We start from the raw sequence: 50920 nt of genomic DNA, 5'->3' as shown, positions 1-50920 counted from the left end.
TGTAATGACCCCCTAGTTTCTGCACACCCTACGCCGCTAATGCCGGGTGTGCTCGGGGTGCCACATAGCCCAGAGACTGATGTGGCCGTTCTTCGTTGTAGTACCGGATCCAGTGGTTGATCACTGCCCTGGCTTGTCCCAGCGACTCGAACCGATGCAGCCAGATACACTCCTCCTTCAGGGAGCGGAAGAAGCGCTCTACGAGCCCGTTCTGTTCCGGCGTGTACGGTGTCGTGAACTCCTGCGTCAGTCCGTAGGCCTTCACCGTGCCCGTGTAGTGGCGACTGCTGAAGACCAGGCCGTTATCGGACCGCAGTGCCAAGGGCTGATGAATTCGGCCCAAGGCGCCGAATCGATGCACCAGGGCCTCTTCCAACGCGGCCTCGGCGGTCTTGCTACTGCCGTTGTCCGATAATCGCCAGCCGAGGATCTCCCGAGTGCAACAGTCGATTATCACCGCCAAGCTGGCTCGTCGATCCTTTCCACACCATACGTGAGTCAGATCAGTTGCCCATCGCTCATCAGGTCTTGAAGCGACTGACGGCAAGCTCCTGGCACGTGGCCGGAAGCCTTGGGGGCGTTTGCGCACCTGCCAGCCCTTCAACTGCAGGATGCGTTGGATAGGCTTGCGGTTCTCTCCCAACACGCACGCCAGACGACGATAACCATAGGTAGGGAACCGTTCCAGAGTCAGCTTCACCCTGCTAGCCAGCTCGGTATTGATCACACGGCGCCGCGGCTTGGGCCGGTAATACAGGCTTCGCCGGGGGAGTCCCAACCAGCGGCAGAGCTTGACGAGCGATACCACATGACCTTCCTCGGCCAGTTGCGCCTGCAGCGACCTTACGAGTTCTCGTCCTCGTCGAGCAGGCGCTTGAATTTTTTTAGTGCATAGATCTGCAGATGGGCTTCGCCCAGTGCCTCCTTGGTCTCCCGGAGCTCGGACTCGTACTGCTCACGGATGTCCTTGGGGCGGGCTTTGAACCCGTTCTCCATGTTGCGTTGGGCCTCATCGATCCAGCCTTCGACCTCGGAGACGGTGAGGTCATACTGGCGAGCCACTTCAGCGACGGTGGTCTTGCCCTTGAAGATGTCCATGACCACGGCGGCCTTGCGCTTCGCGGTCCATCGCTTGATCGGATTGTCGTCGTTCATCCTGTCCTCCTGGTCGCTGCACTATAGCCTGTGCAGCTCTGGAGGGGGTCACTTCAAGTCTTCAGATTGTGGACGCAAATACGTTCTGAGTAGAGGAAGAATCTCGGTTCAATCCTAGCTACCTGACGCGAAAATTAGCGTATAGGTACCCACCAAATCGTAGACACCGCTAAATTGAAGAGTAGAGAAAAAGAGCGCGGCTACCAGAAAGGCGACGGGTAAAACGCGGGATTGCCAAGGATACGTGCTTTTGAACTGACCGTTCATACAAAAAAAGTAAAGCGAGAATGTCGTCAGCACAACCGCCCATAGCCACATGTAGACGATGGCATAACGACTATCCATTTGAAGAGTCTGAATCATAAGGACTGGGAACAACGGTAGGCCCAGCACACCTGTAGCCACCGGTGTAACCCAACGAATGTGCGCTTCCTCTGAGGAAATTTCTGTCTGTGCGTCAGCAATTTCCTGCTCCAACATCCTAAATGTCTCGCTATTCCAGAAGCCCTCAAGCTCCCTAAGTCGGGGAACGACGTGGTCACGCAGATAATTCCAGCGCCTGAAAATCTCACAAAATCGCTTTCTGTGGAGATAGTCAATGGTAAACAGCACAATGGGCAATGCAAGAATAGCCAGCGTGCCCACCGGTGAGGTCAATGCTGTCGCGGCAGCGGCAAACACAGCGAGCTTCAGGTAGAAGAGCTGCGTTAGAGTCTGCTTGTCCACCATCACATCAAAACGTGTTCGAACAATGTAATCTCGGAGGAAAGCGAGTTTATCGGCAGATGTCAGCCCCGGATCATAGCCCGGAGCTGTCTTGCAGAGTGTGTTTGACCTCTCGAAACCGGCCATTCGTTTCCACGCCATCGAACTTACGAACCTTTTGGGGATCCGGGCAACCGACGAGACTACTTGCATTCTCGGGCTGCCACTACGCCAGCGTCAGAACAACATTTGTGTAACCGAAAGTGAATTTTAAAGCATTATGTTGCAAGAACGAAATTAACGCCAGAGGAGGAACAGTCGGGGACTTATTTTCAGATACATATACTACCACCTCACCCGAATTGATGATCCTAAATTAATTAAATAGTTGGTTCTCGGGTATAGGCCAGACGTCTTACGAAGGGAGTTTTTTAGCGTTAATGTAACACCCATCAACTTCCACCTGTCGGCACTTGGGATATGCCGAGCATCCCCAGAACCGGTTGCCGGCGTTTGCACCGCGTTTTACTGTGTGCAGCACCATGTCGCTTTCGCATTCCGGGCAGGTTCGCTTGGCACTGGGCTCGAAACGGGCCTTGAGCTGTTCCACATGCTGACAGTGCGTTTCCCGGTTGGGCGCAAGCCGGCCGGTTTCGATTCTTTCCATCGCTTCCTGGACCTGAAAGTCGTTCAGCACAGGCTCACGGAACGACTCGATGTAGCACACGTAACCGCCACCGGCGGTGACGTTACCGGGCATCCTGGTCTTGAAAACGGCGCTGCCGGAGAAGACCACCAGCGAGAGGATAGTCTCCGCCGGCACGTCGAGCAGCGCTTCCAGCGCTTTCACTTTACTATCCGCTCTGGGGAGCCCCTCGGAGTCACTGCAGCGCATGGGCGAGGAGAAACATGCCTCCCAACCCGATGACGAAGAAGCCAAAATGCACTGCTGCACTACTGAGGCGCTTGGCTGTCTTGATCTCCGGCACGAGATCGGAAGCGGCGATGTAAATGAAAGTGCCGGCGCCGAAGAGCACCAGTCCCGAGACATCGAACTGCTGGGCAATCCCCAGAGCGAGCAAGGCGCCGAGTGGAAACGTCAGTGCGGAAACCAGGTTCCACAACAGGGCATGTCGGCGGTTGAAACCGCCGTGCACGAGAATGCCGAAGTCGCCCAGTTCTTGGGGCACCTCGTGTGCCGCCGCGGCGACCCAGGCCACGATGCCTGCCGCCGGATTGAGCAGAAAGGTGCTGGCGATGCTCAGCCCGCCGAGGAAGTTGTGGATGCCATCACCGAGCAGAATCAGGTAGGTGAACGGTTGGCGAACCCGTGCAGCCACCCGATGCGACTGGTGCCACTGGAGAAACTGTTCGAGACCGAGAAACGTCGCGAAGCCCAGCGCCAGCCATAGCGAGGCAAACAGGGGAGGCAACGCAGCCGCCCCTTCGGGAATCATGTGAAAGAAGGCACCACCGAGTAGGGTTCCGGCTGCCAGAGCGACGAAGGGAAGCAGCAACCGATCCAGCGTGGCCGGCTTGAGCAGTACCGTCACGCCACCCACCAAGGCAATGGCGCTCATGAGCAGCCCACCCGAGAGAATCCAGACGAAGGTATCGATGGATGCCACCTCCCAAGCCCACGCCGTCTTGAAAGACTATAGCCGGAACCGGCCATGGTGCCTCAATCGCAAGGTTCCCGGTTTTCAGCAAGCGCTCACCAACCCTGCAGCCGACAGCCCATCGACAGAAGCACGTCATTGAAGATGCCCATCAGGCTCATACCCCGCGTGGTTTAGCGGCATGAGCTATGCTGAAGAGTGCCTCCAAGCAGTCAAGGAGATGGTTATGCGGAACAAGCTTGCTATAGCGCTGTACTTCCTCTTTTCCGGAGGGGCCATCGTCATGATTTTTGCTCTAGTGGCCGGCTTGGCCTTTCTGATCGTGACCCGAGAGGAGGCTTTCACTTGGGATCTGGCCTCGGGCAGCCTGTTCTTCATCATTCTGGCCGCGATTTTCTGGGTGTGTGGCCAAGTCGCAAAGCACTTCCTGACCGATGGCAATGGCGATGGTAGCGCCGCTCCCCCGGATGGCAATGCATCGCGCTGATACCAGCGAACGGAGACGATAGACAGATCACTCCACGTCGATGGAGGGCCGAGTGGCATGTCACTCGGCCCTTTTCCTGACCGCGCCCCAGCGAGCGCTTACAAACCCACCAGCCGCCATGCCAGCGGCAGGAACGCTGCGCTGAACACGCCGGTCAGGCTCATGCCCAGCGAAGCGAAGGCGCCCGCCGTGGGGCCGAGCTCGAAGGCGCGAATGATGCCGATGGCGTGGCCGTTCACGCCCAGTGCGAAACCGAGAATGCGCGGATCGGTGACCTTGAGCACGCGGGCCAGCAGCGAGACGCAGATGGTGGTCAACACACCGGTCATGAGCAACCCGCCCAGCATCAGCGAAAGGGAACCGCCGATCTGCTCCTGAATGCCCATGGCCAGGGGCGCGGTGACCGATTTCGGCGCCAGCGAGGCATATACCACCGGTGGCGCCCCCAGCAACCAGGCGATCAAGACGGCGTAGAACGCGGCCAGCATGGCAGCCAGCGGCAGACAGCACAGGATCGGCTTCCACAGGGCGAAGATGTGCTGACGCTGCTGGTAGAGCGGTACTGCCAGCGCCACGGTCGCGGGGCCCAGCAGGAAGGTCAGCCAGGCTACGTTGCGCTGATAGTCGGCATAATCGAAGCGCAGCAGCCACAGGCTTGCCGCCGTCAGCACGGCGCCGATCAGCACTGCCGGGCACCAGCTTGGCCGGCCGAGCCGTTCGAACAGGTGCATGCCGCCAAGGTAGGCCGCCAGGGTCAGCGCAACGGCAAGTACCGGGGTATCCAACAAGGAAGCGTGGAGTTCATTCATGCCTGACGATTCCCTTCCTCGGCCTCGCTGGGCATGAAGCGCCGCATCAACCATAACGTGGTCAGCACGCTGAGGAAGGTGCCCAGCACCAGGGCCAGCACGATCGCCGTCCAGTGTCCGGCGAACTCGTCGGCCACGAAGAACACGCCCACCACCCCGGGCATGATCAGCATGGCGAGCAGCGGTATCAGCGCCTGGCTCGCCGTCGCCACGCTCTCGTCCAAGTGCCGTTTTACCAGCAGCCAGGCCAGCAGCAACAGCAGCCCCGCCATGGAGTGGGAAACCGGCAGTGCGAGCAGTTCGACCGCGACATGGCCGAGCAGTTGGAAGACTAGCAGCCACAGAAAACCACGTAACAACTTCATGCCCGCTCCATTCGGCTCAGGAAGGTGTGTCCGCTCGTGCCGTCCGGAGGATCAGGCAGCCAGGACAGGTGCATTGGTGAAAAGGTTATCACGCTAGTGATTGCGCGTGGATGCGCTGGGCCTTCCCCAGCCCGTTACCGCGATGTTCGCCGCCCCAGTCAGCGTTCACCTACCCGACAGCACCCGATTCATGGACGGCGGGACGTTGCCCCTACCCTTCGCTGCGCGAATGGCTGCCCGTCACCGCCCGCGAGGCGAACATCCACGCCGGCATCTGCGCACGACGCAGCCAAGGCAGCCTGGCCAGCAAGGCGATGACGGCCAGCGCGAAGCCCAGCCGGGCCCACAGCAGGCCGGAGAGATCCGCCCCCATCAGCAGGATCAGCAGGGTATCCTCGATCAGGCTGTGGCACAGGCCGAGAAAGCAGAGCGTGAGCACGATGTCGCGCGGGGTCAGTCGACCCGAGTGCGCCTCGCGGAGCAGCAAACCGGCGCCGAAGGTGAGCCCCAGAGTCATGCCGATCACGGTGATGTTGGCGCCTGCCGGACCGATGCCCAGCAAGCGCAACAAGGGATAGAGCAGCTTGTGAATCAGCCGCTCGACGCCCAGCCAGTGCAGCAGCTTGAGCAGTGTCATCAGCGCCAGTATCACCACGAAGATGGTCGCAAGCGTCACCGCCTGCCCCTGCAGCCAGGCCACCAGCGTCGCTTCCTGGGCCGAAGGCTCCCAAACCACATGATTGGCGTGCTGAAACCAGCCACCCAGCGAGTAGCTCAGATGCAGCAGCCAGCCAAGCAGCCAGGCCCCGCCGACGCGCAGCAGCACGGTCAGCCACCAGGGCACGCCGGCAAGGCGCGCCACCGCACCCTCCACCGGCAGCGAATGCCCCACGGCCATCAGCGCCCCCAGCACCGTGACCTGGGCCACGGTCAGCGGCGTTTCCCGCGTGACGTCGAAGAAGATCACCAGGCCGGTATAGATGTTGGTCATCAGCGTGGCGGCCCACACCACGCTCAGCGGTTCGGGCAATCCCAGAGGGGTCATCAATGGCGACAGCCACTGGCCCAGCAGCTCGGTCATGCCCAGCATCTCGAGCGCCTTGACGACCAGCAGCGCCGGCACCATCACCTTGAGCAGGGTCAGGTAGACGGCCCAGGCTTCGCGGCCCAGCCGCATTGCCGGCCACATGATGCGCTCGCGAAGATAATCTGCCATGACGGGTCCTCGTGCGAAGATGGGGAAAGAAAGCCTTACTTTACGCATGTACCGAACAAGGCGATGGCGTTCTCGAGGCTGAACGTGAAGAATGAGCTCTTTTGCACGACCCGGGGGAAATTTCCTGCACCATGGACAGACTCGACCTGAGGATCCTCGACCAGCTACAGAACGATGCCAGCCTGACCAACCAGGATCTGGCAGCACGGGTCGGGCTCTCCCCGTCGGCATGCCTCAAGCGCGTGCGCCGCTTGAAGGAATGCGGCGTCATTCAACGCGAGGTGGCGCTCGTGGCACCCGATGCGTTGGGGGCGAGCCTGCACATGGTGGTGGAAGTCACCATGGTGCGAGACGACAAGCCCCTCTATCGCGATTTCATCCGGCGGGTGGAAGCGGCACCCGAGGTCTCCCAGTGCTACCAGGTCACGGGGGAAGTCGATTTCGTGCTGATCGTGAACGTAGCCGACATGCAGAGCTATGACCGCCTCTGCGACAGCGTGCTCTATGCCGGAGACGCCGTGCACAAGTTCCGCACGCTGATCTCCCGCAAGCGCAACAAGTTCGAGACGCGCTTGCCGTTAGGCGTCTAGCGCATCCTCTTGGCCAGAACGCGTTGAGCTGCGCTATGCTCGGGCCTACTGCATCGCACAACAGCACCGGGAGAACGCCTCGACGATGACCGACACCAAGCGCATCGACCTGGCCCTGCAGGGCGGCGGCGCCCACGGGGCCTTCACCTGGGGCGTGCTGGACCGGCTGCTGGAAGAGCCGCGCATCGAGATCGAGGGCATCAGCGGCACCAGCGCCGGGGCGATGAACGCCGTGGTGATCGCCGATGCGCTGGTGCGCGGCGACGAGACCACGGCACGCTCGGCACTGCACGATTTCTGGGCCGCGGTGAGCCGTGCCGGCATGGCCAGCCCCATTCGCCGCAGCCCGCTGGACGTTTGGCTCGGCAACTGGAGCCTCGACCATTCGCCGGGCTATATCGCCCTGGACCTGATGAGCCGGCTGGTGTCGCCCTACCAGTTCAACCCGCTCAACGTGAATCCGCTGCGCCAGGTGGTGGCCGACCATGTCGATTTCGAACGGGTACGCGCCTGCCGGTCGTTGAAGCTGTTCGTCACCGCCACCAACGTGCACAGCGGCAAGCAGCGCGTCTTCTCCCGCGAGGAGATGAGCGTGGATGCCGTGATGGCCTCGGCCTGCCTGCCCTTCGTGTTCCAGGCCGTGGAGATCGAAGGCGAGCCCTACTGGGACGGCGGCTACATGGGCAACCCCGCACTGCTCCCGCTCATGGAAGCGTGCAGCGCCCGCGACATCGTGCTGGTGCAGATCACCCCGCTCATGCGTCGCGAGCTGCCCACCACCGCCTCGGACATCCTCAACCGCTTGAACGAGATCACCTTCAATGCCTCGCTGATCAAGGAAGTGCGGCTGGTGGCCATGCTGCAGAAGCTGGCGGAGGAACACGACATCCCTCTGCCCGGCTATCGCGATGCGCTCTTTCATCGCATCAGCGCCGACGAAGCGCTGGCCGATCTCTCGGTATCGAGCAAGCTCAACGCCGAATGGCCCTTCCTGTGCCACCTGCGCGACCGCGGCCGCGAGTCGGCCGAGGCGTGGCTCGAAGCGCACTTCGATGACCTGCAAAACCGCTCGACGTTGGACGTGGAGAGCGTCTACCTGCACTGAGCGCCCTTCAGCGTTGAAGCCTTGGACGGAAATAACGCAGCGCAAGCGACATGATGCTGTCATAACGAATGTGACCACGACGCCGATGGGAGGGAATCGCCGTAAGCAAGTGACACTGGCCGGCAAGCCGGGCTGTCATATGACGGTAAGGTGTCAGTGCCAGTGTCGAAGGTGCCGTCAACCTGGGAGCACGATTCGATGGTACGACTCGACAAAAAAGCCAAGCGGCTCTACGTGCTGGACACCAACGTCCTGATCCACGACCCCGCTGCCCTCTACCAGTTCGAGGAACACGAGGTGGTCATTCCGATGACCGTTCTCGAGGAACTCGACAAGCACAAGAACGGCCTGCGCGAGATCGCCCGCACCGCGCGCCAGGTCAGCCGTACCCTCTCCGACCTGACCAACGAGGTCTCCTTCGACGAGATCCAGCAAGGCATTCCCATTCCCCGTGCCGGCGGCACCACCCAGGGCCGCCTGCGCTTTCTCTGCTATCCCGAACTCAAGCCCCTGGAACACCTAGAGGAGAGCCCCGACAACCGCCTGCTCGCCGAGACCTGCCGGCTGCGCGAGGAACGCCCCGATGCCTCGGTGATCCTGGTCTCCAAGGACATCAACCTGCGCGTCAAGGCCGCCGCGCTGCGCGTGCCGGTGGAGGACTACCTCACTGACCGCGCCTTCAGCGACAGCGACGCCATGCCCGACGGCGTGCACATCGCCACTCCATCGTCGGCCGGTGGCGACGGTCCCTGGGCCGAGCTCGACGTCGACGTCGCCGTGGAGCGCGTCGAGCATCACACCTTCTATCAGCTGGAGGGCCCCATTCCCGCCGAATGGCATCTGGGCATGCTGGTGTCGGACAGCGAGAACGGCGCAAGCTTCGAGGCCATCGTGCGCGAGGTGGAGCCGCAGCGAGCGCGCCTCGAGCTGCTCACCAACTATCGCCACAAGGCCGGGGTGTGGGGCGTGCACGCTCACGACAGCCGCCAGAACTTCGCCCTCAACCTGCTGATGGACGACGACATCGACCTGGTGACCATCGCCGGCAGCGCCGGCACCGGCAAGACCTTCATGACGCTGGCCGCGGCCTTCCAGCAGACCCTCGACAGCAAGCGCTTCGAGCGCATCGTCTTCACTCGGGCACCGATCTCCATGGGCGAAGACATCGGCTATCTGCCGGGCACGGAGGAGGAGAAGATGTCGCCGTGGATGGGCGCCTTCCACGACAACATGGACAACCTGCTGCGCGACGAGAGCGGCGAAACCAGCTGGGACAACGGTGCCACGCGTCAGCTGCTCGGCTCGCGGGTGCAGATCCGCGCCCCCGGCTTCATGCGCGGACGCACCCTCAACGACACCTTCCTGATCATCGACGAGGTGCAGAACTTCACGCCCAAGCAGATCAAGTCGCTGGTGACCCGCGCCGGCCGCAACACCAAGATCGTCTGCCTAGGCAACGTGGGGCAGATCGACACGCCCTATCTCACCGCCAACACCTGCGGCATGGCCGCGGTGGTCCAGCGCTTCCGCGACTGGCCCCACGCCGGCCACGTCACGCTGAGAAGCGTCGAGCGCTCGCGGCTGGCACTGGCCGGCGAGGAACTGCTGTAAAAGCCGCTCCCGGGCGGCTCCGTCGCCCGGGAAGGCGCCTCGTCACTTCGCCGGGCGGTTGACGACGTGCTCGATCAGCGCTTCGCGCTCGTCACCCGGCCCCAGCCGCAGCAGTTCCTTGGCTTCGGAGTAGAGGCACAGATAGCGCTTGCAGGAGGCGCAGAACACCTTGTCGTCGGGGTTGTGCACCTGCGAGGCGCGAAACAGATGGCTGCCGCAGCTCGGGCATGCCACCGGCAGACGCAACTCCTCGGACAGATCGTTCATGGTCACTCTCTCCTCGTGCGGCGAATGAATCGACAAGGTTAGACCTTGGGGTGCCCGACAACGGACTCAAGGCCACGACGTCGCGCCCCCATCCTCGGCTCAAAGTCCCAGCTTGTCGGCGACGTAATCGGCGTCCTTGTCGCCACGCCCCGAGAGGTTGACCAGGATGTGCCGGTCGGCCGGCAGGCTGGGCGCCTCGCGCATCGCCCAGGCCACGGCGTGGGCGCTCTCCAGGGCAGGGATGATGCCCTCCACGCGGGAGAGCGTCAGGAAGGCGTCCAGGCACTCGGCGTCGGTGGCCGTCTCGTAGTCGACCCGCCCGCTCTCCTTGAGGTAGCTGTGCTGCGGCCCCACGCCGGGGTAGTCGAGCCCCGAGGCGATGGAGTGCACCGCCATCGGGTTGCCGGCCTCGTCCTCCAGCACGTAGCACGCCATGCCGTGGATCTCGCCGGGCCTGCCCAGCGTCAGGGTCGCCGAATGGCGCGGCGTGTCGAGCCCCTCGCCGGCCGGCTCCACGCCCACCAGGTGCACGTCCGCATCGTCGAGAAAGGCGGTGAACATGCCGATGGCGTTGGAGCCGCCGCCCACGCAGGCGGTCACGTGGTCGGGCAGCCGGCCGTGGCGCTCGAGGAACTGGCTGCGCGCTTCGCGGCCGATGATCGACTGGAAGTCGCGCACCATCTTGGGAAAGGGGTGCGGACCCACCACCGAGCCGATGGCGTAGATGAAGTGCTGCGGATCCTTCAGGTACTCCTCGAAGGCGCTGTCCACGGCGTCCTTGAGGGTGGCGGTGCCGCGGGTCACCGGAATGAGCGTCGCCCCCAGGATCTTCATCTTGGTGACGTTGGGATGCTCTTTCTCGATGTCCACCTGCCCCATGTGGATCTCGCAGGGAATGCCCACCAGGGCGCAGGCGGTGGCCAGAGCGACGCCGTGCTGGCCGGCACCGGTCTCGGCGATCACCTTGGTCTTGCCCATGAACTTGGCGAGCAGCGCCTCGCCCAGGCAGTGGTTTATCTTGTGCGCCCCGGTGTGGTTGAGGTCTTCGCGCTTGAGGTGGATCTGCGCGCCGCCGAGCTTTTCGGAGAGCCGGCGAGCGTGGAAGATCGGGCTGGGCCGGCCCACGTAGTCGGCGAACAGATCGGCCAGCTCGGTCTGGAAATCCTCGCGGACGCGGATCTCCTCGTAGGCGGCATCGATCTCGTCCATGATCCGCTTGAGCTCGGGCGGAATGTGCTGACCCCCGAAACGACCGAAGAACCCCTGGGCATCGGGCAGGTTGGCAAAGGGCGACTCACTCATGTTGGCGATCCTGACAGGCGATGGATGACGAAGGATGCTTCATCCTGCCCCGCCATCGCCCCGCTGTCGAGGCGACCTTGGACGCGTTCAGGCTGCGAGGCCGAGTCCCAGATTGAGCAGCGCCAGACTCGTCAGCAACACGGCCACCTTGAGTCCCAGCAGCGGAGCGAGCAGCGAGACGTCACCTGCTTCAGCGCGCGGCGGCAACCGCCACAACCGCCATGCCAGCCACAGCGCGGCGGGCAGCACGAGCCACATCAGCCAGGCTTCGACCGGCAGCCACCCGGCGGCAACGCACGGCGCTATCGACGCGAATGCGGCCAGCACCAGGACCGCCACCCAGCGTGCCGCATGCGTCGCTCCCAGGGAGATGGCCAGATGATAGCGACCGACGCTGCGGTCGGCCTCGATGTCCGGCAACTGGTTGGCCAGCAGCAAGGCACTCGCCAGCAGAGTGGGTGGTACGGAAGCGGCCAGCGCGGTGGTCGAAACGCTGCCGGTCAGCGCCTGGTAAGCGCCCACCACCATCAGGGTACCGAAACCGACGCCGGGCGCCAGCAGGCAGAGCCAGGGGCGGCGAGTCAGCCAGCCGGTATAGGCCAACACCAACCCCACTCCGAAGAGGCCATACGACAGCATGACCGGACCAATGCGCCACGCGAACCAGGCACCGATGGTCACTACCGCTGCCAGGCAGAGACGTGCTGCCAGAAGAACGGCATTGGCGGCTTCGGGCCGCTCGATCAGCGTACCGCTACCGCCGGAGAAGGGCGTGCGCCGGGTCTGCCGGTCCAGGCCGCTCGCGAAGTCATGGTGTTCGTTGAAGAGGTTCACCGCCGCATGGGCCAGCAGCGCCGCCAGCAGCACCCAGCCGATGTCCCCTGCGCCCGGAGCGTGGCCGTCGACCCAGGCGGCGGTCACCGCCAGGCCGACGCACAGCGGCGCGAGCACCAGGAAAGGCGGCCGCGCGCAGCGCCAGCAGGCGACCAGGTGACGCCTCAACCGGCTGGCCAAGGCCTTAGCGTTCCAAGCGTTCGGAGAGCCACCGCCCGATGTCGGCTACTTGCTGCGGGCAAACGGCATGGGCCATGGGATACTGGCGATAGGTGGCCGGATGCCCCAGGGCCTTCACCTTCTCGTAGCCGGCTTTGCCCAGTGCCTCGGGCACCACCGGGTCGAAGCTGCCGTGGTGCACCTCGATGGGCAGTTCGCGGTTGGCTTCGGCGAGCTGGATGGAGTCGGCGGTGGCGAAGTAGGTGGACATCGCCAGCAGGCCGCCCAGCGGTTCCTCGAAGGAGAGCGCCGCCTCGTAGGCCACCGCGCCACCTTGGGAGAAGCCGGCCAGGATGATGCGCCGGCTGTCGATGCCGTGGGTCATCTGCTCGCGCACGAGTTCCTGGATGCGCGCGGCGGATTCGCGCAGCTGCGGCTCGTCGACGCGGCGGTCGAGGCTCATTTCGAGAATGTCGTACCACGCCGGCATCACCATGCCACCGTTGATGGTCACTGGCAGGCGCGGTGCATGAGGCAGAATGAAGCGTACGCTGGCGTCGCGGGGCAGCTCGAGAGCCGGTACCAGCGGTTCGAAATCGTGGCCGTCGGCGCCCAGGCCGTGAAGAATGAATACGCAGGCGTCGGCAGGACTGCCGTTTCGGGGTTCGATGATCAGCTCATCGTGTTGGCTCATGATGACGTCTCGCAGTCGCGGGAAAGCCGTCACCCTACCGCAATCGTCCGAACGCGGCGACCATGCCATGCATGGCTCCGCCCTCCGAACGCAAAAAGGCCCGCTTTCGCGGGCCTTTTTCCGACTGCCAAGGCAATCGCATCAGATCAAAGGGCGTTCAGCCGATGACCTTGATGTTGGACGCCTGCAGGCCTTTCTTGCCCTGGGTGACGTCGAAGGAGACCTTCTGGCCGTCCTGCAGGGACTTGAAGCCTTCGGCCTGAATCTCGGAGAAGTGCGCGAACAGGTCGTCGCCGCTCTCGTCCGGAGAGATGAAGCCGAAGCCCTTGGTGTCGTTGAACCACTTGACGGTACCGGTAGCCATGATCGAATTCCTCGAATAGCGTTTGATTTGCCGGGAAATACCCGAGTTGCAGTGGGTAAAACAAGAAACTTTCACCGGGAAATCGACGCCATGAGCGTTTCGATGACCACTTGCGATGTTCCACTTGCCAACCAACTGCGTTCAGCATGCGCCCTTGTCGGGCTCAGGTCAAACACTATTTGCGCCCGATGACGAAATAATGACTCTGCCGGTCGCGACACCCCTCATTCGCCGGCCAGGATCCAGCCCGCCGCCTTCTCGGCGATCATCAGCGTCGGCGAATTGGTGTTGCCGCTGGTGATGGTGGGCATGATCCCGGCGTCGACCACGCGCAGCCCGGCCACCCCACGCACCCGGAGGTGCGGGTCGACCACCGCCAGAGGGTCGTCGTCGCGCCCCATCTTCGTCGTACCCACCGGATGGAAGATGGTGGTGCCGATGTCGCCGGCCAGACGCGCCAGCTCGTCGTCCGTCTGGTACTCGAGGCCCGGCTTGAACTCCTCCGGCTGGTACCTGGCGAAGGCGGGCTGCTCGGCGATACGCCGGGTGACGCGCAGCGAATCCGCCGCCACCTGGCGATCCTCGGGGGTACTCAGATAGTTGGGCACGATGGCCGGCGCCTGGCGCGGGTCGCGACTCTTGATGCGCACCGTGCCGCGGCTGGTGGGGTTGAGGTTGCACACGCTGGCGGTGATCGCCGGGAAGTCGTGCAGCGGCTGGCCGAAGGCCGGCAGGCTCAGCGGCTGGACGTGGTACTCGATGTTGGGGTGCTCGAACGCTTCGCTACTGCGGGTGAAGGCGCACAGCTGGGAAGGCGCCATGCTCATCGGCCCTGAACGCTTCAGGACGTATTCCAGGCCGATCTTGGCCTTGCCGACCAGCGAGTTGGCCAGGGTGTTGAGCGTCTTGGCCCCCTTGACCTTGTATACCGAGCGGATCTGCAGATGGTCCTGCAGATTCTCGCCGACGCCGGCAAGCTCGGCCACCGGCGGGATGTCGTGCTCGGCCAGCAGCTCGGCCGGCCCGATGCCGGAGAGCTGCAACAGCTGCGGCGAGCCGATGGCTCCGGCGGAGAGGATCACCTCGCGGGCGGCTCGGGCACTTACCCCACCCTGGCCCGCGCGCGTGACCTTCACGCCCGTACAGCGCGGCTCGCCTCCCGACCCTGTCTCGAAGGTGAGCGTCTCGACCTGGGAGGAATGCCACAGGGTGAGGTTGCCGCGTGCTTCGACCCCACGCAGAAAGGCCTTCGAGGTGTTCCAGCGAAAGCCGCTGCGCTGGTTGACCTCGAAGTAGTCGACCCCTTCGTTGTCGCCGCGGTTGAAGTCGCGGGTGCGCGGAATGCCCGCTTCCACGGCGGCGGTGGCGAAGTCGTCGAGCACCTGCCACTTGAGGCGCTGCTTCTCCACTCGCCACTCGCCGCCGTGACCGTGATAGTCGCGGTGGGCGGCGTCGGCATCGCCGCCGTCGTCCAGACGCTGGTGGTCTTCGTGCTTCATGAAGTCGGGCAGACAGTTCTCCCAGCGCCAGGCGGGCTCGCCGGTGAGTTCGGCCCAGTGGTCGTAGTCGCGGGCCTGGCCGCGAATGTAGAGCATGCCGTTGATGCTCGAGCAGCCGCCCAGGGTCTTGCCGCGGGGGTAGATCAGTGAGCGGCCATTGAGGCCGACATCCGGCTCGGTGCGAAAACGCCAGTCGGTGCGCGGGTTGTCGATGCAGTAGAGATAGCCCACCGGAATGTGGATCCAGTGGTAGTTGTCGCGACCGCCGGCCTCGATCAACAGCACCCGGTTGGCGGGGTCGGCGCTCAGGCGGTTGGCCAGTAGGCAGCCGGCGGTGCCGGCACCCACGATGATGTAGTCGAATTCTTGAGTCTTGTCGGCCATGGCGTGGTCTCGGTGACAGCGACACTCGAGGCTATTCCGGCGACAGCTTTCCGAGGGGGCGCTGTGAACCCTTCCCTGGGCGCTACCGATGCCATCCCTGGCATCGGCCCCCCTCTACAAGCTGTCCCCGGCGCCTCTCGCTGGGGCGAAGTGGCTTTTCCTACTTATGGGTCGGCATGGCGAACTCGGCACCCGCATTGATGGAGTCGGACCAGCGCTGCATGATCGACTTCTGCTTGGTGTAAAAGCGCACGCCCTCCTCACCGTAGGCGTGGGTGTCGCCGAACAGCGAGCGCTTCCAGCCGCCGAAGCCGTGCCAGGCCATGGGCACCGGAATCGGCACGTTGATGCCCACCATGCCCACTTGGATACGCCGGCCGAACTCGCGAGCCACGCTGCCGCTCTCGGTGAAGCAGCTCACCCCGTTGCCGAACTCGTGATCGTTGATCAGCTGGATGGCGGTGGCCACGTCCGGCACCCGCACGCAGACCAGCACCGGGCCGAAGATCTCCTCTTTATAGACGGTCATCTCCGGAGTGACGTGGTCGAACAAGGTGCCGCCCATCCAGAAGCCCTCGGCGCAGCCCTCGCCGGTGGTGGTGGCGTCGAAATCGCGGCCGTCGACCACCAGCTCGGCGCCTTCTTCCACGCCCTTGTCGATGTAGCCGGTGATACGCTGGTGCGCCTGGGCGGTGACGATGGGCCCCATCTCGGCGTCGGGCTCCATCCCGTTCTTGACCTTCAGCGTACGGGCACGCTCGGCCAGCCGCGGCACGAGCTCGTCGGCCACGTCGCCCACCAGCACCGCCACGCTGATCGCCATGCAGCGCTCGCCGGCACTGCCGTAGGCGGCGCCGATCAGGGCATCCACGGCCTTGTCGAGGTTGGCATCGGGCATCACCACCATGTGGTTCTTGGCACCGCCGAGGGCCTGAACGCGCTTGCCGTGATGCGCCCCACGCTCGTAGATCAGGTTGGCGATGGGCGTGGAGCCGACGAACGAGAGCGCCTGGACGTCGGGATGCTCGATCAGCGCCTCGACGCTCTCCTTGTCGCCCTGCACCACGTTGAACACGCCTTCCGGCAGCCCGGCTCGCTCGAGCAACTCGGCGATCAGCAGCGAGGCGCTGGGGTCGATGGGGCTCGGCTTGAGGATGAAAGTGTTGCCGGTAGCGATGGCCACGGGGAACATCCACATCGGCACCATGGCCGGGAAGTTGAAGGGCGTGATGCCGGCCACCACGCCGAGCGGCTGGCGCATCGTCCAGTTGTCGATGCCGCTGCTCACCTGCTCGGTGTAGTCGCCCTTGAGCAGTTGGGGCACGCCGCAGGCGAACTCGACGATGTCGATGCCGCGTGCCACCTCGCCCTGGGCGTCGGTGAACACCTTGCCGTGCTCGCGGGTAATCGCCTCGGCCAGCTCGTCCTTGTGGGAATTGAGGAGCTCCAGGAACTTGAACAGCACCCGGGCGCGGCGAATCGGCGGAGTGTCGGCCCAGGCCGGAAAGGCAGCCTGTGCTGCCGCCACGGCGGTATCGACATCGCCGCGCGAGGCGAGCGCCACCCGGCCGGAAACGCTCCCGGTGGCGGGGTTGAAGACCTCTTGGGTGCGGCCGGATTCACCGACCGCGGGTTGACCATTGATATAATGAGAAATCGTGTTCACTGTTGGTTTCCTGTATCGCTCGTCATGGGAAGACTTGACGTTATCGCCCTAGCCTAGCGTGCTCGGACGTCGAAGCAATTGAGAAATCCAAAATCACGATATAAAATTTACTGATATCATATGGCATCACGCGCTCTCCCATCCTTACCGACCAGCCACCCCCATGCACGATCTGCAAACCCTGCGCGCTTTCGTCACCGTCGCCCACGAAGGTAGCGTCTCCCGCGCCGCCGAACGCCTGCACCTGACCCAGCCGGCGGTCAGCCTCAAGCTCAAGCAGCTGCAGGGAAACCTGGGGTTGGCACTGTTTCGCCGCCGTCCTCAGGGGCTCGCACTCACCTCCGACGGTCTGGCCCTGCTGCCCGCCGCCGAGAAGGCGCTGGCTGCCGTGGCGGCATTCGAGTCCAATGCCCGGGCCTTGCACCGTACCCTGCGCGGGCGCCTGCGCATCGGCACCATCGTCGATCCTGAATTCATCCGTCTGGGCGCCTTTCTGCGCGGCCTGGTGGCTCGCGCACCGCAGCTCGAGACCGAGCTCTCCCACGGCATGAGTGGCAGCGTTCTCGAACGTCTGCGTCGCAATGAGCTCGATGTAGGCTTCTATCTGGCACCGCCCGGCGAGGGGCCGGGCGAAGCGGGCACGGAAATCGCTCATCGCGAGCTGACCCACTTCGACTACCACGTCATCGCCCCACCGGGTTGGACCCATCGCCTGGGTAGCGCCGATTGGCCCCGCCTCGCCGCCCTGCCGTGGATCGTCACGCCTGCCGATTCCGCCCACCACCGGCTGCTGCACGGCGCCCTCGACCCGCTGGGTCTCACGCCCCACGGCGTCGCCCAGGTGGACCAGGAAGCCTGCATGCTCGACCTGGTGCGTGCCGGCGTGGGCCTCAGTCTGGCGCGCGACGCCCTCGCCATGGCCGAACGCCAGGAGCGCGGCCTGACCGTCGCCGAAGGCGTGCGCCTACCCTGTGCGCTGTGCTTCGTGTGGCAACGCAGCCGCAGCGAAGAACCCGTCATCGCCGAAGCCCTGGAGGTGCTGGCCGGCGTGTGGGGCCGCAGCAGCGATTGACGATCGCTGCGGCACGCCCGGCGTCGACGGTGACTCTGCCACGCTTGCAAGAAAAGTCTTGACTCGGTCTCGATGGCTGGCTAGCTTGAAACGCATTACGTGGTCTGACCATCAGATCATACAACCATGGAACGAATGGCCAAGAGCACAAACCATGAAGATTGAGCCGCTTGAAAAGAAGAGCTTGAGTGACGACGTGGTGGCGAAGATAAAGTCCATGATCGTCAGCGGTGAGCTCAAGGAAGGCGATCGCATTCCCAGCGAACGCGAATTGTGCGAGCAGTTTGGCGTCAGCCGCGCTTCGGTTCGTGAAGGCCTCAAGATCTTGTCGCTGCAAGGGCTACTCAGCAGAACCAACGCAGGAACCGTCATCACCACGAACTTTTCCTCCATCCTGGAAGAAACCCTCGCGTTGAAAATCCTTCTCAACGATTGCAGCTACGACGATGTCACCGAGGCACGCCTATTACTGGAAATCACCATGGTGCGGCTGGCAGCAGAGCGGATCGAACCGCACGATATCAGCATCATGGCCAAACAGTTGGATCTGATGATCAAGGCTGAAAAGGAAGACGATAACGACGATTACGTGCTGGCGGACATTGCCTTCCACCAGCAAATTGCAAAAGCATCCCAAAGCCGCGTACTGACAAGCCTGTACAACGCCATAATAACGCTCGTCTTCAGAGTCCAAAAAACCGTCGGTTACGACAAACCGGTCATGAAAGAGTCAATAAAATTTCATGGCAAGATCCTGGAGGCTTTGAAGAACAATGATGCGAAGTTGGCCGAGGAAGAAATGCGGCTCCACCTGCTAGACGTCCAGAAGCGACTCAACCATCTGGTCAAGAAAGACACAATAAAAGGAGGTGTCTAACGATGTACGTCCGTTACAAGCATAATGAAAAAACCCATTACGGATTCATGAGTGATGAAACGATAACCAGGCTGGAAGGCGACATCTTCGGCCAATTCGAGCTGAGCGGCGACAGCGTACCTTCCGCATCGGTTACTTTGCTGGCGCCTTGCGAACCCACGAAAATCGTCTGCGTGGGCCTCAACTATCTCGATCATGCCAGGGAAATGAACGAAGAGCTGCCCAAGGCACCTCTACTGTTCCTGAAACCCCCGACGACCGTCATTGCCGACCGTGATGAGATCGTCGCCCCCAGCGATGCCGGGCGTCTCGACCATGAGGGCGAACTCGCCATCGTGATCGGGAAAATGGCCAAGAACGTTTCGCCGGATGAAGCCGAAGACGTGATATTCGGGTTCACCTGCGCCAACGACTTCACGGCCAGAGCGATTCAACTGGGCGACAAACAGTGGACGCGAGGAAAGTCTTTCGACACCTTCTGCCCACTCGGGCCCGGAATCGTCAAAGAGATCGACCAAAACGATGCCAACATCCAACTGACGGTCAACGGCGAAGTCCGGCAAATTTCCAACATCAACATGTTCATTTTCGGCGTCAACGAAGTCGTCAGCTATATATCGAATTGCATGACGCTTCTCCCCGGCGACGTAATCCTCACAGGTACGCCCCATGGCGTTGGCCCAGTCAATGACGGCGATGAAATGGAGGTCAGCATTGACGGAATCGGCACGCTCACCAACAGATTGAATATCGCATAACGAAGATATCCATTCGGTACTGCATCGAAAGACGCTACAGCCAATGATGTAGCGCCAGCTCTGACTACGTTCCAAAGAGACAACAATGACAAGAGAGAAAGACATGAAACCTTCGGTATTGATGACGGACACTATCTTCCCCGACACATCACTAGAGCAGGAAGTGTTCGCGGAGGAAGGCATCGAGTTCACGCTAAGCCCATCACAGGACGTAAAAACCCTCGCCGAGAGCGGTAAATCCGCCGATGCGCTACTGGTCGTATACGCAAGCGTTGGCGCAGACATCATCGAACAACTCGAACGCTGCAAGGTCATCGTCAGAGCCGGTATCGGGTACAACAACGTCGATCTCGAGGCCGCCTCTCGCAAGGGCATCCGGGTCGCCAATGTGCCTGACTACTGTCAAGGAGAAGTGGCCGATCATACCCTGGGTATCTTCCTGGCGCTGGCCCGGAGGATATGTCATCTCAATCGACGAGTGAAAGAAGGAAACTGGAACGCCAACGAAGGGAAATCGGCACCTAGGCTGCAGGGAAAGACCTTTGGCTTGCTCGGATGTGGCGCGATCGGCCAGGAGGTAGCACAACGTGCGATGGCCTTTGGTCTCGAAGTCGTGGCATACGATCCTTATGCTTCTCCCGAAGCCCTTTCACAGCACGGCATTCGCAAGATCGAAGATATCGATCAGCTTTATCGTGAAGCCGACTTTCTATCACTCCACTTGCCGCTGACTGAGAGCACCAAGCACATCATCGACAGGACGGCCCTCTCCAAGATGAAGAGGAGCGCCATGATCATCAACACGTCTAGAGGAGGACTCATCGAAGAAAACGACTTATACACCGCTTTGGTAGAGAACCGCATAGCCGGAGCAGCAATCGACGTGCTGGAGACCGAACCTCCGCAGAGCACACCGGCACTGTTCGGACTGGACAACGTCATCATCACTCCCCATACGGCCTTCTTGTCCCAAGACTCCGTGGCAGAGCTTCGCAAGAAAGCATCGCTTGAAGTTGCGAGAACGCTGCGTCTCGGCACACCCGCTCACCCCGTTAACTGAAAACCAACAACAAGACTCCAGACGAGGACAACGACATGACGACGACAAAAATGAGAAACACCTTCGCCATTGCCGCCTGTACTTTGCTGACAGCACTTCCTATCAGCGCCATCGCCCAGCAGACGGTCAACATAAAACTGGCACATAACGGTAACACCAACCCAGATGATCCCCAGAATGTTGGGGTCGACGCCTTCAAGGAGATGGTGGAAGAGCGGTCCAATGGATCGATCAGCGTCCAGATCTATCCCGCAGGGCAGCTCGGCGACGCACGCACGATCGTAGAAGGCATTCAACTGGGTACGATCGAGATGGGCGACGTCGAGAACGGTCCAATGGGCGGGTTCGTGCCCGAGGCCATGTTGTGGGACCTTCCCTTCATTTTCCGTGATATAGAGCACGCCCATAAAGTGCTCGATGGGGAAATCGGTCAGGCCGTACAAGAAGAGTATCTGGAGGCTGGAATACGCCACCTGGCATACAATGACGGCGGGTTCAGGTATTTCACCAATGATCAGCGCCCCATTCGCACTATGGATGACCTGGAAGGTCTCAAGATCCGGGTGATGGAAAGCGAAGTCATGGTCGACACGCTGAATGCCTTTGGCGCCTCTGCGGTTCCAATGTCATTTGGCGAACTGTACACCGCTCTTCAGCAAGGCGTCGTTGACGGTCAGGAAAATCCCATGAACCTGATCTACAGCCAACGCTTCTACGAGGTTCAGGACTACCTCTCCTTGAGTGGACATTTCTACTATCCCCGCCAATACATTGCATCCAACGAATGGTGGCAGTCGTTGGATGATGAGCACCAAGAAATCATTGCTGAAGCGGCAAAAGAGGCCTCCAACATCCAGCGTGACTCTCTCGCCGACTATGAAATCGAGATGCGCAAGGTTCTAGAAGAACATGGCATGGAGATCAATGAGGTCGAGAAGGAAGCGTTCATCGAAACGGCATTCGAGGAGATCTACCCCAGCTACTATGAAACGCTAGGTAGCGGTGATCCGGAAAAGGGTGAAGACATCGTCAAGGCCGTCATGGCAACCGAGTGACCTCTTCGCCGGGAGCGTACAAGCGACGCTCCCGGCACTCCTTTCTTCCATGACACTTGCGAAAGGAACCGATGATGACCGACAAGAAGAGCAGTCGTGCAGTGCGCTGTCTCGACAAGACCATCAAGACTGGGATCGTCTTCATGATGATTGCCATTGCCTCCCTGACCTTCTATCAGGTGGTCATCAGGTATGGCTTCAACAGATCGAGCTCATGGAGCGAAGAGGCCATTCGCTTCATTTTCATTTGGTGCAGCTTCCTCACGATCGCCATGGGCGTTCGAGAAAAGCTACACATTGGCATCAACATCATCGTCAGCCTTTTCAGTGAGAGACTACAGAAAATCATCGAGATCGTCGGTTACATTGCCATCATGCTTTTCTCTGGGAACCTCGTTTACTACGGCTGGGGGGTCGTCATGTCAACTCGGTCGCAGACATCCCCTGCTCTCGGCATTCCCATGAGCTGGATCTATCTATCCGTACCCGTCATGGGGGCCATCATCTTGTTCTACTGCATCATTGAAATAATGAACACCAAAAATGAATTGAGACTGCTGGGCAAAGGGAGGTGACATGCTGCTCGTTCTACTTTCGGTACTCGTCGCCTGCTTTATCATCAATATTCCCATTGGCTTCGCCATGGGGATCGCCACACTGGCCAGCCTTACCGCTAGTGGCATGATGCCCATCGAAATGCTGCCGCAACGAATGGTCGCCGGCATCAACTCGTTTCCACTGCTGGCCATCCCCCTGTTCATGATGGCGGGCGCCATCATGGAGCGAGGTGGCATTTCCAGGCGAATCGTCGAGCTGGCGAGTTCCCTGGTGGGGCATTTCCAGGGCGGTCTCGCCGCTGTCTCTGTGATGGCATGTGCGTTCTTCGCCTCGATTTCCGGTTCGGCCCCCGGTACTGCAGCTGCCGTCGGTGAGCTCACTATCCCGGAAATGGTCAAGCGTGGCTACTCGAAGAGCTATGCATCTTCCGTTGTTGCTTCAGCATCGTGCCTGGGTGTGGTAATCCCCCCCAGCATCACTTTCATTCTGTTCGGCATCGTCGCCAACGTTTCCATCGGCCAGCTCTTTATAGCGGGAATCATTCCCGGTGCTTTACTCGCTTCCGCGTTGATCGTCGCCAGCATCTGGCGCTCGCACCGTCTCGGGTATCCAGCTGAGAAAAAACAAGATTGGAGACAGCGTTGGCAAAGTTTCACCAACTCATCGCTTGGCATCTTGATGCCGGTCATCATACTCGGCGGCATCATGACCGGGGCATTCACGCCAACGGAATCGGCGGGTATCGCGGTCGTCTATGGATTGATCGTAAGTTCCCTGATTTACAAGGAACTGAGCTGGAAAGATCTGCCCCCTATCTTCTACAAAGCGGCCTTGAACTCGGCCATGATCGTGCTTCTCATTGCGGTTGCCAGCCCGTTCGGCTGGATCATGACCGTCGAGCAAGTGCCGCAGATGGTTTCCAGTACCATGCTTGGCATTTCCAGCAATGTTTATCTCATCCTAATGCTGATGATCGTGCTGTACCTCATACTCGGCACTTTCATGGAAACCGGTGCCATCATTCTGCTGGTCGTACCGATCTTCTCTCCTATCGCGCAGCAGCTGGGAGTCGACATGGTTCACTTTGGCGTCATCACCGTCGTGGCATTGGCCATCGGCATGGCAACGCCGCCCGTCGGCATCACGCTATTCGCCACTTGCAGCATATCAGGCGTTTCGATCGGACAGCTTTCACGCATGATCGTCCCGTTCTTGTTAACGCTGATCGGGTGCCTGATCCTACTGGCCTTCATACCCATGCTTTCGACCTTCCTTCCGAAACTGGTGTTTGCATTGTAATGAGCCGAAACCGAGCTTTCTCGAGTACCGCTCGGCAGTACGAGCGGGCATCACCGGCACCGAATCGGCTCGGGCAATCGCCCCGAGCCGACTGGTTCAGCCGTCTCATGCATTGACAGTCGAACCTGCGCACCCTGCAATGGCAACTCGTTTCATCGCAAGGAGCGCGCCATGCCTCGTCATCCCCTGCCACTGCGTTACAGCGCCTACGCGGCCAGCCTGCTGGGTCTGGCCGTTAGCCTGGCCGGGCTCGCCGCCAGTTCCCTCTGGGGTTGGGGCGTGCTGGGCTTCGGCACGCTTGCCGCCCTGGGCAGCTACGATCTGCTCCAGCGGCGGCACACGGTGAGCCGCAACTACCCGATACTGGCCCATCTGCGCTACAACCTGGAGTCGGTGGGTCCCGAGATCCGCCAGTACTTCATCCAGCCGGATACCGAGGAGGTACCCTTCTCCCGCGAACAGCGCCGCCTGGTCTACCAGCGTGCCAAGGGCGTGAGCGACAAGCGGCCCTTCGGCTCGCTGCACGACATGGCCGCGCCGGGCTACGAGTGGATGAGCCCATCGCTGGCGCCAGTGCACAACGATTCCGCGGATTTTCGCATCACCGTCGGTGCGGAACGCGAACGCCCTTACTCGGCGAGCGTCTTCAACATTTCGGCGATGAGTTTCGGCGCGCTCTCCCCCAACGCCATCGCGGCGCTCAACCAGGGTGCCAGGGACGGCGGCTTCTACCACGATACCGGCGAGGGAGCGATCTCCCCCTATCACCGCCACGGCGGCGACCTCGTGTGGGAGATCGGCTCGGCCTATTTCGGCTGCCGCGACGAAACCGGCCGCTTCGACCCCAAGCGGTTTCGCGAGCAGGCCACGCAGGACGCGGTGAAGATGGTGGAGATCAAGCTCTCCCAAGGGGCCAAGCCGGGGCACGGCGGCATCCTGCCCGCCGCCAAGGTCACCGCCGAGATCGCCAGCACCCGCGGCGTACCGCTGGGCGAAGACGTGATTTCCCCCGCGGCCCACTCGGCCTTCACCACGCCACGCGAGCTGATCGATTTCATCGTGCGCCTGCGCGAACTTTCCGACGGCAAGCCGGTGGGCATCAAGCTGGCCATCGGCCATCCCTGGGAGTGGTTCGCCATCGTCAAGGCGATGCGTGAAACGGGCGAGCACCCGGATTTCGTGGTGGTGGACGGCGGCGAAGGCGGCACCGGCGCCGCGCCGTTGGAGTTCATCAATCGCCTGGGCATGCCGCTCACCGAGGCGCTGCTGCTGGTGCACAACACCCTGGTGGGCGCTGGGCTGCGCGACCGCGTGAAGGTCGCGGCTGCCGGCAAGCTGATCAGCGCCTTCGACATCGCCCGCGCCATGGCGCTGGGTGCCGACTGGTGCAACGCCGCTCGCGGCTTCATGTTCGCTCTCGGCTGCATCCAGGCCCGCACCTGCCACACCGACCGCTGCCCCAGTGGCGTGGCCACCCAGGACCGTCTGCGCGGCAGCCGACTCGACGTGGAGGACAAATCGCAACGCGTGGCGCGTTTCCATGCCAATACCATCGCGGCACTCGGCGAAATGCTGGGCGCCGCCGGCCTTGGGCACCCCGCCCAGCTGGGCCCGGAGCACGTGCTGCACCGGGTGTCGCGCCACGAGATCAAGAGCTTCGCCGAGCTTTATGACTTCCTCGCCCCGGGGGAATTGCTCGAGGTGGGCGCCGGCCAGCACCCCGTGTTCCGCGATTTCTGGGAAGCCGCCAATGCCGACAGCTTCGCCCCGCCCGAGCCGGTGGCCCGGCTGAGGGAGAGCAAGCTGGTGTAGTCAACATGAACCCAGCATGAACGACACGTTAAGACCCCGGCAAGGCGCCGTGTCCTGAAGCGCATGGCATGAGCGAAACCCAATGCTCGCCGACGCGGCCAGTCGGACCGTGCCAAGCGTCAGGCAATGAACAAAGGCCAGGGTAATGTCGCCAGAGCCGTGCACGACATAAGGATGCCTTAAGCCAACTCGGCGACAGTGCAGCCTCCTTTCACACAGGGGGCTCGCATGTATCCATTCACTTACCTGCGCCGGCATGCTGCCATGCGCCGCTTGGGGCGGCGCCTCGAAAGAGCTTTAAAGGCCCGGATCTACCGAGCGTTGCCGAAGCGCTCCCGGTCACCCCGGCCGGCAAGCCCCGATACTCTGGCGGGCGTGCGGCACGTTCTGCTGGTACGCCCCAATTTCCGTATCGGCAATGCCGTCATCGGGGCCCGTTTGATCCAAGCGTTCGCCGAGGGTCGGCCGGAGATCGAGATAGACTATCTTGGAACCGATACCACCCATGAGCTATTCGACGGCATGCCACTGGCCCGCTATCACGCTTTGAGTCGAAGCATGCTGGTTCGTCCATGGAAACTGGTGCGGTTGCTGATTCGGCTCAGGCGGCGGAAATACGACCTGGCTGTCCAGATCGGCGAGGGGTCACTGACGAGTTGGCTGCTCATCCAGCTGTGCGGCGCACGGCAGAGCCTGGGGCAGCGCGGCCGACTGGCAGCGAGCCATGACTGGGTCAGCAATGCGTCACCACCGCATGCCCACGAACTGGCCAGCTCGCTGGCAGCCAGCCTGGGGCTGGCGTGTGCCTCTCGACCCTGGTTGGTGGTGTCCGAGCAGGAGAGTCGTTGCGCTGCCGCAAAGCTGGCCAGCTTTGCGGGGCAACGGGCTCCCATCGGCATCTTCGTCGGTGGCCATCTCGACAAGCGCCTGCCGCTCGAGTTCTGGCAGGACCTGTTGCGAGGTCTCGAGCGGCACCGACTGCCCTATCTCGTGCTGCTGGGTCCGGAGGAGACGGCCCTGCACACGCCACTGAAGAGTGCCTGCGGCGAATTCGGTCAGGTGCTGCCTCGGATGCCGCTGCGAGGTTTTCTTGCCGTGTTGGCCCAACTGAGACGCCTGATCACTCCGGATACTGGCCCCATGCACATGGCTGCCGCCTTGGAGATCCCTGTCTTGGCCTTGCTCCAGGTGGAAGGGTCACGCAAGTTTGCCCCGAAAGGGCCCAACGATCTGGTACTTTTTCGGCCTACCCCAGCCGAGGTCATCGAGCAGGCCAGCACCGTACCGAGCCCAGGCCTACCGCTTGCGGTGCGTGACCACGGCAGCCGCCTCACGCCAAGCCTGACCAGAGTCGAGTCGGCCCATCCGACAGGAGGTAACGACACCCCCCATGCGTATTCTGCTGGTTGAAGATGATCCGAGCCTGGCCTCGGGCATCCGCCTGGCCCTCAAGCCCGAGCACTACACCGTGGACCACTTGGCTGACGGCGACACAGCATTGGCCGCCTTGCAGGGCGACGAGCCTTTCGACGCGGTCGTCCTCGACCTGGGTTTGCCGGGGCTGGACGGCATGCAGGTGCTGGAAGCGATCCGCCAGCGTGGAAATCGTGTGCCCGTGCTGGTGCTCACTGCCCGCGACGCCGTCGACGACCGCATCGCCGGTCTGGATGTCGGCGCCGACGACTACATGGTCAAACCCTTTGAAGTCGCCGAGCTCAAGGCCCGTCTGCGCGCTCTGCTGCGGCGTAGCCAGGGACAAGTCAGCAGCGTGCTGGCATGCCGTGGCATTCGCCTGGATCCCGCTACCCACGACGTGCATTATCTCGACAAGCCCGTCGAGCTGTCGCGGCGAGAGTTCACCCTGCTGCAAGAGTTCATGAGCCATCCGGGGCGGGTCTTGACCCGCGACACCCTGGTCCGACTGGTCTACGGCTGGGACGAAGACGTGGCGAGCAACGCCATCGAGGTCCACGTCCATCACCTGCGGCGCAAGCTATTCCCCGAGCTCATCCGCACCCTGCGGGGCATCGGCTACGTGATGGACAAGGAACCGCGAGGCGTGTCGTCATGAGCTCCATCCGCCGCCGTACGTTGGGATGGGTGATCCTGGCCTTCACCGTCAGCATGCTGGCCATCGGCCTGGTCAGCTATCGCTATGCTGCCCATGAGATAGAGGAGCTCTACGACGCCAACCTGGCCCAGAGCGCACGCCTGCTGGAGGGCCTGATACAGGCGCCGCTACCGGACGATCAGCGCAAAGCTTTACTGGCCAGCTTGGAGAGCGCCTTGCTGCGCGCCGAGCAGTCGGACAAGCGCTTCGCCGGCCACCGCTACGAGAGCAAGCTGGCCTTCCAGCTGTGGGAGGAAGGGCGCCTGGTGCTGCGCTCGGCTAGCGCCCCGTCGGAGCCCTTCACTGACCGTCCCCCGGGTTACGTCGACAGCAGAGTGGCGGATCGCGACTGGCGGGTCTACGTGCTCGATGTCGCCGACTCGTCGCGCCGGGTCATGGTGGCCGAGCGCAGCGACGTGCGCGGTGAGCTGACCCGCGCCATGGCCCTGCGCACCCTGCTGCCTGACCTGATCGGTCTGCCGCTGCTGGTGATGGTGCTGTGGTGGGCAACCGGCTGGGGCCTTCGCCCTCTGTCGCGTCTTGCAGAGGCAATCCGCCACCGCACCCCGCACAACCTGCAGCCGCTGGAAGTCCACCCTCTGCCCCTCGAACTGGCCATCATCGTCGACGCGCTGAACCGCCTTCTGGAGCGCATCCGTGGGCTGCGAGTGCGCGAGAAGCGCTTCATTGCCGACGCTGCCCATGAGCTGCGTACGCCTTTGACGTTACTCGATCTGCACGCCCAGAACGCCCTGACTGCCGAAACCCCCAATGACCGCCGCGAGGCGCTGGAGGAACTGCGCTCGGGCGTGGCCCGTACCATCCGGCTGGTCTCCCAGTTGCTGACCCTGGCTCGCCTGGACCCCGAAGAGGAAGAAGGCCCGACCGAGCTCCCCGACACCAACCTGTTGATCGAAGTCCGCGAAGCGCTGGTCGAGCTTTCACCACTGGCCATCGAACGCCATCAGACACTGGAACTGAAGGCCGATGAAGCAAGCGACTGGCACCTCGAGGCCGAGCCGGGCGCCATCGACACCCTGATACAGAATCTGGTCGGCAATGCCCTTCGCTACACCCCGGACGGCGGCGCCGTGATGGTTACCCTGAAGGCCGACGACATCCGCCTGACCCTGCGCGTGGACGACCAGGGCCCCGGCATTCCCGCAGCGGAACGCGAACGCGTCCTGGAACGCTTCCATCGCCTCGGCCCAGGGGCCGGTGCCGGCCTCGGACTCTCCATCGTCGAGCGCCTGATCGACCGCCATGGTGGCCGGCTCACCCTGGACGAAGCACCCGGCGGCGGCTTACGTGTCGAGGCGACATTGCCCCGCAGCCGGGCGAATCCCGTTTCGTTCTCCACGCGATGATCCCACGAACAGTGGCAGATCTTCTGGCGGCCCGCAGAGACGGAGTCAGAGCCCGGGCCGCTTCTCGTGCGGCTCGATCAGCCGGGGGTGGATGCGATTCTCGGCGAGCGAGGCGTCTTGGCACTGATGCCAAGCGGCAATGTCACCAAGCGGTCATCCGCACTTAAGCAAGCCTTAAGAGAACACCGCCAGCATCACAGGTAGTGGCAATACTGCCGCCGACCGGTACAAGGAGCCCCACTGTGAACATGGCAACGATCGACACCTTCGACTCGGCTTCATTTTCCAGGAAGACCCAGGGCTGGGTCGCCCTGCTGATCTCGGCCGGCGTGCTGTTGCTGGCCGCGGGCGTGCTGGGGGCTGGCTGGGAGCCGATAGAACTACCGCTTGGACTGGTCAGCCTCGGAGCCGCGGCGGTCGTGCTGTTGCACCATGGATGCTGGAGGGATGAGGAGAGGCTGGAGGAGGCCAACAGTCTGATACTGGCCAGCCTGATCACCCTGGCAGGCTTTCATTTCATGGCCTGAGACGGCCTTAGCAGCCGTATCGAGACCGATGGGAATTCTTCGTCATGAAACGGGCCCGACACGAGTCTCTCGCACCGGGCCGTGGCGTGGATGAGCGCCGGCAGGCCCTGGCACGCGGTGCCCGTCTCGACCAACGGCACCCCGGGAGCGGCCTTGGCCTGGCCATCATCAACGAATTGGCGAATCTCTACGGCGGACGCCTGTGCCTCGACGTCTCGCCGCTCGGCGGTCTGGCCGCCCATGTCTGGCTGCCAACACGACCGGAGGCCACGTTGAGCTGAGGCCCCCTACATCACCGGCACGCCGGTCACCCAGACATGAAGGTGGATGGCGAAGAGGTAATAGGCGAGCACGCCGACGATCACCGTAGCGATGGTCGCAGCCATCCGCGGAGCGGGCCGCTCCGGGCGGCCACGACGCCGCGCAGCGCGGAAATCGAAGACCGCCCACAGCAGGAAGGCACCGAAGAAGACGATGTCGCCCAGCCGGCCATTGGCCAGCAGGTGGGCGAAGGCCCAGACCTTCACGGCCAGGATCATGGGATGGCCCAGCTTGGTCTGGATGGCATTGCCCGGTACGTAGGCGGCCACCAGCATGATGAATGCCGGGATCATCAGCAAGGCCACGAGATGGCGCAATGCCACCGGCGGCTGCCATACCCAGACGGGGTCGAGGCGCATCTGGCCGTAGCCCCAGATGGCGATGGCCAGCCCCACGATCGATACCAGCGAATAGAGCCCTTTCCAGGGCAGCTCGCCCAGGCGTGCAATTTGAGCGCTACGCCAATCGTCGGCCACGATGCGCACCGAATGCACCCCCAGAAAGATCACCAACCCCAGAATCATCACCAGCATGGACAGCGCCTCCATCGGCCAATCGTGAACGAAACGCTGCCAGCCTAGTCGGTCACGGGGCTCGCTGCCAGTGCGGTGTAGCGGGCAAGGGTCGACGCCTTGGCGCGACCGCAAATGCCTCAACCCGTTGTCAGCGGCGCCACCAGCACGCCTCCCGCCAGCCAGGCAACGGCGAGAACCACGAGGCCCTGCAGGATGCGCGTTCCCAGCGAGGCGCCACCCCCGTGGTGATGGTGATGATGACCGCCACCGGCTCGACGCGCTCGCCACCACAGACCGACCAGGGCCGCCGAACCCGCCAGGAAGACCAGGTTGAGGAAGAAACCGTAGTTGATCGCGAAGAAGTCGCGCTGGGTGACGGACGCCGAGCCACTGCCGCTCGGCAGCCAGCCGAGCCAGGCCATGCCGTAGTGCAGCAGCAAGGCGGTCACCACCAGGGTGGTGAGCAATAGCGCCAGGATGTAGAGCGCCATGCGCCAGCCGTAGTAGGTCGCGTTGATGCGCAGCACCGGCAGAACCACCAGGTCGGAAAAGATGAAGGCCATCACCCCGGCGAAACTGACGCCATTGTCGAAGAGCACCGCCGCCAGCGGGATATTGCCCATGGAGCCGATGAAGGTGAAGAAGGCCGCCACGGGGCCCACCAGCGCCTGGGCGAGCAGCTCCAGAAAATCCGGCTCGCCATCCCCGGCTCCCAGGAACAGCGACTGGAAGAAGGCCTCAGGCACGAAAGCCGCGATGACGCCGGCCACGGTGAATCCGATCAGCACGTCCTTCCAGACCATCTGCCACTCCATGACATAGGTCTGGCCGATCTCCTGCCAACCCTGGCGGCTGGCGAGCTTGCGCCGCCAGTCCGGGGCCTGGCTTGCCGTTTCTTCCGAGTCCGCCCCCAGGCGCTCGCGAACGCGGGCGATCAGACGCTCGGGCCGCGTGAGCCAAACGAGTGCCCACGTCAACAGGATCAGCAACACACCACCGACGTACTCGCCCACCACGAAAGGCCAGCCGAGGAAGAGAGCGATCACGAAGCCAAGCTCCACCACGAGATTGGTGGACGCCAGCAGGAAGGCCAGCGAAGGCGCCAACCCTGCGCCTTTCTGAAAGAGCGTGCGCGTGGTCGCCAGGGCGGCGAAGCTGCAGGAACTGGAGATGAACCCGAACAGCGTGCCCAGCAGCATGCTGCGCGGTCCCCCCGTGCCCATGGTGCGCTGCATGCGCTCCTGGGTCACCAGCACCTGAATCAGGCTGCTGATCAAATAACCCAGGGCAAAGGCCCACAGCGCCATCCAGAAGAACCCCAGACTGGTGAGCGCCGCCTCGTTCCATAGCGGCAGGAAAGCATCCATAGACGAAACCTCCAGCAGAGAAGGAGCGCCCACGGCAACGGATGCCGTGGGGCGACGATTCAGTCCATCAGCCTAGAACCTTTGGGTAACACAAGGGTCAAGCAGTCCCTTGCGGCGACTCCCCCAGCTACTCCGCTTCCGTTACCATGGAATTCGAACCGCCACACCTGGAGGCCGCAGCGTGACAGTGACGTCTTCCGATACCGCCCACGACGCGCTTCCCGACGTTCTCTGCGGCCCCCTCCTGCGGCGTCTGGCTCCAGATCGCCTGACGCTGTGGCTGGTGGGCTCGAGATCGCTGGAGCTCACTCTCATGGTACGTCCGGAAGGGGCACCCCCGCGCCGCCTGAGCCTGGGCGAAGAGCGCCTGAAGTGTCTACCGTTGGGCCGCCACGCCTGGCTGCACCTGATCGATGTCAGCCTTGCCACGCCCCTGCCCACCGGCGTGCCCATCGCCTACGACCTCAAGATCGACGATGCCCCGAGCGAGCCAGGCATCGCCGACTGGGCCCCGCACTTGCTGCACGAAGGCGCGGCACACCCCGACTTCGTACTCGCTACACGCCATCACCGCCTGCTCCACGGCTCCTGCCGCAAACCTCACCACGACGGGCCGGACGGCCTGGTGCGCGCCGACGCCTGGCTCGCCGAACGGCGCGAGACACCCGAGGAACGGCCGGCATGGCTGCTGATGACCGGAGACCAGGTCTACGCCGACGACGTGGCCGGGCCGATGCTGGCCGCCATCCATGCGCTGATCCGCCGGCTGGAGCTGTTCGACGAAAGCCTGGAAGGCGCCACGGTCGCCGACAGTCAGGCGCTCTACGTCGCCGACACCACCTACTATCGTCGCGAGGCACTCCTGCCCGATATCGAAAGCAGCGCCGCCCTGCGCGAGCGTTTCTTCGGCGGCGTGCGCAAGCCGGTATTCACCTCGGCCAACGCACACAACCACCTGATGACCTTCGCCGAGGTCATCGCCATGTACCTGCTGGTTTGGTCGCCCACGCCCTGGCAGATCATCGCGCCTGTCACGCCCAGGCTGGACGACGTTCAGACAGCCCTCTTTGGCAAGGAAGAAGCGATCATCGAGCGCTTCGTCGCGGGGCTTCCCGCCGTGGCCCGGCTACTCGCCCACCTGCCGACGCTGATGATCTTCGACGACCACGACATCACCGACGACTGGAACCTCACCGCCGACTGGGAGCAGTGCGCCTACGAACACCCCTTCTCGCGGCGCATCCTCGGCAATGCCCTGATTGGCTACCTGCTATGCCAGGGCTGGGGCAACGACCCCGAGCGTCTTGCACCGCTGGTGGCAGAGAGTGGAGAACTGCTCGGACAAGCCCGCGAACGTGACGGCTGGCTCGACCGTACCGCTCAGGACGCGCTGATCCAGCGCCTGCTGCGCTTCCCCGGCTGGGAGTACCGCATTCCCGGCGACCCGCCGCTGCTGGTGCTGGATACCCGCACCCGCCGCTGGCGCAGCGAACGCAACCCCAAGCGCCCCTCGGGGCTGATGGACTGGGAGGCGCTCACCGAGATGCAGCAGGCGCTGCTCGGCGCCCCGGCAGTGATCATCGTCTCACCGGCCCCCATGTTCGGCGTGAAGCTGATCGAGGGAATCCAGAAGCTCTTCACCCTGGCCGGCAGGCCGCTACTGGTGGACGCCGAGAACTGGATGGCGCATCGCGGAGCCGCCAGCGTGATGCTCAACATCTTTCGCCACTCGCGCACGCCGGGCAACTACGTCATCCTCTCCGGCGACGTGCACTACTCCTTCGCCTACGACATCCGCATCCGGCACCGCCAGGCAGGGCCGCGCCTATGGCAGATCACCTCCAGCGGCATCAAGAACGCCTTTCCCGACACCCTGCTCGACTGGTTCGACCGTGCCAACCGCTGGCTCTATGCACCGCGCTCGCCGCTCAACTGGTTCACCAAGCGCCGGCGCATGGCCGTCACCCCACGCGACCCTGACCGGGCAAAGGCCGGGGAACGCCTATGGAACGGCAGCGGCATCGGGCTGGTCGACATCGACGCCGAAGGGCGACCCCAGGCGATTCGCCAGCTCGACGCACGCGGTTTCGACGTCGATTTTCCACCGCCACTCAGCTCGCCTGGCGCCGCCGCCACAGAGGCCGAGTCGCCGCCATCACCAGCCAGGTCATAGCGGCGGCAACGCCGTCGTCCAGCACGATGCCCAGACCGCCGGGCACCCCCTCGACCTGCGCCACCGGCGGCGGCTTGGCACCGTCGAACACCCGATAAACGACGAAAGCACCGCCCAGAACCAGGGGCTGACGCGCCGCCGCCTGGCCCAGAGTGGCCAGCGGAAAGGCGACGATCTCGTCGAGCACGATGCGGCCATCGTCCTTGCCACCCAACTGAATCGATGCCTGATGGCAGAGCGGCACGGCGGCCGCCAGCAGCAGCGCGATCATGGCCTGTTGGCGGCGACGCGAGCGCCCCAGCAGCCACCAGGCGAGCGGCAGGCCCAGCAGGGAACCGATGGTGCCGGAGGCCCAGGGGGAGAGTCCCGTGCCGAAACCGGTGGCCAGCCACAGCAACGGCTCGTCCATCAGCCGGCCTCGATGGCCTGACGCTCCAGCTCGGCGGTCACGCGTTCGGGCAGCGCCAGGGCCTGGCCCAGTTGGTCGAGCCAGGCGCGCTCCATGGGATTCTGATCGTCGATCACCGCCACGCTGACCAGGTAGATTTCGCGGGCAGCCTGCGAGGAATCGGCCTGACGGGCCAGTGCCTCGGCATCGAGGGGCGCCTGCATCTGCTGCGCCACCCAGTCGTGGAGCTCGCGGTCGGCCCCCAAGGCATCGATCTGCTGCGTGATCAGCTCGCGCTCCTGCTCGTCGATGTGGCCGTCGGCACGGGCCGCCATGATCATCGCCTGCAACAGCTCGAGGCTACGCCGCTCGCGGGCCTCGCCTCCCAGCTGCTCCACCGGCTCGCCATCCTGGGCCTGGCTGCCGCCGCCGGCGTTGCCCTGGTAGTTCTGCCAGGCCTTCCAGGCCAGCACGCCCACCCCGGCGATGGCGCCGTACTTGAGCGCCTTGCCGCCCAGCTTGCGACCGCGCTTGGAGCCCACCAGCAGCCCCAGGGCACCACCGCCCAGCAGGCTCTTCACGTCCACGCCCGACCCGCTCCGGCCGGCCGAATCCCCGCTGCCGGAACCGCCACCCAGCTGGCGCGAAAGCCCCTCGAGCATGCCCTGCACGTCCACGCCGCCGGCGCCCCCTTTGCCTTTGCCACCTGCCTGCTGCATCAACTGATCGAGAATCCTGCTGGCGTTCATGACACCTCCCTATCGAGACAAGACACTATCGACGTCAAGATACCCCCACCCTGTCGCAGCGTCGACGGAAACGAAACGGGCGGCTTACGAGCCGCCCGTCGGGGTGTCGTCGCCACGGTGTCGGTCAGGCTGCTTCGCGCTGTTCGAACCAGTCCTGGGTTCCGCCTTCGTAGTCGTAGACCTGCGTGAAACCGGCGTCTTCCAGCTTCCTGGCCGCCTTGGGGGAAGCGTCGCAATCGAAGTTGGCGCAGTAGACGACGACCTTGCGATCCTTGCTGCCGACGACCTCTTCGACTTTCTCGACGAAGTTCTCGTCCTTCGCAGGGATGTTGATCGACGTGCGGATGTGCCGCTCGTTGAACGCAGCGCGCGGCAGCACGTTGATGAGCACGAAATCGTCATGCTCGGTTTCGTTCATCACCTTGAGTTCATCGCGTGTGATCGCTTTCATGCACACCTCCTTGCCATGAGCGGCTCGGTCGGCGATCTGGCTCTCAACCCTCAGCGTAGAAGGCAAGCCATTATTTACAAAAGCATTTTCCTGCCTCTCATGAATTGAGACAGGCGTCTGTCGGCCGTGTTCCTGCCGCGTCGGCGATCATCCAGGTGCACTTATCGTCCCGGGACTGGCAAGATCACGGGTTCGACACGACCAACCCTAAGCCTTGACGATGACGCTCGATACCACCCACGACAATCGACGCCGGACCCATTTCAGCGGCCACGACGCCCTCTGGCTGTTCGGCTATGGCTCGCTGATCTGGAAGGCCGACTTCCCCTACCGGGAGCGGCGCCCTGCCCACATCCACGGCTGGGTGCGCCGCTTCTGGCAGGGCTCGCACGACCACCGCGGTACGCCGGAAGCACCGGGCCGCGTGGCGACCCTGGTGCGCCAACCCGGCGCGATCTGCCACGGCATGGCCTACCGCATCGCCCCCGAGGTACTCGCCCCGCTCGACGTGCGCGAGAAGAACGGCTACTTGCGCGAGATCGTTCGGCTGCACTTCGACGACGCCGAAAACGCCAGCGCGGAAGGAGTGGTGTATCTGGCCGGTCCCGACAACGCCGCCTTCCTCGGCGAGGCCCCGCTCGACGCCATCGCCGCGCAGATCGCGGCTTCCCACGGGCCCAGCGGCGCCAATCGCGACTACCTGCTCAACCTCGCTGCGGCCCTGAACGACCTCGGCGTGGAAGACGACCACGTCTTCGCCCTGGCCAACCGCCTCGACGGGGAAGCGTGCTGATGGGCGAACTCGAAACATGGCAATACCTGCTGATCGGGCTGATCTTCGTGTGGAGCGGCTTCGTGCGCACCAGCCTGGGGTTCGGCGGTGCCGTGCTGTCGCTGCCCTTCCTGCTGCTGGTGCATGACCGGCCGCTGGTCTTCCTGCCGCTCATCGCCGTGCATCTATTGATCTTCTCCAGCTGGATCGCCTGGCGCGGCCACCGCCAGCTGGTGGAAGACAGCGGTGGCAAAGCGCCTGCGGAAAGCAACATCGACTGGCGCTATCTGCTCAAGGCGATGAAGGTGATGATCGTGCCCAAGCTGATCGGCGTGGTCGGGCTGCTGACGCTGCCCAGCCACGTGATGACCAGCATCATCTTCGCCATCGTGATCGTCTATGCCATCGGCTACGTGCTGGACAAGCCCTTTCGCAGCAACAACCGCTACGTGGACGCCGTTCTGCTGGCACTGGGCGGCTACGTGAGCGGCACTTCGCTGATCGGTGCGCCGCTGATCGTCGCCGTCTTCGCCACCCACGTAGCGGCCCATCAGCTACGCGACACCCTGTTCGTGCTGTGGTTCATCCTGGTGCTGATCAAGATGGTGTCGTTCGTGGTCGCCGGCGTCGACCTGCAGCTCGTTCACCATCTGTGGCTGCTGCCGTGCGCCCTGATGGGACACCTGCTCGGCGAACGGGCCCATCGCTACATGGTGGCCAGTCGCACCAACCTCTACTTCCGGGTGCTCGGCGGCGTGCTGATCCTGGTGAGCGTGGTGGGGCTGCTCAGCCCGGCCGGCTGAACAGAACGCGGGCTCACACCTCGACCACCCGGTCGGCGACGAACAGCGGCGGTTCGAACTCGTCCGGGTAACCGCCGGGATTGGCCAGCACCCGGGTGCCGGCGATGTCGCGGTCTACCGGCTCGTGCACGTGACCATGGATCCACAGGTCCATCCGCCCCATGAGCTCGGGCAGGTGCGAGGCAAAGGCCGGCGACAACGAATCTCCCCGGTAGCGTGGCGGAATGCACAGCGCCAGGGGCGCATGATGGCTGATGACCACTCGGGGCCCCGCGAACGGCTCGGCCAGCTCGGCTTCGAGCCAGGCCCTGGCCTCGGCATGCAGGCGCCGGCTCTCCGCCGGGCTGAACACCTCGCCTTCGGGCTGCTCGACGATCTGGAAATCGGGCATCAGCCAGCGCGCCTGCGCCTCGGTGGCCAGCGGGTCATGATCGGGCTCGTCGGCGTAAAGGGCGAAGTCGGTCCACAGCGTGGTGCCATGAAAGCGCACGCCATTCAGCGTCAGCGAGCGGTTGTCGAGCAGGTGAATGCCCAAGCGCTGCGCCATCTCGGCCATTTCGCGACGCATCGCCGGCATCGAGGCGCCGTAGAACTCGTGATTGCCCGGCACGTACAGGATCGGCATCCCTCCGAAGCGCTCGACCGCCCAGGCAAATCCCTCGGCATGGCGATGGATGTCGCCCGCCAGAATCACGGCATCCGCGGCCACCTTGGGTAGCTCGCGCCCTTCCTCGAAGTATTCGAGATGCAGATCCGACAAGACCCAGAGTCTCACGACGAAGCTCCTTTTCCACTCACGGTATCAGGCTCAGCATGCCGGCTTCCGGTTCCGTCCGGAAGGGCGCGGCGACGATGTTTCATCCATGACTGCCCGTCGCGGCGATGTCGGCCGTACCCGCCGGTTCCGATTGTCGCGAGAACGAGGCCGGGAGCGTCACCTAATCAAAGTTGCATGCAATTTTAGACCAAAGTCGACTAATAACCGGCATATGCTCGCGTCTATAGTCCAAGTTGCATGCAATTCTAGAGGAAACGATGAATCAACCCACCTTCGCCGAGACGCCTCGCGTCGCAAGAACCGCCACCGCCGAGGTCCACAACGTGATCAAGCAGCGGATTCTCGACGGCCACTACCGAGCGCACGAATACGTTCGCGAGGCCAGCGTGGCCCGCGAGCTCGACGTGAGTCGCACTCCTGTGCGCGAGGCGCTGCGCGAGCTGGTCTCCGAGGGTTGGCTGGAGGCGATCCCGCACCACGGTGCACGGGTGGTGGCCTGGACGGAGAAGGACGCCCGCGAGGTCTTCGAGCTGCGCCTGGTGCTCGAGCCCATGGCCGTGAAACTGGCCAGCGAGCGCATGGACAACGTACGCCTGGCGCATCTCGAAGCCTTGGCCGGCCGCATGGAAGCGCTCGTCGAACGCATCGAGCGCGAGCCCGGCGTGCGCAACGAAATCGCCTTCCTCAATCACGACTTCCACCGCGAACTGATCACGGCCAGCGACAACCAGCGCCTGGTCGCCGTGCTCGATAGCGTGGTGCGCACCTCGGTGATCCGCCGCAACTTCGGCAACTACGACCTCACCAACCTGCGCCGCAGCATGCGCCATCACCGCGAGATGCTCGAGGCGATCGCCGCGGGCAGCCCCGAATGGGCCGCGAACGTGATGCGCGCCCACCTGCTGGCCGCCCAGGCCCTGCACGTCCGTTTTCCCGATTCCCCCGACGGCCCGGGGGCGTCTTCCGAATAATTCCAGACCGAATCAAAAAGAGGCAGCACAACAACAATGACTCCGTACGACAGCACATCCCCGACACCCCTCGACGACATTCGGGTCCTCGAGCTCGGCCAGTTGATCGCCGGCCCCTACTGCGGCCAGGTGCTGGCCGACTTCGGCGCCCAGGTGATCAAGGTCGAACCGCCCGGCAAGGGCGACGCCATGCGCCAATGGGGCGAGGCGGATCCCGACAGCGGCGAGCCGCTGTGGTGGAACGTCATCGGCCGCAACAAGCAGTCCATCACGCTCGACCTGCGCCAGCCGCGCGGCCAGGAGCTGCTTTGCGAGCTGGCCAGCCAGGCCGACGTGGTGATCGAGAACTTCCGCCCCGGCACCCTGGAGCGCTGGGGGCTGGACTACGACAGGCTGTCGCGTCACAACCCCGGTCTGGTGATGGTACGCGTCACCGGCTTCGGCCAGGACGGCCCCTACGCCTCGCGCGCCGGCTTCGCCTCGGTGTGCGAGGCCATGGGCGGGCTACGCTACCTGAGCGGCTATCCGGACCGCCCGCCGGTGCGGGTGGGCATCTCCATCGGCGATACCCTGGCCGGCCTGCATGCCGCCCTCGGCACCATGATGGCGCTGCATCAGCGCGACCGCAGCGGTCGCGGCCAGGTGGTCGACAGCACGATCTTCGAGTCGGTGCTGGCGATGATGGAAAACCTGATTCCCGAATATGCGCGGGCCGGCAAGATCCGCGAGCGCAGCGGCAGCTTTCTGCCCAAGATCGCCCCCTCCAACGCCTATCCGGCCCGCGACGGCCGCGACGTGATCATCGGTGCCAACCAGGACACGGTGTTCCGGCGCCTGTGCGAAGCGATGGGTCAGCCGCGCCTGGCCGACCACCCCGACTATGCCACCCACCGCGCCCGCGGCGAGAACCAGCAGGCCATCGACGATCTGGTCGCCGCCTGGACGCGCCAGCACGATGCCCAGCACATCGTCGACCTCCTGGCCGAGGCCGGGGTCCCCGCGGGGCTGGTCTACCGCGCCCCCGACATGCTCGACGACCCGCACTTCCGGGCTCGCGAATCGATCGTGGCGGTGCCCGACCATGCGGGGCGACCGCTGCCCATGCAGAACGTCTTCCCGCGGCTTTCCGACACGCCCGGGCGGGTGCGTCACGTGGGTCCGCGGCTGGGCGAGCACACCGAAAGCGTGCTCACCGGCTGGGTCGGCCTCAACGACGATGCCATCGACGCCCTGCGCGCCGACGGCGTGATCTGAGGAGGCTGCCATGGATCCCGTCATCGTTTTGATCATGCTGATCGCTTTGATCGCCATCGGCTTCCCGATCTTCCTGGCGCTGGGGCTTTCCGGCCTGCTCGGCCTGTACATGGCCCGCGGCTCGCTGGCCTTTTTCTTCGCGCCCTCCTCGCTGTTCGGTCAGCTCAACGCCTTCGAGCTGATCGCCCTGCCGCTGTTCATCCTGATGGGCAACTTCCTGGGCGCCACGCCGGTGGGCTCGAGCCTGTTCACCGCCGCGGTTCGCTGGCTCAACTGGCTGCGCGGCAGTCTGGCAATCTCCTCGGTGGGCGCCTCGGCGATGTTCGGCGCCGTCTCGGGCGTGAGCCTGGCCGGCGTCGCCGCCGTGGGCTCCATCGCCGTGCCGCAGATGCTCCAGCGTGGCTACAGCCGCTCGCTGGCCGCCGGTGCCGTGGTCAGCGCCGGTGCGCTGGCCATGCTGATCCCGCCCAGCGTGCCCTTCATCATCTATGGTGCGGTCTCCAGCGTCTCGGTGGCCGATCTGTTCATCGGCGGCATCGTGCCCGGCATCGTGCTGGCCCTGGCACTGTCGCTGTTCATCTATGTCCGCGTGCGTCTCAATCCAGACGAGGCACCGGCGAGCACGGAACGCTTCACCTGGAAGCAGCGCTGGGCGAGCCTGGCCAACATCTGGCACGCGGCGCTGCTGGTCGTGGCCGTGCTCGGCTCGATCTATTCGGGCCTGGCCACGCCCAGCGAGGCCGCCGGCATCGGCGCCGCCGGCGCCTTGCTGATCGCCACCCTGGTGTTCCGCAGCCTCAGCTGGCGCAAGTTCCTGGAAATACTGGCCACCACGGCGCGCATCAGCGGCGCCATCCTGCTGATCATCGGCTGCGCCAAGATCTTCGGCGACTACCTCAACATGGTGCGCGTGCCTCAGTTGCTCACCGAGGCGCTGACCGCCACCGGCCTGCCCGCCTGGGCGATTCTGCTGGCGGTGATGCTGCTGCTGATCCTGCTCGGCATGATCGTCGACGCCGTGTCGCTGATCGTGGTGACCACTCCCGTGCTGCTGCCGCTGATCGAGGCCCTGGGCTACGACCCGCTGTGGTTCGGCATCGTCATGGTGCTCAACCTGGAGATCGCCGTGGTCACCCCGCCGGTGGGGCTCAACCTCTATGCGTTGCGCGGAGTGTGCCCCGAGCTTTCGGTGGAAGAGATCATCAAGAGCGCGCTGCCCTTCGTGGCCGTGCAGTTCCTCGTGCTGATGCTGTTCGTGTTCATGCCCAGCCTCAGCCTGTGGTTGCCGGGGCAGATGTGACCCCGGTATTGCAACGTCGATGACGTGATTCGTCACAACAACAAACGGAGATTCACCATGACCCTCTCACGCCGCCAAGTTCTCAAGTACGGCACCTTCGCCACCGCCGGCGCCACCCTGTTCGGCACCCAGAGCCTGCTGATGCCGCACGCCCGCGCCGCCACCACCATGACCGGCGTCACCTACCTGCCGCCCTCCTACAAGGCGCTCACCTACGGCTCCAGCCGCTTCGTCGAGATGCTCCAGGAGAACGGCGGCGACGTGCTGTCAGTGGACTTCCATGACTCCGGCCAGCTGCTCAAGGCCGACGAGCAGCTGCCGGCACTGCGCGCGCGCAGCATCGACTTCATGTTCCACACCTTCTCCTACATCACCCGCTCGGTGCCCATCCTCGGGGTCACCGGCCTGCCCGGCGTGGTGGGCGAGCTCTATCGCCACCCGGAACGGTTGCGCCAGGGCAGCCCGCTGATGGAGCTCATCAACGAGGTGCTGGCCGAGGAGAACCTCTACCTGCTCACCTCCGGCGGTGGCATTCTCGAGCCGGAGTACATCTGGAGCACCGAGGAGAGTCCCATCCGCAGCCTCGACGAGGTGCGCGGCAAGAAGATTCGCATCGTCAGCTACGAAGCCACCCAGGCCATGGAAGCCTACGACGTGGGCGCCACGCGCATTCCCTCCTCGGAGACCTACATGGCGCTGCAGCGCGGCACCGTGGATGCCGGGGTCTTCAACATCTCCACGATCATCGGCCGCAGCCTCCAGGAGCAGCTGAAGTACTGCTACAAGCTGCCTCTGACCGGCTTCTCGGTGGCGCCCTTCATGCTGCGCGACACTTGGGACAACCTCGACGACGACGTCCGTGGCGTGCTGCAGCAGGCGGCCGACTGGTACGACGAGAACTTCATCAGCCACTGCAACAACGACATCTACCCCAACGAGTACTGGCCGCAGGTGGAAGAGGAAGGCGTCGAGATCATCGAACCCACCGAGGAGGATGTCGAGACCTTCAACGCCGGCGTTCAGGACATCTGGAACGAATGGCTCGGCGAAGTCGGCGAAGAGGTCGGCAACCGCGCCATCGACCTGGCCCTGGGCAAGGCATGAGGAGAGCGACATGACGGCAACTGCCATGCGCAGCTGGGACGGCCTGCTGGCCGTCCTGCGCTGGACGTCGATGGCGGTGCTGGCGTTCATGATGGCGTCGATCTGCTACGACGCCATCATGCGCTATGCCTTCTCGGCCCCGACCAGCTGGAGCCTGGAGATCAACTCCTTCCTGCTGGTCTACCTGGCCGTGATCGGCGCCGCCGAAGCCCAGCGCCACGACGCACATATCCGCATCACCTACTTCAAGGACCGGCTCCCGCCGCGCGTGCGCGCCGGCATCGATCTCGCCACCGGTGTGCTCGGCGTGGTGTTCTGCACCATCCTGGTGTGGCGGGGCGGCATCATGGCCCTGCAGGCCTTCGAGTTCGGCGAACGCGTGTCGAGTTCGCTGGGAACGCCCATGGTCTACCCCTACGCACTGCTGCCGATCGGCTTCGCCGCGCTCGGTCTGCAGTTTCTGATCGACGCTGCCTGCGCACTGATGGCGCTTCGCCACGGCCCCGACGAGGAGGCTAGCCATGGCTGACACCCTGAGCCACAAGCTGATCCGCGACCACCTGGTGGCCGGCGAGATGGTGCCGGGCCACGAGATCGCCCTGCGCATGGACCAGGCGCTTCTGCAGGACATCCTCGGCACCCTGGTAATGCTCGAGCTCGACGCCATGGGCCTCGACCGGGTACGCACCGCCCCCAGCGTGCAGTACATCGACCACACCCTACTGCAACCCGACAACATCAACGCCGACGCCCACCTGTTTCTCAAGAGCGCCTGCGAGCGCCTCGGCGTGTGGTACAGCGGTCCCGGCAACGGCATCAGCCACCCGGTGCACATGGAGCGCTTCGGCATCCCCGGCCACAGCCTGGTGGGCTGCGACAGCCACACCACCGCCGCCGGCGCCCTGGGCATGCTGGCCATCGGCGCCGGCGGCATCGAGGTGGCCATGGCCATGGCGGGCGAGCCGCTCTACCTGCCGATGCCCGAGATCGTCGGCGTGCACCTCGAGGGCGAGCTGCCCGAGTGGGTGAGCGCCAAGGACGTGATCCTCGAACTGCTGCGCCGCCACGGCGTGGCCGGCGCGAAGAACTGCATTCTCGAGTACCACGGCCCCGGACTTGCCGCCCTGGATGCCATGGACCGCCACGTGCTGGCCAACATGGGCACCGAAATGGGCGCCACCGCCAGCGTCTTCCCCAGCGACGCAGTGACCCGCGACTTCCTGCGCGCCCGCGGTCGCGAGACCGACTGGCGGCCACTGACGGCCGACCCCGGCTGCCGCTACGACCGCCACGAGAGCCTCGACCTCTCCACGCTGGAGCCGCTCATCGCCCTGCCCTCCAGCCCCGACAAGGTGGTACCGGTGGCCGAGGCGGCGGGCCAGCCCCTCTATCAGGCCTACATCGGATCCTCGGGCAACCCCGGCTATCGCGACTTCGCGGTGGTGGCCGAGATCGTCAAGGGCCGGCGCGTGGCCGACTCGGTCTCGCTGGACATCAACCCCTCCACTCGGCAGGTGCTGGCTGCGCTGATCGATGAAGGCCACCTCGCCGCGCTGGTGGAAGCCGGGGGGCGCCTGCACCAGCCGGGCTGCAACGGCTGCATCGGCATGGGCCAGGCCCCGGCAGCGGGCCGCAACAGCCTGCGCACCGTGCCGCGCAACTTCCCCGGGCGCTCCGGCACCCGCGAGGACAGCGTCTTCCTGTGCAGCCCGGAAACCGCCGCGGCTTCGGCGCTGACGGGCACGATCACCGACCCGCGAACTCTCGACATGCCCTGCCCGCGCGTGCGCGAGCCGGCTCGCATGGCGGTCAACGACGACTGGTTCGTGCCGCCGCTGCCGCCCGAGCGCGCCCGGCAGGTATCGCTGCTGGCCACCGACAATACCCCACCGCTGCCGGCATTGACGCCGCTGCCCGAGCGCATCGAAGCGCCGATCTTGCTCAAGACCGGCGACAACGTCTCCACCGACGACATCATGCCTGCCGGGGCCCGGGTGCTGCCGCTGTGGAGCAACGTCCACGCCTCGGCGGAACACACCTTCGAAGCGCTCGACCCGGACTACGTGGCGCGAGCCCGGGAGCGTGGAGAGGCAGGTCACGTCATCGTCGGCGGCGCCAACTACGGCCAAGGTTCCAGCCGCGAGAACGCCGCTCTGGTGCCGCGCCTGCTGGGTCTTCAGGTGGTGGTGGCCAAGAGCATCGCGCGCATTCACTGGCAGAACCTGCCCTGCTTCGGCGTGCTGCCGCTGACCTTCGCCGACCCGGCGGATTACGACCGCATCGAACGCGGCCGGACCCTCGTCATCGACGACCTGCCCGGCCAGCTGGCCGCCGGCGGCCGCATCCGCGCCACGCTCGACGGTAAACCCCTGGAACTGCTTCACCAGTTGAGCCCGCGTCAGGTGGCGATACTCTCCGCCGGCGGGGTGATCAACTGGCTGCGCGAGCGCAACGCGCCGCCCGCCAAGGAGAATGCCTCATGACAGCCCTGACGCCGCCCGAACGGGTGGCCATCGTGGAGGTCGCCCCCCGCGACGGCTTCCAGTCGATCCGCGACCCGCTGCCTACGGCCGACAAGCGACGCTGCATCGAGGCGTTGCTCGATGCCGGCGTGACGCGCCTGGAGATCGGCTCCTTCGTCAGCCCCAAGGCCATTGCGCAGATGGCCGACACCGGCGATCTGGTGGCGGCCTTCGCCGACCGCCCCGGGGTACGCCTCTCGGCGCTGGTACCCAACCTCAAGGGCGCCGAACTGGCACTCGCCCACGGCATCCGCGAGGTGGTCTACGTGGTCTCGGTGTCGGAATCGCACAACCGCAGCAACGTGCGGCGCAGCCCTGACGAATCGCTAGAGGATCTGGGCCGGGTGATCGAGCGCCTGCGCCAGACCGACGGCACCCGGTTGCGCCTCGACCTGGGCACCAGCTTCGACTGCCCCTTCGAGGGCACCGTCGCCTGGCAGTCGGTCGACCGCGTGCTCGGCAAGGCGCTCGAATTGGCCGGCGATCTGCCGCTGGAAGTGGCCTTGTGCGACACCACCGGGCGGGCCAGCCCCTACCAGGTGGCCGACCACTTCACCCGACTGCGCGAGCGCCACGTCCGCCCGGGGCTCGACTGGGCCTTCCACGGCCACGACACCTTCGGCATGGGCGTGGCCAACGCGCTGTTCGCCATCCACCACGGCGCCACGGCAGTGGACAGCGCCTGCGCGGGCCTGGGTGGCTGCCCCTTCGCGCCCGGCGCCACCGGCAACACCGCCACCGAGGACCTCATCCATGCCCTGCACGGCGGCGGGGTGGAAACCGGCATCGACCTGCCGACACTGCTCGAAGCCGCCGACCGGATCGCCGCCCTGCCCGGCGGCCAAACCGCCAGCCACCTGCGCCAGGTGCCCCGCGACCGAGTGAGCTGAGCCGGTGCCACTGATCGTTCTGCTGGCCACCACCCTGGTGCTGGCCTTCTCCTCGCTGGTGGCGCTGTTCCCGGCGGCCATCGCCCCGGCTCTCGCCGCGGCGCTGGGTGTCTCCTCGGCCACGGTGGGCCTGCAGGTCAGTCTGATCTTCGCCGGCGCCATGCTCTCCGCACTGGTGGGTGGGCCGCTCACCCGACGGCTCGGGCCGTGCCGTACCAGCCAACTTTCCCTCGCCCTGCTGGGCGGCGGCGCCGCGCTGCTGGCCATCCCCTCGCTGCCGCTCTTCGCGCTGGCCTCGCTGATCGCCGGGCTCGGCTACGGCATGACCAACCCCGCCGCTTCGGTGCTGCTGGTGCGCTTCACGCCCGCCGAGCGGCGCGGGTTGATCTTCTCGCTCAAGCAGGCCGGCGTACCGCTAGGCGGAGTGATCGCCGGCGCCAGCGCCCCGGCCCTTGCCCTGGCAGTGGGCTGGCAGGCCGGGCTGCTCACGCTCACCGCACTGGCGGCACTCGGCATCGCCGCCCTGCAACGCGCCCGCCCCGGCTGGGACGACCGGCGCGACCCGCGCACGCCCTGGCTGGCCACGCCCTTCGCCGGGCTGGCCGTGGTGTGGCGCCAGCGTTCGCTGCGCAACGTGGCGCTGCTCAGCCTGTGCTTCTCGGCGATCCAGCTCTCGGTTTCGGCCTTCACCGTGGCTCTGCTGGTGGAGGATCTGTCCTTCGGCCTGGTGGAGGCGGGGCTGGTGATGTCCGCCGTGCAGGTCAGCGGGGTGGTGGGGCGCATCGGTTGGGGCTGGGTGGGCGATCGACTCGGCGACCGTCTCACGGCGCTCGCCATCATCGCCTTCACCACCTCGGCCGGCGCTTTGCTGGTGGCCTTCATGACCCCGGCCTGGCCCGATCTTCTCGTCGCCACCCTGCTGTGCCTTCTGAGCCTCTCTTCGCTGGGCTGGAACGGCGTCTTCATGGCCGAGATCACCCAGCTCGCCCCGCCGGGCCGCATCGCCGACGCCGCCGGCGGCTGCCTGGTGTTCACCTACGGTGGCGTACTGCTTGGCCTGCCCGCGATCACCGCGCTGCACGGCCTCGTCGGCCGCTACACCATACTCTTCGCGCTGCTTGCCGGGGTCTCGCTGATCGGGCTGTGGCTGATTCACCAGACGCGCAATGCCCTAGCGTAGGAAACGACGGACCGGCCACTCGGCCCGGGTTCCAGAGATCGATGAGTACCACGCCGAGCCCCGCGCAGTCCTTCGCCGCGGAGGCACTCTCTTTTCACCACACCCTTGACGCGCCTCCGTTCCTTTAATAGAACGTTCGTTAAAAGGAACACTTCGAGGCACCCCATGGATACGCTCTCGCTCGGCACCCTCGGCCAGCACCTGCAGGCCCTGCGGCTCGAACGCGGCTGGTCGCTCTCGCAGCTGGCCGCCGCCGCCGGCATCGCCAAATCGAACCTGTCGCGGCTGGAACAGGGCAACGGCAACCCCACCCTGGATACCATCTGGCGGCTGGCGGTGCAGCTGGGCGTGCCCTTCGGCACCCTGGTGGCGCCGATCAGCGTGCCGCTGGGCGAGCACGGCGTGGAAGTTCGGCTGATCGACCAGGGCAAGGAATCCCCCCAGGTCGACGCCTACTGGATGCGCTGCGCGCCCCACACCCTGCGCCACGCCGAACCGCATACCCCTGGCGCCCGCGAGTCGCTCACCCTGATCAGCGGACGGCTGGAGGCCGGCCCCGAGGACGACCTGCACGAGCTGCGGCCCGGCGACAGCCTGACCTTCGCCGCCGACCGCCCGCACCGCTATCGCACCGATAACGCCTGGGCCACCCTGCTGCTCACCATCGTCTACACCCACGAAGGAGACGCACCATGAGCCAACAAGCGACTCGTTCTCTGCCTCGCCCCTGGCTTGCCGGGCTGCGCGAGGCCATTCCGCTGTTGGGCGGCTATGTGCCGGTGGCCATCTCCTTCGGGCTGATCGCCGTCCAGGCCGGCTTCAGCACCTGGGAAGCGCTGGCCATCTCGACGCTCGTCTATGCCGGGGCCTCGCAGTTCCTGTTCGTGGGCATGATCGCCGCGGGGTCGCCGCTATGGCTGGTGGTCGTCATGACCCTGCTGATCAACGTGCGCCACGTGGTCTACGCCCCCAACATCGCCCCCTGGCTGACCGCGAGCCGCGCCTGGCCCTGGCTGATGCACGGACTGACCGATCAGGTCTTCGCCCTGGCCCATACCCGCCTGCCGCAGTTGCCGGCGTCGCAGCGCCTCGGCTGGTTCACCGGCGCCGCGCTGCTCGCCTGGTTCAGCTGGATCGGCGGCACTGCGCTGGGCGCCGTGGCCGGCGAGGAGCTGACCCGACGCTGGCCCCTGCTCGGCGAGATCATGCCCTTCGCCCTGCCGGCCCTGTTCCTGGTGCTGCTGGCCCCGCGCTTCACCGATCGGCGCTGGTCGGTGGCACTGGGCAGCAGCATCGCCATCGCCCTACTGCTCACCGTGAACGGCCTCAGCAACGCCGCCATTCCCCTTGGCGCCGCCTGCGGGGCGCTGTGCTTCTACCTGGTGAAGCTCGACTCGACAACGCGAGGACGCTGACATGAGTACCGCTCTCTGGCTCGCCGTGCTGGCCTCGGCGCTGGGTACCCTGCTGATGCGAATGCTGCCGCTGCTGTGGATGCAGCGCCGCCTGGACAGATCCGACAGCGACGACGACCTCGATGCCATGCCCCAGTGGCTCGGCATTCTCGGCCCGCTGATGATCGCCGCCGTGCTGGGCACCTCCCTGGTGCCGACCACCGTCGATGCCACCTCCTGGCTCGCCACGGCCATTGGCGTGCTCGCCACCCTGGCCGTGTGGTGGCGGTTACGCTCGCTCGGCTGGCCGATCGCCGCCGGCGTGGCGGCCTATGGGGCGGTGGTGACGCTGCTGGGATGAGGCATCGCCCCGCCATTGGACGGCGCTAGCCATATCGCCCCTACAGTTTCTACTCACCTCGCCGATACCCCTCTGACCAAGTGGTCAACATCGACGCATCGCCCCTGACGATGCGCGAGCCTGAAGGGGGAACCGTGAGGAATCTAACCATTGCCCAAAAGCTGATGATCGGCATCAGCCTGTGCATGATCCTGATCGTTGGCGGCGCGACGGCCATTCAGTACCGGCTGTTCAGCGAGCTGATCACCGACCGAGTCACCCAAGACGAATTGCCGGCAACCCTGGAAAGCATTCGCAACGACATCGAAGCCAACTTGAGCGGGCCAATCACGACGGCCCAGAGCCTGGCGAACAATGGCTACCTGCATGAGTGGCTGGCCAGAGGAGAGTCGCGGGAAGATAGCGAGCGCGCCGTGGAGCACTTCGAACGGCTACAGCAACGCACCGGAGCCAACACCGTATTCTACGTGTCGGCGCTCAGCGGCAACTACTACACGGCCAATGGGATCGAGCGCACGCTGGACCGTGAAGAAGCCCCCTGGTTCTATCGCCTGGTCGACGACGCCGACAGCCCTGATTACACGCTGGATGTCGATTCGGACGGCGGAGAACTGAAGGTCTTCATCAACCACGTGATCGAATTCGACGGCGAACGCGTGGGGGTCGCGGGGGTCGGCTATACGCTCGACGCCATGGCCGAGACGATCAGCAACTATCAGTTGGGCGATACGGGCTCGGTGTTCCTGGCAAGCCAGGACGGCACGATCCGCGTTCACCCAGAGGGGGCCTCCATGGCCGGCCAGCCAGTAACGAACCTGCCGGGCTGGGAGACCCATGCCGCCGAGCTGCTGTCCGGAGACGGCTATCGTTACACCACGATCACCGACGAAAACGGCGACGAACAACTGGTCGCAGCGATCGAGGTACCGGGTACCGACTGGGTCGCCTTCGCACGGATACCGCGCAGCGAGCTGTTCGCCGATCTCAACCAGGCAGTACTGATGGTCATTTTGACGGTGGCGGCAATCGTGCTGGCAAGCCTGGCGGTGTTCGCACTGCTGCTGCGCGCTCTGTTTCGCCCCATTCGACGTACCGCCGATGCCATGGGCGAGATCGCCAAAGGCGACGGCGACCTGACGCTGCGACTGCCCGTGCAGGGCAAGGACGAAGCCAGCGAGCTCGCCATCCAGTTCAACGCCTTCGCCGACAAGATGCATGACGTGCTCGCACAGGTGAGAAGCAGCAGCGACGCCGTTCGGCATGCCGCCCAGGAGATCGCCAGCGGCGGACAGGACATGTCGCGACGCACCGACCAGGCGGCGTCCAGCCTGCAACAGACCTCAGCCTCTATCGAGCAGATCACCGGCACGGTGGAAAACACCTCGGCCTCGTCACGCGAGGCGAACCAGCTCTCGCAATCCGCCGTCCAGCTGGCACAGGGCACCGGCGACACCGTGACCCAGGTGGTCACGACGATGGGCGACATCCAGCACGCTTCCGAACGCATCGGCGACATCATCAAGGTCATGGACGATATCGCCTTCCAGACCAACCTGCTGGCGCTCAACGCCTCGGTGGAAGCGGCCCGCGCCGGCGAGAGCGGCAAAGGCTTCGCCGTGGTGGCCGGCGAGGTCCGCCAGCTCGCCACCCGCAGCGCCCAGGCCTCGCGGGACATTCGCGGCCTGATCGAGGCCTCCGGCGAAAAGGTCCAGGGCGGTACGCGCCTGGTGCGCGACGCCGGCAACGCCATGCACGAGCTCGTCGAGGTGGTGAACCGCGTGGCCGGCATGCTCGGAGAAATCAGCCACGCCACCACCGAGCAGAGCGACGGCATCGGTCAGGTCAACGTTGCCGTGGCCGAGCTCGACCGCATGACCCAGCAGAACGCCTCGCTGGCGGAAGAATCCACCTCAGCCGCCGAACAACTGCGCGAGCAAGCCGACCGCCTGGCGGAACTGGTGGGCAGCTTCAAGCTCAACGGAGTCTGTCAACATAGTTGGCATATGAAATAGTTCTGGCTCTTTAAAACCCTGCTGCCTGCGGCACTGGGTCCCGCTCGGGATTCAGGTGCACGATCTCAGGCAGGCTGAGCTTCCGGATGTCACCCGACCAGCGCTCCGGGTGACGCTGCTTCGCCGCCTCGAAGACCTCCCGGCGCTGGGCCAGGATGCCTTTGGCCTCGCCGTTATGACGCTGGCTCGGCGTGACGTAGCGAAGGGCGCTGTGCCGGTGCTCGTGGTTGTACCACTCGGTAAATTGCTGAACCCAGTCCTGAGCCTCGGCCAGGGTGGCGAAGCCGTC

The 50920-nt window shown here is 64.4% G+C and carries 54 protein-coding genes; 32 read left to right on the top strand and 22 right to left on the bottom strand.

Translation table 11 applies throughout. The features are described from left to right. Positions 1-28: 28 nt before the first annotated feature. From BLP96_RS18500 to BLP96_RS18480, 5 genes are all read right to left on the bottom strand, one after another. Positions 29-838: an IS3 family transposase gene (locus BLP96_RS18500; RefSeq protein WP_143005087.1), complete on the bottom strand. Its 810-nt coding sequence runs from the start codon at positions 836-838 to the stop codon at positions 29-31. 5 nt (positions 839-843) lie between these two features. Next, positions 844-1155, bottom strand: coding sequence for a DUF1153 domain-containing protein (locus BLP96_RS18495; RefSeq protein WP_045995248.1), 312 nt, complete (start codon positions 1153-1155; stop codon positions 844-846). A gap of 114 nt (positions 1156-1269) precedes the next feature. Further along, positions 1270-2007 (bottom strand): hypothetical protein, encoded by a 738-nt coding sequence (locus BLP96_RS18490; RefSeq protein ID WP_089689016.1) that lies wholly within the window; start codon positions 2005-2007, stop codon positions 1270-1272. 268 nt (positions 2008-2275) lie between these two features. Beyond that, positions 2276-2710 carry a topoisomerase DNA-binding C4 zinc finger domain-containing protein gene (locus BLP96_RS20440; protein ID WP_176761569.1) on the bottom strand — a complete coding sequence of 145 codons (435 nt, stop codon included), beginning with the start codon at positions 2708-2710 and terminating at the stop codon, positions 2276-2278. Between the two features lie 31 nt (positions 2711-2741). After that, positions 2742-3488: a ZIP family metal transporter gene (locus tag BLP96_RS18480; RefSeq protein ID WP_218118632.1), complete on the bottom strand. Its 747-nt coding sequence runs from the start codon at positions 3486-3488 to the stop codon at positions 2742-2744. 217 nt (positions 3489-3705) lie between these two features. Between BLP96_RS18480 and BLP96_RS18475 the strand changes: the two genes are divergently transcribed. Continuing rightward, the gene (locus BLP96_RS18475) at positions 3706-3966 is read left to right on the top strand and encodes a hypothetical protein (protein WP_089689014.1); all 261 of its coding nucleotides are present in this window, start codon (positions 3706-3708) and stop codon (positions 3964-3966) included. A 98-nt stretch (positions 3967-4064) separates the two neighbouring features. Here the strand turns inward: BLP96_RS18475 and BLP96_RS18470 are convergent, their stop codons facing one another. From BLP96_RS18470 to BLP96_RS18460, 3 genes are all read right to left on the bottom strand, one after another. Then, on the bottom strand, positions 4065-4775 hold the full coding sequence (locus tag BLP96_RS18470) for an LrgB family protein (RefSeq protein ID WP_089689013.1): 711 nt from the start codon (positions 4773-4775) through the stop codon (positions 4065-4067). Continuing rightward, on the bottom strand, positions 4772-5140 hold the full coding sequence (locus tag BLP96_RS18465; RefSeq protein WP_089689012.1) for a CidA/LrgA family protein: 369 nt from the start codon (positions 5138-5140) through the stop codon (positions 4772-4774). The genes BLP96_RS18470 and BLP96_RS18465 overlap by 4 nt, the downstream gene beginning before the upstream one ends. A 211-nt stretch (positions 5141-5351) precedes the next feature. Continuing rightward, entirely contained in the window at positions 5352-6356 is a 1005-nt protein-coding gene (locus BLP96_RS18460; RefSeq protein ID WP_245682312.1) for a nucleoside recognition domain-containing protein, read from the bottom strand. Positions 6357-6487: 131 nt separating this feature from the next. Between BLP96_RS18460 and BLP96_RS18455 the strand changes: the two genes are divergently transcribed. The 3 genes from BLP96_RS18455 (at position 6488) to BLP96_RS18445 (ending at position 9662) form a co-directional block, all read left to right on the top strand. Continuing rightward, positions 6488-6946 (top strand): Lrp/AsnC family transcriptional regulator, encoded by a 459-nt coding sequence (locus tag BLP96_RS18455; protein ID WP_089689011.1) that lies wholly within the window; start codon positions 6488-6490, stop codon positions 6944-6946. An 85-nt stretch (positions 6947-7031) separates the two neighbouring features. After that, complete coding sequence (locus BLP96_RS18450; RefSeq protein ID WP_089689010.1) at positions 7032-8051, top strand: patatin-like phospholipase family protein; 1020 nt, start codon at positions 7032-7034, stop codon at positions 8049-8051. Positions 8052-8249: 198 nt separating this feature from the next. Further along, positions 8250-9662: a PhoH family protein gene (locus tag BLP96_RS18445; protein ID WP_089689009.1), complete on the top strand. Its 1413-nt coding sequence runs from the start codon at positions 8250-8252 to the stop codon at positions 9660-9662. A 42-nt stretch (positions 9663-9704) separates the two neighbouring features. Here the strand turns inward: BLP96_RS18445 and BLP96_RS18440 are convergent, their stop codons facing one another. The 7 genes from BLP96_RS18440 to BLP96_RS18410 all read right to left on the bottom strand — a co-directional run bounded on the left by BLP96_RS18440 (position 9705) and on the right by BLP96_RS18410 (position 16831). Continuing rightward, positions 9705-9929 (bottom strand): hypothetical protein, encoded by a 225-nt coding sequence (locus BLP96_RS18440; RefSeq protein WP_089689008.1) that lies wholly within the window; start codon positions 9927-9929, stop codon positions 9705-9707. A gap of 99 nt (positions 9930-10028) precedes the next feature. Next, positions 10029-11231, bottom strand: coding sequence for a tryptophan synthase subunit beta (gene trpB, locus BLP96_RS18435; protein WP_089689007.1), 1203 nt, complete (start codon positions 11229-11231; stop codon positions 10029-10031). Between the two features lie 87 nt (positions 11232-11318). Beyond that, positions 11319-12245 carry a prenyltransferase gene (locus tag BLP96_RS18430; protein ID WP_218118631.1) on the bottom strand — a complete coding sequence of 309 codons (927 nt, stop codon included), beginning with the start codon at positions 12243-12245 and terminating at the stop codon, positions 11319-11321. Positions 12246-12249: 4 nt separating this feature from the next. Beyond that, entirely contained in the window at positions 12250-12918 is a 669-nt protein-coding gene (locus BLP96_RS18425) for an alpha/beta hydrolase (RefSeq protein ID WP_089689006.1), read from the bottom strand. 157 nt (positions 12919-13075) lie between these two features. Continuing rightward, the gene (locus BLP96_RS18420) at positions 13076-13282 is read right to left on the bottom strand and encodes a cold-shock protein (protein ID WP_089689005.1); all 207 of its coding nucleotides are present in this window, start codon (positions 13280-13282) and stop codon (positions 13076-13078) included. 224 nt (positions 13283-13506) lie between these two features. Continuing rightward, positions 13507-15165: a GMC family oxidoreductase gene (locus BLP96_RS18415; RefSeq protein WP_089689004.1), complete on the bottom strand. Its 1659-nt coding sequence runs from the start codon at positions 15163-15165 to the stop codon at positions 13507-13509. A gap of 160 nt (positions 15166-15325) precedes the next feature. After that, positions 15326-16831 carry a CoA-acylating methylmalonate-semialdehyde dehydrogenase gene (locus BLP96_RS18410; protein ID WP_089689003.1) on the bottom strand — a complete coding sequence of 502 codons (1506 nt, stop codon included), beginning with the start codon at positions 16829-16831 and terminating at the stop codon, positions 15326-15328. Between the two features lie 163 nt (positions 16832-16994). Here BLP96_RS18410 and BLP96_RS18405 point away from each other — a divergent pair, with 163 nt between their 5' ends. The 13 genes from BLP96_RS18405 (at position 16995) to BLP96_RS18345 (ending at position 29607) form a co-directional block, all read left to right on the top strand. Next, positions 16995-17903, top strand: a complete 909-nt coding sequence (locus tag BLP96_RS18405; protein WP_089689002.1) for a LysR family transcriptional regulator — start codon at positions 16995-16997, stop codon at positions 17901-17903. 154 nt (positions 17904-18057) lie between these two features. Further along, a complete protein-coding gene (locus tag BLP96_RS18400; RefSeq protein WP_089689001.1) occupies positions 18058-18780 on the top strand; it encodes a FadR/GntR family transcriptional regulator in 723 nt (240 codons plus the stop codon). 2 nt (positions 18781-18782) lie between these two features. After that, on the top strand, positions 18783-19538 hold the full coding sequence (locus tag BLP96_RS18395; RefSeq protein ID WP_089689000.1) for a fumarylacetoacetate hydrolase family protein: 756 nt from the start codon (positions 18783-18785) through the stop codon (positions 19536-19538). 103 nt (positions 19539-19641) lie between these two features. Continuing rightward, a complete protein-coding gene (locus tag BLP96_RS18390) occupies positions 19642-20598 on the top strand; it encodes a C-terminal binding protein (protein ID WP_176761568.1) in 957 nt (318 codons plus the stop codon). A 35-nt stretch (positions 20599-20633) separates the two neighbouring features. Continuing rightward, a complete protein-coding gene (locus tag BLP96_RS18385) occupies positions 20634-21653 on the top strand; it encodes a TRAP transporter substrate-binding protein (protein ID WP_089688998.1) in 1020 nt (339 codons plus the stop codon). A 74-nt stretch (positions 21654-21727) separates the two neighbouring features. Then, the gene (locus BLP96_RS18380; RefSeq protein ID WP_176761567.1) at positions 21728-22228 is read left to right on the top strand and encodes a TRAP transporter small permease; all 501 of its coding nucleotides are present in this window, start codon (positions 21728-21730) and stop codon (positions 22226-22228) included. Between the two features lies 1 nt (position 22229). Next, the gene (locus BLP96_RS18375; protein WP_089688996.1) at positions 22230-23510 is read left to right on the top strand and encodes a TRAP transporter large permease; all 1281 of its coding nucleotides are present in this window, start codon (positions 22230-22232) and stop codon (positions 23508-23510) included. A gap of 171 nt (positions 23511-23681) precedes the next feature. Next, on the top strand, positions 23682-25322 hold the full coding sequence (locus BLP96_RS18370) for an FMN-binding glutamate synthase family protein (RefSeq protein ID WP_089688995.1): 1641 nt from the start codon (positions 23682-23684) through the stop codon (positions 25320-25322). Positions 25323-25550: 228 nt separating this feature from the next. Continuing rightward, positions 25551-26732 (top strand): glycosyltransferase family 9 protein, encoded by a 1182-nt coding sequence (locus tag BLP96_RS18365; protein ID WP_089688994.1) that lies wholly within the window; start codon positions 25551-25553, stop codon positions 26730-26732. Continuing rightward, positions 26713-27393, top strand: a complete 681-nt coding sequence (locus tag BLP96_RS18360) for a response regulator (protein ID WP_089688993.1) — start codon at positions 26713-26715, stop codon at positions 27391-27393. The genes BLP96_RS18365 and BLP96_RS18360 overlap by 20 nt, the downstream gene beginning before the upstream one ends. Next, positions 27390-28799 (top strand): ATP-binding protein, encoded by a 1410-nt coding sequence (locus BLP96_RS18355; RefSeq protein WP_089688992.1) that lies wholly within the window; start codon positions 27390-27392, stop codon positions 28797-28799. Before BLP96_RS18360 ends, BLP96_RS18355 begins: the two co-directional genes overlap by 4 nt. A gap of 248 nt (positions 28800-29047) precedes the next feature. Further along, positions 29048-29326 (top strand): DUF4175 domain-containing protein, encoded by a 279-nt coding sequence (locus tag BLP96_RS18350; RefSeq protein ID WP_143005140.1) that lies wholly within the window; start codon positions 29048-29050, stop codon positions 29324-29326. A 44-nt stretch (positions 29327-29370) separates the two neighbouring features. Continuing rightward, positions 29371-29607, top strand: coding sequence for an ATP-binding protein (locus tag BLP96_RS18345; RefSeq protein ID WP_176761566.1), 237 nt, complete (start codon positions 29371-29373; stop codon positions 29605-29607). Between the two features lie 6 nt (positions 29608-29613). Here BLP96_RS18345 and BLP96_RS18340 read toward each other — a convergent pair whose 3' ends face one another. Next, the gene (locus tag BLP96_RS18340; protein ID WP_089689018.1) at positions 29614-30180 is read right to left on the bottom strand and encodes an NnrU family protein; all 567 of its coding nucleotides are present in this window, start codon (positions 30178-30180) and stop codon (positions 29614-29616) included. 119 nt (positions 30181-30299) lie between these two features. Continuing rightward, positions 30300-31529, bottom strand: a complete 1230-nt coding sequence (locus BLP96_RS18335) for a permease (RefSeq protein WP_089688990.1) — start codon at positions 31527-31529, stop codon at positions 30300-30302. 187 nt (positions 31530-31716) lie between these two features. On the opposite strand from BLP96_RS18335, the gene BLP96_RS18330 reads away from it, so the two are divergent. Next, a complete protein-coding gene (locus tag BLP96_RS18330) occupies positions 31717-33702 on the top strand; it encodes an alkaline phosphatase D family protein (protein ID WP_089689017.1) in 1986 nt (661 codons plus the stop codon). On the opposite strand, the gene BLP96_RS18325 is transcribed toward BLP96_RS18330, so the two are convergent. From BLP96_RS18325 to BLP96_RS18315, 3 genes are all read right to left on the bottom strand, one after another. After that, on the bottom strand, positions 33641-34111 hold the full coding sequence (locus BLP96_RS18325; protein WP_089688989.1) for a phosphatidylglycerophosphatase A family protein: 471 nt from the start codon (positions 34109-34111) through the stop codon (positions 33641-33643). The genes BLP96_RS18330 and BLP96_RS18325 overlap by 62 nt on opposite strands. Beyond that, complete coding sequence (locus BLP96_RS18320; protein ID WP_089688988.1) at positions 34111-34839, bottom strand: tellurite resistance TerB family protein; 729 nt, start codon at positions 34837-34839, stop codon at positions 34111-34113. The genes BLP96_RS18325 and BLP96_RS18320 overlap by 1 nt, the downstream gene beginning before the upstream one ends. Positions 34840-34963: 124 nt before the next feature. Next, the gene (locus BLP96_RS18315) at positions 34964-35290 is read right to left on the bottom strand and encodes a rhodanese-like domain-containing protein (protein ID WP_089688987.1); all 327 of its coding nucleotides are present in this window, start codon (positions 35288-35290) and stop codon (positions 34964-34966) included. Between the two features lie 220 nt (positions 35291-35510). Here BLP96_RS18315 and BLP96_RS18310 point away from each other — a divergent pair, with 220 nt between their 5' ends. Further along, positions 35511-36083 (top strand): gamma-glutamylcyclotransferase, encoded by a 573-nt coding sequence (locus BLP96_RS18310; protein WP_089688986.1) that lies wholly within the window; start codon positions 35511-35513, stop codon positions 36081-36083. Further along, complete coding sequence (locus BLP96_RS18305; RefSeq protein WP_089688985.1) at positions 36083-36865, top strand: sulfite exporter TauE/SafE family protein; 783 nt, start codon at positions 36083-36085, stop codon at positions 36863-36865. The genes BLP96_RS18310 and BLP96_RS18305 overlap by 1 nt, the downstream gene beginning before the upstream one ends. Before the next feature lie 13 nt (positions 36866-36878). On the opposite strand, the gene BLP96_RS18300 is transcribed toward BLP96_RS18305, so the two are convergent. Further along, the gene (locus tag BLP96_RS18300) at positions 36879-37640 is read right to left on the bottom strand and encodes a metallophosphoesterase (RefSeq protein WP_089688984.1); all 762 of its coding nucleotides are present in this window, start codon (positions 37638-37640) and stop codon (positions 36879-36881) included. A gap of 260 nt (positions 37641-37900) precedes the next feature. On the opposite strand from BLP96_RS18300, the gene BLP96_RS18295 reads away from it, so the two are divergent. From BLP96_RS18295 to BLP96_RS18240, 12 genes are all read left to right on the top strand, one after another. Continuing rightward, a complete protein-coding gene (locus tag BLP96_RS18295) occupies positions 37901-38614 on the top strand; it encodes a GntR family transcriptional regulator (RefSeq protein ID WP_089688983.1) in 714 nt (237 codons plus the stop codon). Between the two features lie 36 nt (positions 38615-38650). Beyond that, positions 38651-39868 carry a CaiB/BaiF CoA transferase family protein gene (locus tag BLP96_RS18290; RefSeq protein WP_089688982.1) on the top strand — a complete coding sequence of 406 codons (1218 nt, stop codon included), beginning with the start codon at positions 38651-38653 and terminating at the stop codon, positions 39866-39868. Between the two features lie 10 nt (positions 39869-39878). Further along, positions 39879-41168: a TRAP transporter large permease gene (locus tag BLP96_RS18285; RefSeq protein ID WP_089688981.1), complete on the top strand. Its 1290-nt coding sequence runs from the start codon at positions 39879-39881 to the stop codon at positions 41166-41168. Positions 41169-41225: 57 nt separating this feature from the next. Then, positions 41226-42272, top strand: a complete 1047-nt coding sequence (locus BLP96_RS18280) for a TRAP transporter substrate-binding protein (RefSeq protein WP_089688980.1) — start codon at positions 41226-41228, stop codon at positions 42270-42272. 10 nt (positions 42273-42282) lie between these two features. Continuing rightward, a complete protein-coding gene (locus BLP96_RS18275) occupies positions 42283-42801 on the top strand; it encodes a TRAP transporter small permease (protein ID WP_089688979.1) in 519 nt (172 codons plus the stop codon). Continuing rightward, the gene (locus BLP96_RS18270) at positions 42794-44755 is read left to right on the top strand and encodes an aconitate hydratase (protein WP_089688978.1); all 1962 of its coding nucleotides are present in this window, start codon (positions 42794-42796) and stop codon (positions 44753-44755) included. Before BLP96_RS18275 ends, BLP96_RS18270 begins: the two co-directional genes overlap by 8 nt. Next, on the top strand, positions 44752-45684 hold the full coding sequence (locus BLP96_RS18265; protein ID WP_089688977.1) for a hydroxymethylglutaryl-CoA lyase: 933 nt from the start codon (positions 44752-44754) through the stop codon (positions 45682-45684). Before BLP96_RS18270 ends, BLP96_RS18265 begins: the two co-directional genes overlap by 4 nt. 4 nt (positions 45685-45688) lie before the next feature. Then, positions 45689-46864 (top strand): MFS transporter, encoded by a 1176-nt coding sequence (locus BLP96_RS18260; protein ID WP_089688976.1) that lies wholly within the window; start codon positions 45689-45691, stop codon positions 46862-46864. 165 nt (positions 46865-47029) lie between these two features. Beyond that, positions 47030-47560, top strand: coding sequence for a helix-turn-helix domain-containing protein (locus tag BLP96_RS18255; RefSeq protein ID WP_089688975.1), 531 nt, complete (start codon positions 47030-47032; stop codon positions 47558-47560). Next, positions 47557-48279, top strand: coding sequence for an AzlC family ABC transporter permease (locus BLP96_RS18250; protein ID WP_089688974.1), 723 nt, complete (start codon positions 47557-47559; stop codon positions 48277-48279). The genes BLP96_RS18255 and BLP96_RS18250 overlap by 4 nt, the downstream gene beginning before the upstream one ends. 1 nt (position 48280) lies before the next feature. Then, entirely contained in the window at positions 48281-48619 is a 339-nt protein-coding gene (locus BLP96_RS18245; RefSeq protein ID WP_089688973.1) for an AzlD domain-containing protein, read from the top strand. A 134-nt stretch (positions 48620-48753) separates the two neighbouring features. Next, on the top strand, positions 48754-50631 hold the full coding sequence (locus BLP96_RS18240) for a methyl-accepting chemotaxis protein (RefSeq protein WP_176761565.1): 1878 nt from the start codon (positions 48754-48756) through the stop codon (positions 50629-50631). A 10-nt stretch (positions 50632-50641) separates the two neighbouring features. On the opposite strand, the gene BLP96_RS18235 is transcribed toward BLP96_RS18240, so the two are convergent. Beyond that, positions 50642-50920, bottom strand: a 279-nt coding sequence (locus BLP96_RS18235; protein ID WP_143005138.1) for an integrase core domain-containing protein, incomplete at its 5' end; no start/stop codon positions are given.

Source organism: Billgrantia gudaonensis (assembly GCF_900100195.1).
In the GTDB taxonomy this organism is placed as follows: domain Bacteria; phylum Pseudomonadota; class Gammaproteobacteria; order Pseudomonadales; family Halomonadaceae; genus Halomonas; species Halomonas gudaonensis.
Note: the sequence above shows the minus strand (reverse complement) of the source record. Positions and strands in the feature narration are given on the sequence as shown.

What these genes read in the sequence shown, in the direction of transcription:
- BLP96_RS18310 (WP_089688986.1), top strand. Translation starts at nt 35,511, where the DNA reads ATGACGCTCGATACCACCCACGACAATCGACGCCGGACCCATTTCAGC.
- BLP96_RS18335 (WP_089688990.1), bottom strand. Translation starts at nt 31,529, where the DNA reads ATGGATGCTTTCCTGCCGCTATGGAACGAGGCGGCGCTCACCAGTCTG.
- BLP96_RS18420 (WP_089689005.1), bottom strand. Translation starts at nt 13,282, where the DNA reads ATGGCTACCGGTACCGTCAAGTGGTTCAACGACACCAAGGGCTTCGGC.
- BLP96_RS18315 (WP_089688987.1), bottom strand. Translation starts at nt 35,290, where the DNA reads ATGAAAGCGATCACACGCGATGAACTCAAGGTGATGAACGAAACCGAG.
- BLP96_RS18290 (WP_089688982.1), top strand. Translation starts at nt 38,651, where the DNA reads ATGACTCCGTACGACAGCACATCCCCGACACCCCTCGACGACATTCGG.
- BLP96_RS18265 (WP_089688977.1), top strand. Translation starts at nt 44,752, where the DNA reads ATGACAGCCCTGACGCCGCCCGAACGGGTGGCCATCGTGGAGGTCGCC.
- BLP96_RS18450 (WP_089689010.1), top strand. Translation starts at nt 7,032, where the DNA reads ATGACCGACACCAAGCGCATCGACCTGGCCCTGCAGGGCGGCGGCGCC.
- BLP96_RS18465 (WP_089689012.1), bottom strand. Translation starts at nt 5,140, where the DNA reads ATGAAGTTGTTACGTGGTTTTCTGTGGCTGCTAGTCTTCCAACTGCTC.
- BLP96_RS18370 (WP_089688995.1), top strand. Translation starts at nt 23,682, where the DNA reads ATGCCTCGTCATCCCCTGCCACTGCGTTACAGCGCCTACGCGGCCAGC.
- BLP96_RS18415 (WP_089689004.1), bottom strand. Translation starts at nt 15,165, where the DNA reads ATGGCCGACAAGACTCAAGAATTCGACTACATCATCGTGGGTGCCGGC.
- BLP96_RS18255 (WP_089688975.1), top strand. Translation starts at nt 47,030, where the DNA reads ATGGATACGCTCTCGCTCGGCACCCTCGGCCAGCACCTGCAGGCCCTG.
- BLP96_RS18455 (WP_089689011.1), top strand. Translation starts at nt 6,488, where the DNA reads ATGGACAGACTCGACCTGAGGATCCTCGACCAGCTACAGAACGATGCC.
- BLP96_RS18350 (WP_143005140.1), top strand. Translation starts at nt 29,048, where the DNA reads ATGGCAACGATCGACACCTTCGACTCGGCTTCATTTTCCAGGAAGACC.
- BLP96_RS18460 (WP_245682312.1), bottom strand. Translation starts at nt 6,356, where the DNA reads ATGGCAGATTATCTTCGCGAGCGCATCATGTGGCCGGCAATGCGGCTG.
- BLP96_RS18285 (WP_089688981.1), top strand. Translation starts at nt 39,879, where the DNA reads ATGGATCCCGTCATCGTTTTGATCATGCTGATCGCTTTGATCGCCATC.
- BLP96_RS18495 (WP_045995248.1), bottom strand. Translation starts at nt 1,155, where the DNA reads ATGAACGACGACAATCCGATCAAGCGATGGACCGCGAAGCGCAAGGCC.
- BLP96_RS18275 (WP_089688979.1), top strand. Translation starts at nt 42,283, where the DNA reads ATGACGGCAACTGCCATGCGCAGCTGGGACGGCCTGCTGGCCGTCCTG.
- BLP96_RS18385 (WP_089688998.1), top strand. Translation starts at nt 20,634, where the DNA reads ATGACGACGACAAAAATGAGAAACACCTTCGCCATTGCCGCCTGTACT.
- BLP96_RS18250 (WP_089688974.1), top strand. Translation starts at nt 47,557, where the DNA reads ATGAGCCAACAAGCGACTCGTTCTCTGCCTCGCCCCTGGCTTGCCGGG.
- BLP96_RS18355 (WP_089688992.1), top strand. Translation starts at nt 27,390, where the DNA reads ATGAGCTCCATCCGCCGCCGTACGTTGGGATGGGTGATCCTGGCCTTC.
- BLP96_RS18475 (WP_089689014.1), top strand. Translation starts at nt 3,706, where the DNA reads ATGCGGAACAAGCTTGCTATAGCGCTGTACTTCCTCTTTTCCGGAGGG.
- BLP96_RS18400 (WP_089689001.1), top strand. Translation starts at nt 18,058, where the DNA reads ATGAAGATTGAGCCGCTTGAAAAGAAGAGCTTGAGTGACGACGTGGTG.
- BLP96_RS18245 (WP_089688973.1), top strand. Translation starts at nt 48,281, where the DNA reads ATGAGTACCGCTCTCTGGCTCGCCGTGCTGGCCTCGGCGCTGGGTACC.
- BLP96_RS18490 (WP_089689016.1), bottom strand. Translation starts at nt 2,007, where the DNA reads ATGGCCGGTTTCGAGAGGTCAAACACACTCTGCAAGACAGCTCCGGGC.
- BLP96_RS18325 (WP_089688989.1), bottom strand. Translation starts at nt 34,111, where the DNA reads ATGGACGAGCCGTTGCTGTGGCTGGCCACCGGTTTCGGCACGGGACTC.
- BLP96_RS18395 (WP_089689000.1), top strand. Translation starts at nt 18,783, where the DNA reads ATGTACGTCCGTTACAAGCATAATGAAAAAACCCATTACGGATTCATG.
- BLP96_RS18295 (WP_089688983.1), top strand. Translation starts at nt 37,901, where the DNA reads ATGAATCAACCCACCTTCGCCGAGACGCCTCGCGTCGCAAGAACCGCC.
- trpB (WP_089689007.1), bottom strand. Translation starts at nt 11,231, where the DNA reads ATGAGTGAGTCGCCCTTTGCCAACCTGCCCGATGCCCAGGGGTTCTTC.
- BLP96_RS18320 (WP_089688988.1), bottom strand. Translation starts at nt 34,839, where the DNA reads ATGAACGCCAGCAGGATTCTCGATCAGTTGATGCAGCAGGCAGGTGGC.
- BLP96_RS18375 (WP_089688996.1), top strand. Translation starts at nt 22,230, where the DNA reads ATGCTGCTCGTTCTACTTTCGGTACTCGTCGCCTGCTTTATCATCAAT.
- BLP96_RS18360 (WP_089688993.1), top strand. Translation starts at nt 26,713, where the DNA reads ATGCGTATTCTGCTGGTTGAAGATGATCCGAGCCTGGCCTCGGGCATC.
- BLP96_RS18405 (WP_089689002.1), top strand. Translation starts at nt 16,995, where the DNA reads ATGCACGATCTGCAAACCCTGCGCGCTTTCGTCACCGTCGCCCACGAA.
- BLP96_RS18470 (WP_089689013.1), bottom strand. Translation starts at nt 4,775, where the DNA reads ATGAATGAACTCCACGCTTCCTTGTTGGATACCCCGGTACTTGCCGTT.
- BLP96_RS18440 (WP_089689008.1), bottom strand. Translation starts at nt 9,929, where the DNA reads ATGAACGATCTGTCCGAGGAGTTGCGTCTGCCGGTGGCATGCCCGAGC.
- BLP96_RS18280 (WP_089688980.1), top strand. Translation starts at nt 41,226, where the DNA reads ATGACCCTCTCACGCCGCCAAGTTCTCAAGTACGGCACCTTCGCCACC.
- BLP96_RS18445 (WP_089689009.1), top strand. Translation starts at nt 8,250, where the DNA reads ATGGTACGACTCGACAAAAAAGCCAAGCGGCTCTACGTGCTGGACACC.
- BLP96_RS18270 (WP_089688978.1), top strand. Translation starts at nt 42,794, where the DNA reads ATGGCTGACACCCTGAGCCACAAGCTGATCCGCGACCACCTGGTGGCC.
- BLP96_RS18345 (WP_176761566.1), top strand. Translation starts at nt 29,371, where the DNA reads ATGAAACGGGCCCGACACGAGTCTCTCGCACCGGGCCGTGGCGTGGAT.
- BLP96_RS18390 (WP_176761568.1), top strand. Translation starts at nt 19,642, where the DNA reads ATGAAACCTTCGGTATTGATGACGGACACTATCTTCCCCGACACATCA.
- BLP96_RS18365 (WP_089688994.1), top strand. Translation starts at nt 25,551, where the DNA reads ATGTATCCATTCACTTACCTGCGCCGGCATGCTGCCATGCGCCGCTTG.
- BLP96_RS18380 (WP_176761567.1), top strand. Translation starts at nt 21,728, where the DNA reads ATGACCGACAAGAAGAGCAGTCGTGCAGTGCGCTGTCTCGACAAGACC.
- BLP96_RS18340 (WP_089689018.1), bottom strand. Translation starts at nt 30,180, where the DNA reads ATGCTGGTGATGATTCTGGGGTTGGTGATCTTTCTGGGGGTGCATTCG.
- BLP96_RS18305 (WP_089688985.1), top strand. Translation starts at nt 36,083, where the DNA reads ATGGGCGAACTCGAAACATGGCAATACCTGCTGATCGGGCTGATCTTC.
- BLP96_RS18425 (WP_089689006.1), bottom strand. Translation starts at nt 12,918, where the DNA reads ATGAGCCAACACGATGAGCTGATCATCGAACCCCGAAACGGCAGTCCT.